At 70.4% G+C, this 57,671-nt stretch carries 45 protein-coding genes and 1 tRNA gene (2 of these 46 cut by a window edge); 15 read left to right on the top strand and 31 right to left on the bottom strand.

What is annotated here, in order from left to right:
• Nucleotides 1-427 carry the 3' portion of a carbohydrate ABC transporter permease gene (locus PV396_RS30335; protein ID WP_319210101.1) on the top strand. The gene continues 419 nt to the left of window position 1, outside the view, so the window shows 427 of its 846 coding nt (coding positions 420-846); its start codon lies beyond the left edge, outside the window; its stop codon occupies nt 425-427.
• A gap of 59 nt (nt 428-486) precedes the next feature.
• Here the strand turns inward: PV396_RS30335 and PV396_RS30330 are convergent, their stop codons facing one another.
• Both PV396_RS30330 and PV396_RS30325 read right to left on the bottom strand, forming a co-directional pair.
• A complete protein-coding gene (locus tag PV396_RS30330; RefSeq protein WP_319210099.1) occupies nt 487-3,126 on the bottom strand; it encodes a SpoIIE family protein phosphatase in 2,640 nt (879 codons plus the stop codon).
• A 199-nt stretch (nt 3,127-3,325) separates the two neighbouring features.
• Nucleotides 3,326-4,255, bottom strand: a complete 930-nt coding sequence (locus PV396_RS30325) for an ROK family protein (protein ID WP_319210097.1) — start codon at nt 4,253-4,255, stop codon at nt 3,326-3,328.
• 213 nt (nt 4,256-4,468) lie between these two features.
• On the opposite strand from PV396_RS30325, the gene PV396_RS30320 reads away from it, so the two are divergent.
• Nucleotides 4,469-6,526 carry a SpoIIE family protein phosphatase gene (locus PV396_RS30320; protein ID WP_319210095.1) on the top strand — a complete coding sequence of 686 codons (2,058 nt, stop codon included), beginning with the start codon at nt 4,469-4,471 and terminating at the stop codon, nt 6,524-6,526.
• A 1,425-nt stretch (nt 6,527-7,951) separates the two neighbouring features.
• Here the strand turns inward: PV396_RS30320 and PV396_RS30315 are convergent.
• From PV396_RS30315 to bldG, 13 genes are all read right to left on the bottom strand, one after another.
• Entirely contained in the window at nt 7,952-8,506 is a 555-nt protein-coding gene (locus PV396_RS30315) for a polymorphic toxin-type HINT domain-containing protein (RefSeq protein ID WP_319210093.1), read from the bottom strand.
• Between the two features lie 88 nt (nt 8,507-8,594).
• Nucleotides 8,595-9,026 (bottom strand): hypothetical protein, encoded by a 432-nt coding sequence (locus PV396_RS30310; RefSeq protein WP_319210091.1) that lies wholly within the window; start codon nt 9,024-9,026, stop codon nt 8,595-8,597.
• Between the two features lie 1,471 nt (nt 9,027-10,497).
• Nucleotides 10,498-10,574: transfer RNA gene (locus PV396_RS30305), tRNA-Thr, on the bottom strand.
• 154 nt (nt 10,575-10,728) lie between these two features.
• Nucleotides 10,729-12,264, bottom strand: a complete 1,536-nt coding sequence (locus tag PV396_RS30300) for an alpha/beta hydrolase (protein ID WP_319210090.1) — start codon at nt 12,262-12,264, stop codon at nt 10,729-10,731.
• Nucleotides 12,265-12,415: 151 nt separating this feature from the next.
• Nucleotides 12,416-13,621, bottom strand: a complete 1,206-nt coding sequence (locus PV396_RS30295; protein WP_319210088.1) for a DNA polymerase III subunit delta' — start codon at nt 13,619-13,621, stop codon at nt 12,416-12,418.
• Between the two features lie 146 nt (nt 13,622-13,767).
• Complete coding sequence (tmk, locus tag PV396_RS30290; RefSeq protein WP_319210087.1) at nt 13,768-17,088, bottom strand: dTMP kinase; 3,321 nt, start codon at nt 17,086-17,088, stop codon at nt 13,768-13,770.
• 147 nt (nt 17,089-17,235) lie between these two features.
• The gene (gene topA, locus PV396_RS30285; protein ID WP_319210086.1) at nt 17,236-20,133 is read right to left on the bottom strand and encodes a type I DNA topoisomerase; all 2,898 of its coding nucleotides are present in this window, start codon (nt 20,131-20,133) and stop codon (nt 17,236-17,238) included.
• Nucleotides 20,134-20,399: 266 nt separating this feature from the next.
• On the bottom strand, nt 20,400-20,597 hold the full coding sequence (locus tag PV396_RS30280) for a hypothetical protein (RefSeq protein ID WP_319210085.1): 198 nt from the start codon (nt 20,595-20,597) through the stop codon (nt 20,400-20,402).
• Nucleotides 20,598-21,151: 554 nt separating this feature from the next.
• On the bottom strand, nt 21,152-22,738 hold the full coding sequence (locus tag PV396_RS30275) for a methyltransferase (protein WP_416071504.1): 1,587 nt from the start codon (nt 22,736-22,738) through the stop codon (nt 21,152-21,154).
• A 53-nt stretch (nt 22,739-22,791) separates the two neighbouring features.
• Nucleotides 22,792-23,388: a small secreted protein gene (locus PV396_RS30270; RefSeq protein ID WP_319210083.1), complete on the bottom strand. Its 597-nt coding sequence runs from the start codon at nt 23,386-23,388 to the stop codon at nt 22,792-22,794.
• Nucleotides 23,389-23,583: 195 nt separating this feature from the next.
• Nucleotides 23,584-25,989 (bottom strand): sodium-translocating pyrophosphatase, encoded by a 2,406-nt coding sequence (locus tag PV396_RS30265; RefSeq protein WP_319210081.1) that lies wholly within the window; start codon nt 25,987-25,989, stop codon nt 23,584-23,586.
• A gap of 307 nt (nt 25,990-26,296) precedes the next feature.
• Complete coding sequence (locus PV396_RS30260) at nt 26,297-26,725, bottom strand: ATP-binding protein (protein ID WP_319210079.1); 429 nt, start codon at nt 26,723-26,725, stop codon at nt 26,297-26,299.
• Between the two features lie 126 nt (nt 26,726-26,851).
• A complete protein-coding gene (bldG, locus tag PV396_RS30255) occupies nt 26,852-27,193 on the bottom strand; it encodes an anti-sigma factor antagonist BldG (protein ID WP_005475923.1) in 342 nt (113 codons plus the stop codon).
• An 80-nt stretch (nt 27,194-27,273) separates the two neighbouring features.
• Between bldG and PV396_RS30250 the strand changes: the two genes are divergently transcribed.
• The gene (locus PV396_RS30250) at nt 27,274-29,751 is read left to right on the top strand and encodes a DEAD/DEAH box helicase (RefSeq protein WP_319210077.1); all 2,478 of its coding nucleotides are present in this window, start codon (nt 27,274-27,276) and stop codon (nt 29,749-29,751) included.
• Nucleotides 29,752-29,764: 13 nt separating this feature from the next.
• Here PV396_RS30250 and PV396_RS30245 read toward each other — a convergent pair whose 3' ends face one another.
• The 7 genes from PV396_RS30245 to ssd all read right to left on the bottom strand — a co-directional run bounded on the left by PV396_RS30245 (nt 29,765) and on the right by ssd (nt 34,988).
• Nucleotides 29,765-30,226: an Rv3654c family TadE-like protein gene (locus tag PV396_RS30245; RefSeq protein ID WP_319210329.1), complete on the bottom strand. Its 462-nt coding sequence runs from the start codon at nt 30,224-30,226 to the stop codon at nt 29,765-29,767.
• 5 nt (nt 30,227-30,231) lie between these two features.
• Nucleotides 30,232-30,624: a TadE family type IV pilus minor pilin gene (locus PV396_RS30240; protein ID WP_319210075.1), complete on the bottom strand. Its 393-nt coding sequence runs from the start codon at nt 30,622-30,624 to the stop codon at nt 30,232-30,234.
• Nucleotides 30,611-30,829: a DUF4244 domain-containing protein gene (locus PV396_RS30235; RefSeq protein ID WP_319210073.1), complete on the bottom strand. Its 219-nt coding sequence runs from the start codon at nt 30,827-30,829 to the stop codon at nt 30,611-30,613. The genes PV396_RS30240 and PV396_RS30235 overlap by 14 nt, the downstream gene beginning before the upstream one ends.
• A 101-nt stretch (nt 30,830-30,930) precedes the next feature.
• Nucleotides 30,931-31,743 carry a type II secretion system F family protein gene (locus tag PV396_RS30230; protein ID WP_319210071.1) on the bottom strand — a complete coding sequence of 271 codons (813 nt, stop codon included), beginning with the start codon at nt 31,741-31,743 and terminating at the stop codon, nt 30,931-30,933.
• 70 nt (nt 31,744-31,813) lie between these two features.
• A complete protein-coding gene (locus PV396_RS30225) occupies nt 31,814-32,659 on the bottom strand; it encodes a type II secretion system F family protein (RefSeq protein ID WP_319210328.1) in 846 nt (281 codons plus the stop codon).
• Nucleotides 32,660-32,679: 20 nt separating this feature from the next.
• Nucleotides 32,680-33,885, bottom strand: a complete 1,206-nt coding sequence (locus PV396_RS30220) for a TadA family conjugal transfer-associated ATPase (RefSeq protein ID WP_319210070.1) — start codon at nt 33,883-33,885, stop codon at nt 32,680-32,682.
• A complete protein-coding gene (ssd, locus tag PV396_RS30215) occupies nt 33,882-34,988 on the bottom strand; it encodes a septum site-determining protein Ssd (protein ID WP_319210068.1) in 1,107 nt (368 codons plus the stop codon). Before ssd ends, PV396_RS30220 begins: the two co-directional genes overlap by 4 nt.
• A gap of 517 nt (nt 34,989-35,505) precedes the next feature.
• Between ssd and PV396_RS30210 the strand changes: the two genes are divergently transcribed.
• The gene (locus tag PV396_RS30210) at nt 35,506-36,339 is read left to right on the top strand and encodes an HAD-IB family hydrolase (protein WP_319210067.1); all 834 of its coding nucleotides are present in this window, start codon (nt 35,506-35,508) and stop codon (nt 36,337-36,339) included.
• A 377-nt stretch (nt 36,340-36,716) separates the two neighbouring features.
• Here PV396_RS30210 and PV396_RS30205 read toward each other — a convergent pair whose 3' ends face one another.
• On the bottom strand, nt 36,717-37,541 hold the full coding sequence (locus PV396_RS30205) for a Fic family protein (protein ID WP_319210065.1): 825 nt from the start codon (nt 37,539-37,541) through the stop codon (nt 36,717-36,719).
• A gap of 108 nt (nt 37,542-37,649) precedes the next feature.
• On the opposite strand from PV396_RS30205, the gene PV396_RS30200 reads away from it, so the two are divergent.
• Nucleotides 37,650-38,633, top strand: coding sequence for an ATP-binding protein (locus tag PV396_RS30200; protein ID WP_319210063.1), 984 nt, complete (start codon nt 37,650-37,652; stop codon nt 38,631-38,633).
• A gap of 118 nt (nt 38,634-38,751) precedes the next feature.
• Here the strand turns inward: PV396_RS30200 and PV396_RS30195 are convergent, their stop codons facing one another.
• Entirely contained in the window at nt 38,752-40,020 is a 1,269-nt protein-coding gene (locus PV396_RS30195; RefSeq protein WP_319210062.1) for a hypothetical protein, read from the bottom strand.
• Between the two features lie 306 nt (nt 40,021-40,326).
• On the opposite strand from PV396_RS30195, the gene PV396_RS30190 reads away from it, so the two are divergent.
• From PV396_RS30190 to PV396_RS30165, 6 genes are all read left to right on the top strand, one after another.
• Nucleotides 40,327-42,813, top strand: a complete 2,487-nt coding sequence (locus PV396_RS30190; RefSeq protein ID WP_319210061.1) for a bifunctional SulP family inorganic anion transporter/carbonic anhydrase — start codon at nt 40,327-40,329, stop codon at nt 42,811-42,813.
• A gap of 194 nt (nt 42,814-43,007) precedes the next feature.
• The gene (gene acs, locus PV396_RS30185) at nt 43,008-44,963 is read left to right on the top strand and encodes an acetate--CoA ligase (RefSeq protein ID WP_319210059.1); all 1,956 of its coding nucleotides are present in this window, start codon (nt 43,008-43,010) and stop codon (nt 44,961-44,963) included.
• A 167-nt stretch (nt 44,964-45,130) separates the two neighbouring features.
• Nucleotides 45,131-46,582 (top strand): Na+/H+ antiporter NhaA, encoded by a 1,452-nt coding sequence (nhaA, locus tag PV396_RS30180; protein WP_319210057.1) that lies wholly within the window; start codon nt 45,131-45,133, stop codon nt 46,580-46,582.
• 65 nt (nt 46,583-46,647) lie between these two features.
• Nucleotides 46,648-47,124: a phage holin family protein gene (locus PV396_RS30175; protein ID WP_319210055.1), complete on the top strand. Its 477-nt coding sequence runs from the start codon at nt 46,648-46,650 to the stop codon at nt 47,122-47,124.
• Complete coding sequence (locus PV396_RS30170) at nt 47,121-48,101, top strand: alpha/beta hydrolase (RefSeq protein ID WP_319210054.1); 981 nt, start codon at nt 47,121-47,123, stop codon at nt 48,099-48,101. The genes PV396_RS30175 and PV396_RS30170 overlap by 4 nt, the downstream gene beginning before the upstream one ends.
• A 128-nt stretch (nt 48,102-48,229) precedes the next feature.
• A complete protein-coding gene (locus tag PV396_RS30165) occupies nt 48,230-48,409 on the top strand; it encodes a hypothetical protein (RefSeq protein ID WP_319210052.1) in 180 nt (59 codons plus the stop codon).
• A 39-nt stretch (nt 48,410-48,448) separates the two neighbouring features.
• Here PV396_RS30165 and PV396_RS30160 read toward each other — a convergent pair whose 3' ends face one another.
• The 3 genes from PV396_RS30160 to nth form a co-directional block, all read right to left on the bottom strand.
• Nucleotides 48,449-49,648 carry a MarP family serine protease gene (locus tag PV396_RS30160; protein ID WP_319210050.1) on the bottom strand — a complete coding sequence of 400 codons (1,200 nt, stop codon included), beginning with the start codon at nt 49,646-49,648 and terminating at the stop codon, nt 48,449-48,451.
• A gap of 13 nt (nt 49,649-49,661) precedes the next feature.
• Nucleotides 49,662-50,384: a CoA pyrophosphatase gene (locus PV396_RS30155; protein ID WP_319210048.1), complete on the bottom strand. Its 723-nt coding sequence runs from the start codon at nt 50,382-50,384 to the stop codon at nt 49,662-49,664.
• Between the two features lie 88 nt (nt 50,385-50,472).
• A complete protein-coding gene (nth, locus tag PV396_RS30150; protein ID WP_319210046.1) occupies nt 50,473-51,582 on the bottom strand; it encodes an endonuclease III in 1,110 nt (369 codons plus the stop codon).
• 332 nt (nt 51,583-51,914) lie between these two features.
• On the opposite strand from nth, the gene PV396_RS30145 reads away from it, so the two are divergent.
• From PV396_RS30145 to PV396_RS30135, 3 genes are all read left to right on the top strand, one after another.
• Nucleotides 51,915-52,589, top strand: coding sequence for a Crp/Fnr family transcriptional regulator (locus PV396_RS30145; RefSeq protein WP_006382668.1), 675 nt, complete (start codon nt 51,915-51,917; stop codon nt 52,587-52,589).
• Between the two features lie 108 nt (nt 52,590-52,697).
• Nucleotides 52,698-53,777, top strand: a complete 1,080-nt coding sequence (locus tag PV396_RS30140) for a PQQ-binding-like beta-propeller repeat protein (RefSeq protein WP_319210044.1) — start codon at nt 52,698-52,700, stop codon at nt 53,775-53,777.
• A gap of 20 nt (nt 53,778-53,797) precedes the next feature.
• Complete coding sequence (locus PV396_RS30135; protein WP_319210043.1) at nt 53,798-54,631, top strand: nucleotidyltransferase domain-containing protein; 834 nt, start codon at nt 53,798-53,800, stop codon at nt 54,629-54,631.
• A 39-nt stretch (nt 54,632-54,670) separates the two neighbouring features.
• Here PV396_RS30135 and PV396_RS30130 read toward each other — a convergent pair whose 3' ends face one another.
• The 4 genes from PV396_RS30130 to PV396_RS30115 all read right to left on the bottom strand — a co-directional run bounded on the left by PV396_RS30130 (nt 54,671) and on the right by PV396_RS30115 (nt 57,201).
• Complete coding sequence (locus tag PV396_RS30130) at nt 54,671-55,501, bottom strand: MBL fold metallo-hydrolase (RefSeq protein ID WP_319210041.1); 831 nt, start codon at nt 55,499-55,501, stop codon at nt 54,671-54,673.
• Complete coding sequence (locus tag PV396_RS30125) at nt 55,498-56,373, bottom strand: NUDIX hydrolase (RefSeq protein ID WP_319210039.1); 876 nt, start codon at nt 56,371-56,373, stop codon at nt 55,498-55,500. The genes PV396_RS30130 and PV396_RS30125 overlap by 4 nt, the downstream gene beginning before the upstream one ends.
• Nucleotides 56,374-56,578: 205 nt before the next feature.
• Nucleotides 56,579-57,046, bottom strand: coding sequence for a RidA family protein (locus PV396_RS30120; protein ID WP_319210037.1), 468 nt, complete (start codon nt 57,044-57,046; stop codon nt 56,579-56,581).
• Nucleotides 57,043-57,201: a DUF4177 domain-containing protein gene (locus tag PV396_RS30115; protein WP_003967454.1), complete on the bottom strand. Its 159-nt coding sequence runs from the start codon at nt 57,199-57,201 to the stop codon at nt 57,043-57,045. Before PV396_RS30115 ends, PV396_RS30120 begins: the two co-directional genes overlap by 4 nt.
• A gap of 95 nt (nt 57,202-57,296) precedes the next feature.
• Between PV396_RS30115 and PV396_RS30110 the strand changes: the two genes are divergently transcribed.
• Nucleotides 57,297-57,671, top strand: the 5' end (the start) of a protein-coding gene (locus tag PV396_RS30110; RefSeq protein WP_319210036.1) for an ArsA-related P-loop ATPase. 603 nt of this gene lie beyond the right edge of the window; 375 of the gene's 978 nt are visible here — the first part of the coding sequence; the start codon lies at nt 57,297-57,299; its stop codon lies off the right edge, out of view.

Below are 57,671 nucleotides of genomic sequence, written 5' to 3'. Positions count from 1 at the left end.
CGGCGAGCGGAACACTCTGCACATCCTTGCCATGCCGTTCATCGCCAACGCCTTCTCGATCTACCAGTTCCGCACGTTCTTCAGCGGGATCCCGCGCAGCATCGAGGAAGCGGCCCGGATCGACGGCGCGGGACCGTGGCGCACCCTCTTCTCGATCGTCATCCCCATGTCCAGGCCCGTCTTCGCCTCCGTCGCGATCCTCACCTTCCTGATCCAGTGGGGTTCCTTCCTCTGGCCGGTGCTCATGATCTCCGACCCTTCCCTCCGGCCGCTGCCGCTGGAGATGAGTGTCTTCCAGAGCCAGGAGCCACCGGACTGGGGCCGGATCCTGGCCTTCGGAGTCCTGCTCGTCGCCCCGGTGCTGATGATGTTCGCGGTCTTCCAGCGCTGGTTCGTGCAGGGCGTGGCGAGTTCCGTCATCCGATAGTGAGCAGGCCCCCCGGGGTGGGCCGACCGGGGGCGCCGCCTGTCACACCCAGCAGGCGATCAGGTCTCGGAGAGGGACTGCTCGGCCCAGATGATCTTGCCGGTCGGTGTCTGGCGGGTCCCCCAGCGATCGGTGAGCTGGGCGACGAGCAGCAGTCCGCGGCCTCCCTCGTCGAAGATTCGGGCCCGCCGCGGGTGCGGTGCGGCGCTGCTGCCGTCGGCTACTTCGCAGATCAGTGACCGGTCCAGGATCAGCCGTAGCCGGATGGGGGCCCCGCCGTGCCGGATGGCATTGGTCACCAGCTCGCTGACGACCAGTTCCGTGACGAACGTGAGGTCCTCCAGTCCCCAGCCGGCCAGCTGGTCGGACGCCCGCTTGCGGGCGTCGGCGACGATGGAGGGGTCCTGGTCCAGCTCCCAGGTGGCGACCCGGTCGTCGCCGAAAGAGTGCGTACGTGCGATGAGCAGGGCGACGTCGTCGGTGGGAACGGCGGGGAGCAGTCGTTCGAGAACCGTGTCGCAGGCACTTTCCAACGGCCGCGCGTGGTAACCGGACAGGACACGGCACAGCTCGTCGAGGTTGCCGGCCTGGGCGTCGATCAGCCCGTCGGTGTAGAAGGCGAGCAGGCTGCCTTCGGGCACTTCCAGCTCGGTGGCCTCGAAGGGCAGGCCACCGATACCGAGCGTGGGGCCTGCCGGAAAGTCCAGCAGATCGACGGTGCCGTCGCTCCGGACGAGCGCGGGCACCGGGCCGCCGGCGCGGGCCACGGTGCAATGGCGGGAGATCGGGTCATACACCGCGTACAGGCAAGTGGCGGCCATTTCGCCCACGGCTTCCGGGATGTCGGCGATCTTGGCGATCTCGTGAGCGGCCCCCTGGTAAGGGGCTGCTCGCTCGTCGAGGCCCCTCATCTCGTTACGGTCGGCCCCCTCGTCGGGGCCCCGCACTTCGAGGCCGGCCCGCTCTTCACCGCCGGCCGCCTGGACGGGGGTGGCAGTCTCCGCGCGGTCATAGCCCTTTGTGCTGATGCCCTCGGCGGCCAGGCGGATGACCAGGTCGTCCAGCTGGGTGAGGAGCTCATCGGGGGCCTGATCGACATCGGCGAGGGTCCGCACCGCGATACGCAGCCGTCCCATGGCCGCCGACGCGTGGATACCGTGGCCGACGACATCGCCGACCACCAGGGCAACCCGGGCGCCGGACAGCGGAATCACGTCGAACCAGTCGCCGCCCATGCCGGCCTGGGAGCTGCCGGGAAGGTAGCGGGTGGCGACCTCCACCGCCTCCAGCTGCGGCAGCTGCCTCGGAAGGAGGCTGCGCTGCAGTGTGAGGACGGTGGCGCGCTCGCGGGTGTAGCGGCGGGCGTTGTCGACGCAGACAGCTGCCCTGGCCACCATTTCACCGGCCAGTACCAGGTCGTCCGACGTGAAGGGCTCGGGGCGCCGACGCACGAAGACCGCTACGCCGAGAGTGGTGCCGCGGGCACGCACCGGTATCGCCATCACCGCACGGACGCCGTAGTCGCGTACCCGGGCTGCCCTGACTGGGTGCCCCCCGACCCACCGGTCGAAGTCGTCGTCACCTCGCGCGCTCAGGACGGATCGGCCCGAGACCAGGCAGCGGGCGGGCGGCGAGTAGCCCGGGTAGGTGTCCACCGCTCCCAGCGCGACCACGGCCTCGGGCGCGCCCGCGGTCGTGGACCGGTGCGCGACACGGCGCAGAGCGACGGTCCCCTCGACCGGGCCAGGGAGCGGCTCGCCGCCGCGCAACACGGAATCGAGGAGATCGACGCTGACGAAGTCGGCGACCCGGGGAACAGCCACATCGGCCAGTTCGTCCGCCGTACGCGTCACGTCCAGTGTGGTACCGATTCGGGCGCTCGCCTCGTTGAGCACGGCCAGCCGCTGCCGCGCCACGAACTGCTCGGTGATGTCGCATCCCGCCGTGAACACTCCGTGCACCGTGCCGGTCCGATCCGTCACGGGCGACATGGTGACGGCCCACCAGGTCGGTTCCCGGGAATCGGACGTCGGAGCGGAGACCTCGTAACGGATCCCCTGGCCCGTCCGGGCCACTCCACGCATCACCTCGGTCACATGTTCGGAGAAGGCAGTGGCGGATGGGACGCCCTGCGCCCGGGCCTCCCCGTACAGGTTCTCGACGACCTGCCCAATTACCCCGTCGTCCTCCGCAAGGCCGAGCAGGCTGCGTGTCGCGGCGTTCATCCGCAGGATCCGCCCGTCGACGTCGTAGATCGCCAAGGTGAGCGGGGACAGCGCAAAGGCCCACTCCACCAGGCGCGGATCGCCGTATGCGCTCAGCTGGGGGTCGTCGTACGCGCCCTCCGCCTGCGGCGAGGGGGAGTGGACCAGGAACCACTGGGGCTGCCCGTCGGCGTCCAGCGCCGACCATGCCCGCAGGTCCGCTTCCAGACGGCGACCGTTCTGGTGCCGCAGCACCACCGTGCCCCTCCAGCTCCGGGAAACGGCCGCCTGCCGCAGGGCAGCCACCGGCGGGTCCCCAGCCAGCAGACGGGCCGCCGGGCGGCCGATCACGTCGGAGGGCGCGTAACCGAGCAACTGCCGGGCTCCGGGGCTCCACGCCGTGAGGAGGCCGTTCGCATCGACGGCGCACACGGCGTCCGTCATGTCGACGAGAGCCTCGCCCCCGCCCCGGGGAGCGTCATAGCTCGGATGCATGGTCACTCACCTCGCCGCCGGGTGTGTACGACGGTGTTCCGCACGCGGAACCGATCGTCTCGCGCACCGCCCTATCCAGCCTAGGTCGCCGGAAGGAAGCACGACGGGTATGGGTACGCCGGTCATATCGCCGCGCTTCCCGGCGGGCGGCGGACGATGCCGCGGTCCAGGACTCACCTTTCGCTCTCCTTCCCCTGGGCTACCTCCTCTTCCCCTGGGCCGCCTCCTCGACTGCGGAGGGCGGGACGGCGACGGTCAGAGCGGCGCCGAGCGCCGGCGCCCAGACGCCGAGCGATGCGGGCAGGAGGTCCGGCTCGAAGGTGCAGCTCGGACGTTCGGCGAGCTTGGCCCTGATCGCGTCCACCATCCAGGGCAGCGTGGCGGACGCGATGTCGCCGCCCAGCACCGCCGCCTGGGTGGGAAAGGCAGCGGCCAGGCTGTTCAGAACGATGCCCACAGCACGCCCGCTTTCGGCTAGCACTTCCACAGCAGTCCGGTCGCCGTCCTCGGCGGCCTCGATCACCGCGGCCACCCCGGACGGACTCCAGCTGGAGCGAGCCCGGAACCTGCGGACGATGGCCTGGCCGCTGGCAAAGGTCTCCAGGCATCCCCGGCCGCCGCAGCCCGGACAGTGTGCACCGTCGGGCTCCACGGTGATGTGGCCGAACTCGCCGAGGCGGTCGTCCGCGCTCGCCAGGATCCGCCCCTGGAACGCGTAAGCACCGCCAACGCCGCCCCTGTGCTGCAGGATGAAAAGTACGTTCTCCAAACCCTTCGCCGCGCCCAGCAGGAGCTCGCCGTGCCCGAACGCGCGCGCATCGTTGAGAATCTCCGTCGGGCATCCGACCCGGTACGCCAGCTCGTCCCGCAGCGGGTATCCGGCCCATGGGCCGACAAGGTTCATACTGCCCGCTCCGACGAGCCCGCTCTCCCGGTTCAGATCCCCTGGAACCGCCACCCCGAGCCGGTCCGCACGGTGTTCCCGGGTCGTCCGAGCCACGGCGTCGATGGCGTGCAGCAGCCCTGCCCGAGGAGTCCCGACGCTGCCCTTCGCTTCGACCGAGTCCCCCACGATCAGCGTCCACCTCAACTCGTCGACACCCATCTCGACGCCGAGCCAGCGCTTCACGACGGGCTCCCCTCTTTGCCCACCGGCGCCTTACCGTCTGCGGACCGGCCGCCGACGGTAAGGCTGTGGCGAGCCCCGAATCTTTTTATCATTACCCGCAATATGGGTCGATAATCAGACATGCGCCCGGAAATCCGGGGACGGAGGTGACGAGTGACCTTCCCACCACATGCCTCCGGCGTACCGGAGGGCGACCCGGGCCACTCTCGCGGCGTGCCGGAACCCACGGCCTTCGCGCCGAACACCGTGGTCGTCGTACTGGACGCCACCGGCCGCATCAGACTGTGGAGCCAGTCAGCCCAGGCCATGCTGGGCTGGACGGGGAAACGTGTCCTGGGCCGTCGCTTCGACCACCTCATGGACCCCAAGAACCTTCACCCGGAAGCACGCTCCGACATCCTCACAACGCTGCTGAGCTCCGAGTGCTGGAGCGGCCTCCTGCCCCTGCGGCACCGGGACGGCCGGCCCATCCGGGTCCATGTGCGCTCGTCCCGCCTCCTCGATGGAGACGGCAGAGCGTTCGTCCACGCGTCACTCGCCGAGACGAGTCGGCCGGGCCTGGAGGCGGCCGACTCGGCCGCGCTGGAGTCGTTCCTCGAATCATCCCCTCTGGGCGTCGCGATCTTCGACAACGACCTGAGGTGCATCAGGGCCAACCAGGCCCTGGCCCGGCTCGACCGGCGTCCACTTGTGGACCACCTGGGCCACAGCGTGGACGAGGTGATCGGCGAGCCTGTCGGCCGCCTCTTCCTCGAACTGCAACGGCAGGTGCTCAGAACCGGCCGCTCCATGATCGACGCGACCTTGCCAGGACCGGGCGTGGAAGGATTCTGCTCCGTATCCTGCAGTCGTCTGGAGGATACGGACCACAGAGTGATCGGCGTCGCCTGCACCATCACGGACATAACGGAACGTCACCGGACTGACAGCGAGAACGAAATCGTCCGGCAGCGTCTCTCGCTGCTCAACGATGTCGGATCACGCGTCGCCGACCTGCTCGACATCCCCAGGATCGCCGAGCGACTGGCCGGCACATTGGCCCCCGGGTTCAGCGACTACGCGGGGGTCGTCCTGCTCGAATCAGTGGTCACCGACGGTGAACTTCCCCGGCATGCGCCCACCCACCGCACCCCCCTCATCCAGCTGGGCGTCGCCTGGACACAGCACAATCCCACGGTCGATCGCATGCTGCGGGTCGGCCAGTCCGTCAACGTCTCGGAGAACTCGGCCGCCGACGAGGCGCTGAGCAGCGGCCTCCCACAACTCCTCGACTCCCCCGAGCGGTTGCGGTCCGCCACCTATCCGGGTGACCCCAAGATCCGGGCCGCGCTGGAGTTGGGCGTCCACTCGATGATGATGCTGCCGCTGCGCGCGGGAGGCATAGTGCTCGGCCTGCTGGTGGTGCAACGGGCGAACGACAGCCCCCCGTTCGACCACGCCGACCTGGGCTTCGCCATGAAACTCGCCGACCGCGCCAGCACATCGCTGGACAACGCCCGCCTCTACACACGCGAGCGCGCGGGCGCGCTCATGTTGCAGCGCGCACTCATGCCACAGCACATCCCCGAACCACCCGGAGTACACATCGCCTTCCGGTACGTCCCCGGCAGCACCGGCAACGAGGCCGGTGGCGACTGGTTCGACGTCACACAGCTCGCCGGAGGCCGGGTGGCTCTGGTCATCGGTGACGTCACCGGCCACGGTCTGCGCGCTGCTGCCACGATGGGCCTGCTGCGTACCGCCGTACGCACCCTCTCCGCACTCGATCTCCCACCCGCCCAGCTGCTGCAGCACATCGACGACATCGCCACCGACCTGACCCATGACCCGGATGAGGCACTCATGGCGACGTGCGTCTACGCCGTGTACGACCCCTCGCTGAGGCGCTGCGTCATCGCTAGAGCCGGACATGTACCGCCGGTGATGATCCAGCCGGAACCCACTGCTGAGGGCAGCCGCAGCGTCCGGTTGCTGGACATGCCGTCCGGGGCCCCGCTCGGCGTCGGCGGTGTGAAGTTCGAGGAAGTACAGTTCGACGTGCTCGACGGCTCGGTGCTCGCTCTCTACACCGACGGCCTCATCGAAGCCCGCGGCCAGGACATCAGCGACGGGCTCAAGCGCCTCTGCTCACAACTGGCCCAACCTCACGCCTCTCTGGAGGCGGCTTGCGACAGCGTCCTTGGCATCCTCGAACCGGGCGCCGAACAGGACGACGTGGCCCTGCTCCTGGCCCAGCTTGTCGGGCTTCCGGAAAACCCGAGATCTCCCTGAACGCCGCTGGCGCCGACCCTCCCACGGACGGGGGTTCCCGTCCGGGCGCGACGCCGCGGCGGGATCCTCACCAGTGACATCGCCCCTCGGCAGCCGGGATGGTCCCCAGACTGTCGGAACAGCACAAGCCTGCGCCGCCGACCACCCTTTCCCAAACCCTCGCTTCCCCCAGGGCCGCGAGGCGATCCTGACGAGCCGTCACGCACGCTTGTCCACCGGCTGTCCACCGGAGCCCCTGCAAGCGAGTCCGATCCAACGACTCGGTTCACCAAACTCGCAGGTCACATCCCTGGAATCCCTCACGCACGGTTCCAAGGTCATAAAAACAGAAAAACCCCAGGTCAGAGGCCCGACCTGGGGTTCACCATGGAGCCGCCTTCGGGATTCGAACCCGAGACCTACGCATTACGAGACCGTGAGCATTCGTGCTGCGTGATGCCCGGTCGTGCCGCCTAGTGACGTTTTGCCTGATCAGAGCATGTGCGGCTGGTTGGTCTGTGCTACCTCGTGTTACGTGGCCCAAAGGCGTCCGGCCACCGGCTGGCCACCGGAAAGGGCACTCGGGTGGCAAAGAGCCGGGGCGCCGGGGTTGTCATCTTCTCCCAGACGGTGAGAATCATGCGGGCCATCGTCTGCCAGGCGAAGCCTGCATCGTCCGCGGCGTGGTCACGACGCTCCTTCAGCACTGCGAACTCCGCGTCCGACGGACGTGGGCCCGAGGAGTCGCATTTCTGGAGGAGGCCGAGGCGCGGGCGGGGTAGCGCCCCGACACCGTGCAGTGGCGGGGCGCTACTCGTTCAGGCTGGCTCGCCGTCCGCCTACGCCTGCGGGCGACTACTCCAGATGACGCTGCGGTCTTCGCTGTCGAAGTCGGATCCGACGGGGTCTTCTCCGCCGCGCGTAGCAGTAACGCTTCGACACAGCACGAATCCGGATCCGCTTTTGGACCGGAGGACGACAGGCAGATGCAGCTTTCTGCCGGACGGACCGATTCCAGAGAAACCGAGAATCTCTTCGGCTTCGGACTTGCTTGCGGAGCACAACTCAATGGACTTGTACTGCTGGACCAACTGCATGGCACTCACACCTTCGAAAAGGAGGTCCAGGCAAGCAGCGTTTTCCGTGCTGTCGGGAACTGCCCGAAGGAGCAACTGCGAGTGTCCGATCCCATAACGCCAGACTCTGAAGGTCCGATCGGATGTGAACATGACGGCGGAACTTGCGCGATCATTTGAAGGGGTTGTCATCTACCCGACCTCCCTTGTACCAGGTGATTCTTTCCCACGCCTGTGGAGACTGGCTGATTTTGTAGAGCTCCCAGTTCGTCAGGCCTTCGAATCCGGACGGATCGACCGTCTTCCCCGCACGGGCCGCGGCGAGGGGGTCAGTGATTCCGTCCAGGTTGAACGAGATCTTCGTCGTGGATCATGAAGAGAGATACGCTTCGAACTTCTTGTACCACGGGCCACTCCCAGGCCAATCGTGGTATGTCAAAGCATCGCGTTCCATGGCGAACTCTTCGAGGGCCATTATGTCTTCATCCACCGTCTGCAGGCCGAGCGCGATGCGTTCGCACACCGATGCCGAGTTGTGGACGAGGACCGACGTACTACCCGCCAGGACGTAGTAGGTGTGGAGGTTGTCGACGGTGAGGTTGTAGGCCGAGTGGAGCCGGTGGTAAGGGTGGACACTGGCCACGGTGACGGTCCGGCCGTCGTTGGTGCGCAGGGTCTGGCCGGGCTTGAGGTCGCCGGCGTCGATCCAGCGATGCGCGCTGGGCGACCAAAAGGGATGGTGCTGGGTGGCGGTGATCCGTGCGTTGCCGGCGCCGATCGTGATGTCGGCGAAGTCGGTGTCGTCCGGCGTGTAGATGGTGTCGGTGACGGTGTGGCCTTCTGTGCGGCCGCTTTCGGGATCGGTGGCAAGGACCGCGTCGCCGACCCTGACATCCTGGATCCGCTTGGTCGTTCCGTCTGCCATCAGCACTGGTGTGGTGCCGGGGAAGCTGTTGCGCTCGCACGACTTGCCAAGGATTCTGCCGATCTTGGCTGCGATGCCGGCGAGGGCCTCATTGGACAGCCCGTCGAGGGCGCGTAGTGCCTTCCAGGCGTCCGCGGGTCTTCAGATCCTCGACCGCGATACGGAACTCAGGCGTGTCGGGGGCCGGCGCCGTCCTGGGGAAACCACCTGAGGACAGGAAGATGCGGGCGTCGTCCGCGAACACCCGGGGAACGAACAGCGTGTTGGGTTCTATCTTGCCGGAGTTCTTCTTCCACAGCGCCCACGCCTGTTGTTCCTCCGGAAGGCCCCCGGAGGTGTACAGCTGGTCGCCGATCGTCAGCGCGGCATTCTTCGTGTCGTCGTCTGCGGTGGGTGAGGGCTCGTAGAACGGCGAGAAGAGGTCGATCGCTTTGCCCCACGACTGGTAGATCCACGGGAGCAGCCCGATCCGGTCGTAGATCTCGGTCGCCCCCTGCGGCGCACCAGGGTAGCTACGCAAGCCCGTGACGGTGGTGGTGAACGCATGCCCCTGGTCCAGGACCTTGGCCTGCCACTGGGCGCTGTTGTCCTCGTCGCGGAGAAAGCCGTGTGCAGGGGGTCCTTGGTGTCATAGAGGTCCCGGTTGAGCTTTAGATGCAGCTGATCCGGCGGCAGCCCGATGGCGCCCTGTGCCAGGGCGAACAGGTTGGGGCCGCCCTTGCGCAGGGCGTCGACGCCCACACACTGATCCCCGCGCAGCTGTTCCGCGGCCTTGGCGTCGAACCCGTCGTAGGAGTCGACGGCCGGGCTGGTATGGAGATCCTGGCCGATGGCCGAAGCAGGCTGCACCGCCACGGTGGCGAGAAGAGCCAGGGAGGCGAGCGGGACGACCGGAGTCGCCAAACTGGCCAGCCATCTCGGGCGTCTGCCGTGCTTCCGTACAGGTCTGCGTAACACGCGTATCCCTCTCTTTTAGGGGGCGACTGCTGCAGGCGCACTCCTGGGAGGGACGCGTCAGACCCGCACATGGGGGCATCACGCAGTGTTGGGCGCTCCCCCCGCGGACACGCCGGACACTCCTGGACAAGCGGACTGGTCAGGTCCCTCCAGGAGCGGACGCCAAAATAGGCATGCCAGCGCTTCCCACGACAAGGCTTTATGCACAGGGTAGTTACGTTCGGTAATCATCCGATCATGGAGGGAATTAGGGTGGACCCTGTGTGCAGCTTGTGAGAGGTGCCTTGCCAGCCTCTTACGAGGCGCACCCTTGCACACGCTCCGCAACAGTGAGGCCAACATCACAGTCGAAGTGAAGTCTCTTCGAAGACCTCATCGGACCGACGACTGGTCGGTGGCCCCGCACCTTCCCCTCCTACAACCCGGCGATTTCATAGCGTGTGCGTGTTCAAGAGCCCGATCGACTACAAGAACGGATACTGTCCCGGCCTCACCATGGGAGTGGCTGCGCACGAAGGACTCCACAGTTCGAGGAGATTGACAGGGTGAGGTTCCCCCGCAGCGCGAGAGCTGCTGATCATGATCGCGGTTGTGGTGACCCTCCGTGGCTCCGGCACTGAAAGTGATCCAGAACCACGGTTAAAGCACGGCGACACCTCCGATAGCTACTGGACGGTCATGTCCCCCGCGACCCGGCCCCATCAGGCCCCAGGGGAGACCACAGACTGATCGTGGGATTTGTACGGATGGCACAACCATGTGGTGCATGCACGCCTGCGACTGCAAGGCGGGCTGGGGATCCATCTGCACCGTCGCTGCACGCTTGGCCACCAATTGGCCACCGCGTCGCGCGAGCGGACGGGCCGAAAAGAACAAAAGGCCAGTTCACGGCCGTTCAAATCGAACCAATCACGGGCCGCCAACCTCAGACCTACGCATTGCGATGCGTAGACCACACGTACCCGATTAGCCCGGATTCCAAGGTCAACCGAAACAAGAAACCCCAGGTCAGAGGCCCGACCTGGGGTTCACCATGGAGCCGCCTTCGGGATTCGAACCCGAGACCTACGCATTACGAGTGCGTTGCTCTGGCCATCTGAGCTAAGGCGGCGCGCCGTCCGCACTATGGTGCGATCAGCAACGTCGGTAAGTCTACACAGTTTCCGAGGGTGCTCCGAACACCCCCCGGAGGGCTCCAGACGGCCCACCCCGAGGCCCCCTCAGCCGCCTCCCTGCCGGTGCCCGGCCACGCATGAACACGCCCCCTACGCGCACCGTTTCCCCTCCACCGGAGGCACCCCCCGCAACAGATACGCGTTGATCGCATCGTCGATGCACCCGCTGCCCCGCCCGTACGCGGTGTGGCCGTCGCCCTCGTAGGTCAGGAGGCGGGCCGAGGAAAGCTGGTCGGAGAGGGAACGGGCCCAGCGGTACGGGGTCGCCGGGTCGCGGGTCGTGCCGACGACCACGATCGGGGAGGCGCCTTTCGCCTCGATACGGTGAGGCTCGCCCGTCGGCCGGACCGGCCAGTACGCGCAGCTCAGGGAGGACCAGGCCATGACCTCGCCGAAGACGGGGGACGCCTTCTCGAAGGACGGCAGCGCCTCGCGCACCTGCTCGGGGGTGGTGTACGCCGCCGGGAGGTCGAGGCAGTTCACGGCCGCGTTGGCGAACATCAGGTTCGAGTAGCGGCCGTCGGCGTCCCGCTCGTAGTAGCTGTCGGCGAGGAGCAGCAGGCCCGCGCCGTCCTTGTCCCGCATCGCGGAGGCCAGCGACTCGCGCAGTTGCGGCCACGTGCTCTCGTCGTACATCGCGGCGATCACGCCGGTCGTGGCGAGGGCCTCGCCCAGTTTGCGGCCGTCCGCGTCGCCGGTCGGGATCGGCGAGGTGTCGAGGTGGCGGAAGAACGCCTTCAGGTTGGTGCCGACCGCACTCTCCCGCGTACCCAGCGGGCAGTCCGGCTGCCGTACGCAGTCCTTCGCGAAGGCCTCGAACGCCGTCTCGAAGCCCGCCGTCTGGTCGAGGCTCAACCGGCTCGCGGACAGGGAGGGGTCCATCGCACCGTCCAGGACCAGCCGGCCCACGCGGTCCGGGAAGAGACCCGCGTACGTCGCGCCAAGGAACGTTCCGTACGACGCCCCGACGTACGTCAGTCGCCGGTCGCCCAGCGCCGCCCGCAGGATGTCCATGTCGCGGGCCGCCTCCACCGTGGACACGTGCCGCAGCAGCTTGGGCGAGTTGCTGCCGCAGCCCTCGGCGAACTTCTTGTACTCGCCCACCAGTTCGTCCGTCTCTCGGGCGTTGTCGGGGGTCGTGTCCGTCTGTGTGTACGCGTCCATCCCGCGGCCGTTCAGGCACTCGATCGGCTCGCTGTGTGCCACCCCGCGCGGGTCGACCGCGACCATGTCGTAGCGCGCGCGGACCTTGGCCGGGTAGCCGATGCCCGCGTACGCCTGCACGTACCCGACCGCCGAACCGCCCGGTCCTCCCGGGTTGACCAGGAGCGAGCCGAGCGCCCTGCCCCCACCGGTGGCCTTCTTGCGGGAGACGGCGAGGCTGACGTCACCCTTGGAGGGGGCCGCGTAGTCGAGGGGTGCCTTCATCGTGGCGCACTGGAAACCGGCGACACCGCACGACCGCCAGCTCAGCTTCTGCGCGTAGTACGGCGCGAGTCCGGCCGCCCCGGTGTCCGCCGACGAACCCGCTGCGCTTGTCGAACTCCCTGTGGAACAGGCGGAGACGAGCAGCAAGGCGACCGCGAGCAGTGTCCAGGTCTGACGGGGAATGCGCCTCATGTGCATTCACCGAGCGTAACCCTGGGAAGCCGCACGGATACCCTCCGTCCACGATATGACTCATACGAGTTACCAGTCCCCAGCCCGCAGCCGCAGCCGCTGCCCGCAGCCCCCAGGCCCGAGCCCTCAACCCCCAGCCCCGAGCCGGCGGTCTGCGTCAGCCCGCTCTCAGCGCCAGCGTCATCGCCTCCACCGCCAGCAGGGGCGCCACATTGCGGTCGAGCGCATCGCGGCACGCGGCGATCGCGTCGATGCGGCGGAGCGTGGACTCCGGTGAGCCGGCGCGGGCCAGGCGCTCGAGGGTGTCCTCGGCCTCCGTGTTGGCGATCGCCAGGCGGGAACCCAGCTGAAGGGCGAGAACGTCACGGTAGAAGCCAGTGAGGTCGATCAGGGCCAGGTCGAGGGTGTCGCGCTGCGTACGCGTTCTCCGGCGCTTCTGACGGTCCTCCAGCTCCTTCATCACGCCAGCCGTGCCGCGCGGCATCCGGCCACCCTGGGCCGCTCCGAGCGCAGCCTTCAGCTCGTCCGTCTCCTTGACGTCGACCTCCTCGGCGAGCTGCTTGGCGTCCTCCGCCGCCGAGTCGATCAGCTCCTGGGCCGCCTTCAGACAGCCGCCGACGTCCTGGACGCGGAGCGGCAGTCTGAGTACGGCCGCCCGCCGCTCCCGGGCACGCGCGTCCGTGGCCAGCCGACGGGCGCGGCCGATGTGGCCCTGGGTCGCCCGGGCCGCGGTGTGCGCGACGTCCGGCTCGATACCGTCCCGGCGGATGAGGATGTCGGCCACCGCCTCCACCGGCGGGGTGCGCAGGGTGAGGAGACGGCAGCGGGAGCGGATCGTGGGCAGCACGTCCTCGATGGACGGGGCACACAGCATCCACACCGTGCGCGGCGCGGGCTCCTCGACGGCCTTGAGCAGCACGTTGCCGGCGCCCTCCGTCAGCCGGTCCGCGTCCTCGAGGACGATGACCTGCCAGCGTCCGACGGCGGGTGACAGCTGGGCCCGCCGGACCAGTGAGCGGGTCTCCTTGACGCCGATGGAGAGCAGGTCCGTACGGACGATCTCCACGTCCGCGTGTGTGCCCACCAGGCTCGTGTGGCAGCCGTCGCAGAACCCACAGCCGGGGATTCCGCCGAGAGCACGGTCGGGGCTCACGCACTGGAGCGCGGCGGCGAAGGCGCGGGCCGCCGTTGACCGGCCGGAGCCGGGCGGGCCGGTGAAGAGCCAGGCGTGTGTCATCTTCGACGCGTCGGGCAGGGGCTCGTCCGCTGCGACGGCGGTGACCAGGGCATCGGCGTCCCGCGCGGCGGCCTCCAGCTGCGCGCTCACCTTCTCCTGGCCCACCAGGTCGTCCCACACCGGCATGGGAGCACCACCCTTCCGTCACGCCATCGCGCGACACCGTCCCAGCACGCCGTTTCGTCACGGCTTGCCGCACGGAGCCCATTGTGCGGGCCCCCACTGACAACGAGCCCCACAGGCAATGAGCCCACAGGCAATGAGCCCCGCTCTCAGCGGCGACGCCCGCCCCGCCCGCGCCCCTCGTCCCGGTCGTCGTCCGCGTGCGGCCCGAGCAGCTCGTCGGCCAGCGTCGGCAGGTCGTCCAGCGGAGTCTCCTCCGCCCAGTCGGAGCGCGGGCGCCGGCGCGGGGTGCCGTCGGCGTCGAGCTGGGGCAGCTCTCGCGTACGGTCCTCGCCGGTCCCGGACGGATCGTCAGCCCGTTCGTCCCGGAAGAACCCCGGCGGCACGCGATCCGCCGACGCGCGGTCCTGCCGACCCGCCCTGTCCCCCCGTACGGGTGGCAGCACAGCGGTCTCGTCCGCCGCACCCGGCACCACGGGCGGCAGCACAGCCGTCTCGTCGGCGGCACCCGGCGGCACGGCGGGCAGCACAGCGGTCTCGTCCGCCGCACCCGACACGACGGGCGGCAGCACAGCAGTATCGTCCGCCGCACCCGGAGGAGCCGTCGGCACCGGCGGAAGCACAGCCGTCTCATCGGCCGCCCCCGGAGGCACCGGCGGTTTCTGCAGCCTGGTCGTCACCTCCGCGTCGGATCCACCGGACCGACCGCCACCCGCCACCGCACCGGAACCGGCGGCCCCAGCCGCACGCGTGCCCGTGCCCGCACCGGAGTCACTACCCGAAGCCGCGCCCTCCGCAGCAGCCGCAGTAGCGGCAGTAGCCGCAGCAGCCTCCGCCGCTGCCGCCGAGGCCTTCGCGGCGGCCGCAGCCGCCGCCTCCGCGACCCGGCGCCGCTCGGCCTCCGCCCGGACCAGTGCCTCCTCGGCCTTGCGCTGCTTCTCCAGGCGGCGTTCCTCCGCCTCCGCGTGGAGGCGCGCCTCCTCCTCGGCCTGCTTGCGCCGTCGTTCCTCCTCGGCCTTGCGGCGGGCCTCGGCCTCGGCGCGGGCCTTCTCCTCGGCGAGCAGGCGTGCCCGCTCCTCCTCGGCACGCCGACGCGCGTCCTCGGCCCGCTGCCGGGCCTCCTCCGCCTGGCGTTCGGCCTCGCGGCGCTGCGCCTCCTCCAGCTCGCGGCGCTTGCGCTCCTCCTCCTCGGCGCGCAGCCGGGCCAGCGTCTCCTGGCGCTCGCGCTCGATCCGCTCCTCCTCGGCCTTGCGCGCGGCCTCTTCCTCGGCCTTGCGCCTGGCCTCCTCCTCAGCCGCCTTGCGGGCCTCCTCCTGGGCCTTCACCTCGGCCTCGGACAGGGGCAGCATCAGGTCGAGCCGGTGGCGGACGACCGCCGTGACGGCCTCGGGCTCCTGGGCCGCGTCCACGACCAGGTAACGGCCCGGGTCGGAGGCGGCCAGGGTCAGGAAACCGGACCGCACGCGCTCGTGGAACTCGGCCGGCTCCGACTCCAGCCGGTCCGGCGCCTCGGTGAACCGCTCGCGGGCGGCCTCCGGAGAGACGTCGAGCAGGACGGTCAGATGCGGGACAAGGCCGTCGGTCGCCCAGCGCGAGATACGGGCGATCTCCGTCGGGGAGAGGTCCCGGCCCGCGCCCTGATAAGCCACCGACGAGTCGATGTACCGGTCGGAGACGACGACCGCGCCCCGCTCCAGGGCTGGCCGTACGACCGTGTCGACGTGCTCCGCGCGGTCCGCCGCGTACAGCAGCGCCTCCGCGCGGTGCGAGAGTCCGGCGCTCGAGACGTCCAGCAGGATCGAGCGCAGCCGCTTGCCGACCGGGGTCGCCCCCGGCTCGCGTGTGACCACGACCTCGTGGCCCTTGGCCCTGATCCACTCGGCCAGGGCCTCCGCCTGGGTGGACTTGCCGGCGCCGTCGCCGCCCTCCAGGGCGATGAAGAAACCGGTCGCGGCGGGTGCCTGCGCGGGGTCGTCGCCGCCGCGCACCGCGTCCCGCAGGTCGTGCCGCAGCGGTACGCCGGACCGGTCGTCGGCCTTGGCGAGGACCAGCGCGGCCACCGGCAGCAGCAGCGCGCCCACCAGCATCAGCGTGAACGCCGCGCCGCCGTGCGCGAACACGAACTTGCCGTTCTCCAGGCTGCGCGGCCCGATGAGGCCCGCCACCAGGGGCGCGATCAGCACGGCCAGCGCCACGGACACCCGTACGACCGCGTGCAGGTGTTCGGTCAGCCGGGCCCGCCGCTGGTCCTCGGTCTCCTGGTCGAGCAGCGTGTGCGCGGTGTTGGCGGCGACGCCCGCGCCGATGCCCGCGAGGGCGAAGACCAGCAGCACCGTCGTCACGTCCGGGACCAGCCCGGCGGCGAGCAGTGCGATGCCGGTGAAGGCGACGGCCAGCGCGAGCAGTCGGCGCCGCGACAGCGGCACCAGCACCTTCGGTGCCGTACGGATGCCGACGACCGTGCCGCCGGTCAGGGCGAGGAACAGCAGGGCGAACAGCACCGGGCCGCCGCCGAGATCCTGGGCGTGCCGTACGGCCACGGAGCAGGCCGCCGCGACCGCGCCGGAGATAGCCGCGCAGACCAGCACGAGCAGCGGGATCGCGCCCGTGCGGCCCTTGTCGGTGGCCGTGCCGTACTTGGGGCGGCGCAGGCCTTCGAGCGGTGACCGCGCGCGGGGGGTGCGTGCGTCGGGCAGTTCCAGGGCGGTGAGCACGGAGAGCGAGGCGGCGAAGAGTCCGGCCGCGACGTACGACCCGAAGGCCGCCTGGTGCCGGGCGAACCAGTCGATCCCGGTGCCCAGCAGGTTGTTGACCAGGCTGGCGACGAGGAGCGCGGCGCCGGCGAGCGGCAGCGCGACGAAGGTCGTACGCAGGGACAGGCGCCGCAGGGCGTCCATGTGGTCCGGCAGCGGGCGGACCGTCGCCCCCTCCGGGGGAGGCGTGGGCAGCAGCGCGGGCGCCGCACTCTCCCGGCACACCGTCCAGAAACGCTCGGCGACGCCCGCCACGAAGGCGGTGACCAGGAGGATGGCGAGGGCGTTGTCCGGCGTCCAGTCGATCCACAGGGGCGCGATGATCATGAGTACGGCGCGCAGTCCGTCGGCGCCGACCATGGTCCAGCGGCGGTCGAGCGGGCCCTCCTGCGCGGTGAGCGACGTGAGCGGACCGAGCAGTACGGCGCCGAAGAGCAGCGTGGCCAGCACGCGCGCCCCGAACACGGCGGTCACGGCGAGCGCCGCGCCCCGGTAGCCGCCGCCGAACGAGCCCTCGGCGATGGCCGCCTGAAGGACCAGCACCACCACGACCAGCAGCGCGAGCGCGTCACCGACACCGCCCACCAACTGCGCGCTCCACAGCCTCTTCAGCTGGGGCTGGCGCAGCAGGGCACGGACGGCGCGTTCGCGGGAGTCCGCGACCAAGGCGTCGTCGGGGGCCTGGTGGGTGGCCGTTGGCAGCTCGGCTGGCGTCATGCTTTCAGCCTATCGGCAGCCACCGACAGCCCGAAGTGGCCGTCCGGACGTGAGACCGCCCCGACACCTGATGGGTGCGGGGCGGCCGTTTCGCGAAGCTCACGCGAAGGCGAAGTGAAGATCACTTGCCCCCACGCACTTGCCGGCTCAGTCCTCGGCCGTGGCCCTCGCGGCGGTCGCCTTCTTGGCCGGAGCCTTCTTCGCGGCCGTCTTCTTGGCCGTGGTCGTCTTCGCGGCTGTCGTCTTGGCTGCCGTCGTCTTCTTGGCAGCGGCGGTCTTCGTCGTGGCGGCCTTCTTGGCGGGGGCCTTCTTCGCCGGCGCCTTCTTCGCGGTCTTCTTGGCCGGCGCCTTGGCGCGCTTCTCGGCGAGCAGCTCGTAGCCGCGCTCCGGGGTGATCTCCTCGACGCTGTCGCCGGAGCGCAGGGTCGCGTTGCTCTCGCCGTCGGTGACGTACGGCCCGAAGCGGCCGTCCTTGACGACCACCGGCTTTCCGCTGACCGGGTCGGTGCCCAGCTCCTTCAGCGGCGGCTTGGCGGCGGCCCGGCCGCGCTGCTTGGGCTGGGAGTAGATCTCCAGCGCCTCTTCGAGGGTGATCGTGAAGAGTTGGTCCTCGGTCTGCAGGGACCGCGAGTCCGTGCCCTTCTTCAGATACGGGCCGTAGCGCCCGTTCTGCGCGGTGATCTCCACGCCCTCCGCGTCCTTGCCGACGACCCTGGGCAGGGACATCAGCTGGAGCGCGTCCGCCAGGGTCACCGTGTCCAGGGACATCGACTTGAACAGGGAGGCCGTACGCGGCTTGACGGCGTTCTTGCCGGTCTTCGGGGTGCCCTCGGGGAGCACCTCGGTGACGTACGGGCCGTAGCGGCCGTCCCTGGCGATGATCTGATGGCCGGACTCGGGGTCGGCACCCAGCTCGAAGTCGCCGCTCGGCTTGGCGAGCAGTTCCTCTGCCAGCTCGACGGACAGCTCGTCGGGAGCGAGGTCCTCCTGCACGTCCGCGCGCTGGTGGTTCTCGGAGTCCTTCTCGCCGCGCTCGATGTACGGGCCGTAGCGCCCCACGCGCAGCACGATGCCGTTGCCCACCGGGAACGACGACACCTCGCGCGCGTCGATCGCGCCCAGGTCGGTCACCAGTTCCTTGAGACCGCCGAGGTGGTCCCCGTCCCCGTTGCCCGCGTCGGCCGCGCCGCCGATGGCGGGAGCGCCGCCCTCGCCCTCGCCGAAGTAGAAGCGCTTCAGCCACGGCACGGACTGGGCCTCGCCGCGGGCGATGCGGTCGAGGTCGTCCTCCATGCGGGCGGTGAAGTCGTAGTCGACGAGCCGCCCGAAGTGCTTCTCCAGGAGGTTGACGACGGCGAAGGACAGGAAGGACGGCACGAGGGCCGTGCCCTTCTTGAAGACATAGCCGCGGTCGAGAATGGTCCCGATGATCGACGCGTACGTCGACGGGCGGCCGATCTCGCGCTCCTCGAGCTCCTTGACCAGAGACGCCTCGGTGTAGCGGGCCGGGGGCTTGGTGGCGTGCCCGTCGACCGTGATCTCCTCGGCGGACAGGGCGTCGCCCTCGTTCACCTGGGGCAGGCGCTTCTCGCGGTCGTCCAGCTCGGCGTTCGGGTCGTCAGCGCCCTCGACGTACGCCTTCAGGAAGCCGTGGAAGGTGATCGTCTTGCCGGAGGCGCTGAACTCGGCGTCCCGGCCGTCGGCGGACGCGCCCGCGATCTTCACGGTGACCGAGTTGCCGACCGCGTCCTTCATCTGGGAGGCCACCGTGCGCTTCCAGATCAGCTCGTAGAGCCTGAACTGGTCGCCGGTCAGGCCCGTCTCCGCCGGGGTGCGGAAACGATCACCCGACGGGCGGATCGCCTCGTGCGCCTCCTGCGCGTTCTTGACCTTCCCGGCGTACGTGCGCGGGGACGAGGGCAGGTAGTCGGCGCCGTACAGCTGGGTGACCTGGGCACGGGCGGCGGTGATCGCCGTGTCCGACAGGGTCGTGGAGTCCGTACGCATATAGGTGATGAAGCCGTTCTCGTACAGCTTCTGCGCCACCTGCATGGTCGCCTTCGCGCCGAAGCCGAGCTTGCGGCTGGCCTCCTGCTGGAGCGTCGTCGTACGGAACGGGGCGTACGGCGAGCGGCGGTACGGCTTCGACTCGACCGAGCGGACGGCGAAGCGGGTGTCCGCCAGGGCGGCGGCCAGGGCGCGGGCGTTCGCCTCGTCCAGGTGGAGGGTGTTCGCGCTCTTCAGTTGTCCCAGGGAGTCGAAGTCACGGCCCTGCGCGACTCGCCTGCCGTCGACGGCCGTGAGACGGGCGACCAGCGACGACGGGTCCGACGGGTCACCCGCGCGGCCGGATGGGGGTCCCCCCGCTCGAGCGAAGCCGAGAGTGGGGGAGAAGGTTCCCGTCAGGTCCCAGTACTCAGCAGAACGGAAAGCGATGCGCTCGCGTTCCCGCTCGACCACAAGTCGGGTCGCGACCGACTGGACACGGCCGGCCGACAGGCGCGGCATGACCTTCTTCCACAGGACCGGCGAGACCTCGTAGCCGTAGAGGCGGTCGAGGATGCGGCGGGTCTCCTGGGCGTCGACCAGCTTCTGGTTCAGCTCGCGCGGGTTGGCGACGGCGGCCTGGATCGCGGCCTTGGTGATCTCGTGGAAGACCATCCGCTTGACCGGGACCTTGGGCTTCAGGACCTCCTGCAGGTGCCACGCGATGGCCTCGCCCTCGCGGTCCTCATCGGTGGCGAGGAAGAGTTCGTCGGAGTCCTTCAGCAGGTCCTTGAGCTTCTTGACCTGGGCTTTCTTGTCCGCGTTGACCACATAGATCGGCTGGAAGTCGTGTTCGACGTCCACCCCGAGGCGGCGCACCTCGCCGGTGTACTGCTCGGGGACCTCGGCGGCGCCGTTGGGGAGGTCGCGGATGTGCCCGACGCTCGCCTCGACGACGTATCCGGGGCCGAGATAGCCCTTGATCGTCTTCGCCTTGGCAGGCGACTCGACGATGACGAGTCGGCGGCCGCCCTGTGCGGTCTCGCTGGTCGGGGACAACTTCGCTCTTCTCTCCGGTCGACACTCGGGGTCTCCCCCGGCCTTGCTCCCGGGGTCGGGTCATGCTGACGCTGCGGAGTGTGACGGTACATCCCGCCCCCGTGTCAAACGGGAAAAGCCCGCAACGGCCACTCGAACGGTAACCCGACTACCGCCATTCCTGCCGCCCGGAGTAGCGACCTGCCTCTCCGGACCCGATCGGAGGGTGAGCTACCGGTTACCGGCGCGGCCCGCCGTGCGCGCCGTTCATCTGTCTCTCGCGCACCTCACACGCGGGTGAGACACCATCCGCCGACCCCGAGGGCGAGCAGCGCGGCGACACTCGCGAGGACCGCCGATGCGACGGGGTTCACACCGTGGGCGACGGGCTCCCGGTGCCGGACCCGGGTCACGGTCCACGCCAGCAGCCCACTTCCGAACAGGGCGAACACCACTCCCGCGAAGATCGCCGGTCCGCTCTCCATGCCCCCGCACGCCCTTTCGTCCCGCCCGGGACTCCCCGGACCCGGGAGGCTCCCACGCCCGGGAAGCGTCCACACGAACCCGAGGTGAACGGCGGGCGGACGGCGTCCACGGCGCCCCTCGATCACCCGCAGGGCAGCCCCGGAGGACGCGCGCGAAGGGGCCGGCCGACCACGGTCCGTCGCGGACGACTCCCACTGATCTCACAAACTGCGGCGCGCACCCCGCCCCGAACCGGCCGCCGCAACTCGGCGTGAATATGCCGCCCGAACCTCGCCACCCCCACACTCGGTACGCCGGAACAGACGCCGCGAGCGGCCGACCCGCACCGCCGCGCGACCCGCACGCTTCCCGACGCCTCGCGCGCCGCCCGCACGCCTCCCACTGCCGTACGGCGGCGGGGTACGCGACCTGCCGTACCAGCACCGGCCGCGGAGTCCCCTGCCGCAGTGGTCGTCCCGGCGTAGAGAACAGCCGCAAGGAGGCCGAACCGGCAGTACAGCGCCTCACGGCACCGCGACGGCACCGCGCCCCGACTCCGTGCCCCGGGGCGCGCTCACGCTTCCGACGGCTCCAGGAACCCCTGCTCCACCAGCAACCGGATCTGCGCGGGCGTCCGGTCCCGCAGCGACACCGGGTCCTCGCCGACCAGTTGTGCGATGGCGTCCAGAATCCGCCCCGCGCTCAGCGTGCCGTCGCACACGCCTGCGAAGCCCGCGCCGACCGTGTCCACCTTGGTGGCCCGGCGCATCCCGCGGTGCTGGCGCAGCACCACGTGCTCCGGGTCCTCGGCGCCGGGCAGCCCGACCTGCTCCTGCACGACCTCGTCCGCCAGTCTGAAGTGCCCGGCGAGCAGGGCGGCGTCGTCATGCGTGCGCAGGTAGTCCAGGCGTTCGAAGTGTGCCCGGATGGTGTCCCCGAGCGGCTGTTCGACGGGATGCTGCCATTCCTCCACGGTGATCGACGGTTCGGCCGCCCCGGTCCTGCGCAGGGTGATCCAGCCGAACCCGACGGACTTCACCTTGCGCGCCTCGAACTCGTCCAGCCACGCGTCGTAGCGCGCCCGGTACTCCGCCGGGTCCGAGCGGTGGTCACCGGCGTCGCGCAGCCACAGTTCGGCGTACTGCGTGACGTCCTGCACCTCGCGCTGCACGATCCAGGCATCGCACCCGCGCGGCACCCACGACCTCAGTCTGTCCTGCCAGTCCTCCCCCTCCACGTGCTGCCAGTTGGCGAGGAACTGTGCGAACCCGCCCTCGCGCAGCCGCTCCCCCGCCTCCTGAACGAGCGTGCGGCACAGATCGTCCCCGCCCATCCCGCCGTCCCGGTACGTGAGGCGCGCACCCGGCGAGATCACGAACGGCGGGTTGGAGACGATCAGGTCGTACGTCTCGTCCGCCCGGACCGGCTCGAACAGGGAACCCTCGCGCAGGTCGGCCGCGGGGACGCCGGACAGGGCGAGTGTCAGCGCGGCGATGTGCAGGGCGCGGGGGTTGAGGTCGGTCGCCGTCACGCGCGTGGCGTGCTGGGCGGCGTGCAGCGCCTGGATCCCGGAGCCGGTGCCGAGGTCGAGCGCGGAGGCGACCGGCGTACGGACGGTGATGCCGGCGAGGGTCGTGGAGGCACCGCCCACCCCGAGGACGACGCCCTCGTCGTGGCTGCCGATGCCACCGGCCCCGCCGACGGCGCACCCGAGGTCGGACACGATGAACCAGTCCTCGCCGTCAGGACCGCCGTAGGGCCGTACGTCGACGGTGGCGGACATCTCGCCCCCGTCCCCGGACACCAGCCAGCCGCTCGCCACGCAGTCGTCGACGGGCAGGACGCCCGCCACGCGCGCGTGGGGCACGGGCTGCTGCAGGAGGAACAGTCGTACGAGCAGTTCGAGCGGTGTGTCGCCACGGGTCGCCCGGAGCGCGGGCACGGTCTCGCTGCGCGCCAGCGCGGCGTACGCGGGCGCGCCGAGCAGGTCGAGCAGCCCGTCGGCGGTGAAGTCGGCGGCCAGAAGGGCGTCCCGGAGGCGCGCGGCGACGTCGGGGCGGTCGGCGGAGGGCAGGGTGTGCTGGCTGGCGTTACTCACGCCCCCATTGTGTCCGCCCCGCCGCTTCGCCGCGCCCGCCTGTGGACAGACGGGCGCGGACATCCCGTAGGCCTGTGGAAAACCTTCGTCGAGGCGGCGGGGTGTCCGGCCGGAGGTCAGCTGGCCGTCGAGGAGGCCGAGGGGGAGGCGGGTGTCGACTTGCAGCTCTCCTGCTTGGCCATCGCCTTGCCGACGTCTCCCTCCTCAAGGGCCTTCAGGGCGTCGTTGCCGCTCTGGCTGAGCTTGTCCAGCTGGGTGGCGACGCCCTTGAGGCCGTCGGCGAACTTCGCCTGGTTCTTGGTGTCGAGGCCGTCCACCTGGTTCTTCAGGCTGGCGTAGGAGGCCGCGATGTCGTTGAGTTCCTTGACGGCGTTGGTCTTCTTCGTCTCGCCGTCGTCGACGTTCGGCGCGCCTGCGGTGTTCACGGCCGCGCCGATCGCCTTGTAGGCGTCGGCCATGTCCTGGAAGGCCTGCGCGTCGGTCTTCTGGACGTCCGCCGGGGTGCTGTTGTCGGAGGTCTCCTTCTGGATCGCGGCGTTGGCGGCCTCGATCTTCTTCGCCTGCGGTTTCACCGCGTCGCACACCTGCTTGGCCCAGGCATCCAGCTTCTCGTTGCCGTCGTCGCCGCTGCATCCCGACAGCGCCAGTACCAGTACCGCACCGCCGGACAGTGCGACCGCGAGCTTCTTGTTCACCGGATTGGTCCCTTCCATGGCTCTCGGCCCCGGAACATACACGCCAACTGGGCGACACCGACGTGACGGGTATCCGGTTCATATGCTAATGCGGCCATTTGCACCAAGAGAGACAAGGCTCACGAAAATGGTGGGCGACTCACGGCGAGCGGGCGGACGACGCGTCACAACGCGCCGCCCGCCCGCTCATTGGCCGGTTCGCTCCGGTCCCGGCTAAGAAACCACCGCGGGATCAGCCGACTTGGCCACCCGTTCCGCCTCCTCCGTGTCGTCGCCCCCGGCGACTCCGCGCCGTTTGGACACGTACACCGCGCCCACGATCACCGCGATCGCCAGGACGGCGATGACGATGCGCAGGCCGAGGTTCTTGTCGTCGCCGTAGCTGAACTTGACGATCGCGGGCGCGATGAGCAGCGCGACCAGGTTCATCACCTTCAGCAGCGGGTTGATGGCCGGACCCGCCGTGTCCTTGAACGGGTCGCCCACGGTGTCGCCGATGACGGTCGCCTCGTGGGCCTCGCTGCCCTTGCCTCCGTGATGGCCGTCCTCCACCAGTTTCTTCGCGTTGTCCCACGCTCCACCGGAGTTGGCGAGGAACACCGCCATCAGCGTGCCGGCCCCGATCGCGCCCGCGAGGAACGCGCCGAGCGCGCCGACACCGAGCGTGAACCCGATGGCGATCGGCGCCAGGACGGCCAGCAGCCCGGGCGTGGCGAGTTCCCGGAGCGCGTCCTTGGTACAGATGTCGACGACGCGCCCGTATTCCGGTTTCTCGGTGTAGTTCATGATCCCGGGATGATCGCGGAACTGCCGCCGCACCTCGTAGACGACCGAACCCGCCGACCGCGAAACGGCGTTGATCGCCAGCCCGGAGAACAGGAAGACGACCGCCGCGCCGGCGATCAGACCGACCAGGTTGTTGGGCTGCGAAATGTCCATCACGAGGTTCATCGGCCCGCCCTCGCCGACCTTCTCGCCCACGTCGCGTGCGGCGGTCGTGATCGCGTCGCGGTACGACCCGAAGAGCGCCGAGGCGGCCAGGACTGCGGTGGCGATGGCGATGCCCTTGGTGATGGCCTTGGTGGTGTTGCCGACGGCGTCCAGGTCGGTGAGGACCTGCGCGCCCGCGCCCTCGACGTCGCCCGACATCTCGGCGATGCCCTGCGCGTTGTCGGAGACCGGCCCGAAGGTGTCCATCGCGACGATCACCCCGACCGTGGTGAGCAGGCCGGTGCCGGCCAGTGCCACCGCGAACAGCGCCAGCATGATGGACGTACCGCCGAGGAGGAACGCCCCGTACACGCCGAGGCCGATCAACAGGGCGGTGTAGACGGCCGATTCGAGCCCGATGGAGATACCGGCGAGCACGACGGTGGCCGCGCCGGTCAGTGAGCTCTTGCCGATGTCCCGTACGGGCCGGCGGGTGGTCTCGGTGAAGTAGCCGGTCAGTTGCTGGATCAGGGCCGCCAGGACGATGCCGATGGCCACGGCGAGGAGCGCGAGGATCCGCGGATCGCCGCCCTTGGCCGCGATCGCCGCGTCGGTGACCCCGTCCAGATCGGCGTAGGACGACGGCAGGTAGACGAAGACGGCGATCGCGACGAGGACGAGCGAGATCACCGCGGAGATGAAGAAGCCGCGGTTGATCGCGCTCATGCCGCTTCGGTCGGAACGCTTCGGCGCCACCGCGAAGATGCCGATCATCGCCGTGAGTACGCCGATCGCGGGCACCAGGAGCGGGAAGGCGAGTCCGGCGTCGCCGAAGGCGGCCTTGCCGAGGATCAGCGCCGCGACCAGCGTCACGGCGTACGACTCGAACAGGTCGGCCGCCATGCCCGCGCAGTCGCCCACGTTGTCGCCCACGTTGTCGGCGATGGTCGCGGCGTTGCGCGGATCGTCCTCCGGGATGCCCTGTTCGACCTTGCCGACCAGGTCGGCGCCGACGTCCGCGGCCTTGGTGAAGATGCCGCCGCCGACGCGCATGAACATGGCGATGAGGGCGGCGCCGAGGCCGAAGCCCTCGAGCACCTTCGGCGCGTCGGCCGCGTACACCAGGACCACGCAGGACGCGCCCAGCAGGCCGAGGCCCACCGTGAACATGCCGACGACGCCGCCCGTACGGAAAGCGATCTTCATCGCCTTGTGCGAGACGTCGGTGAGATCCTTTTCCGGCTCGCCTTCCGCCGGTGTCGCTTCCCGCGCCGCAGCAGCGACGCGCACATTGCTGCGCACGGCGAGCCACATGCCGATATAACCGGTGGCCGCCGAGAACGCCGCGCCGATCAAGAAGAACAGCGAGCGTCCGGCGCGCTGATTCCAGTCGTCCGCGGGCAGCAGCATGAGCAGGAAGAAAACGATCACGGCGAATACGCCGAGCGTGCGCAACTGCCGTGCCAGATAGGCGTTCGCGCCTTCCTGGATGGCCTTCGCGATCTCCTTCATGCTGTCGGTGCCCTCGCCTGCCGCGAGCACCTGGCGCACCAGCACCCCGGCGACCACGAGTGCCGCCAGGGCGACGACGCCGATGACCATCACGATCAGTCGGTTGTCGTCGGTCAGTACCGCGGCTGCGAAGGTTGTGGGTTGGTCGAACCGATGAGGGGTAGAAAGCCCCGCCATTCGTCCTCCTTGACGCTTGGGCTGAGCTCAAGATGTGGACGGGATTGTAGGTACCGCAAGCTGATCAAAACAGTACGCGGAAACGGAATAGATCGCCCCTCGCTATTCGGCAAATGATCGAAAGAAGATCGACGGGTGATCCATTGACCCATATGGCGTAATGGCGCAGACGCATTCGCGCTTGATCAAATTATCGGGCGCTCGATCGTGAATACCTTCACTAATTCCGGAGGCCGCCGATAAAAACGACAAGGGCCCTGCTCAGCAGGGCCCTTGAGGTGGTACGGGGGTGGTGTCGAGGAGCAGCTCAGGGGAGGAGCGTGGCCGGCGGCACGGTTGGCCAGCTCATGCGGATCGATCCGCCGTTCTCCCCAGCGGTGACCTCGACGTCGTCGACGAGGCCGCTGATGACCGCGAGGCCCATCTCGTCCTCCTCGGCATCCACGTCCACATCGCCGTCACCCGGAGCGTCGCCGGGAACAGAGCGGGGCGCCTCGTCGCCGACCTCGATGGAGAACAGCTTCTCCTCCTCGGTCAGCGTCACCCACACGGGCTCCGAGATTCCACCGCTCTGGTGCAGTCCGACGGCACGGGAGCAGGCCTCGCCGACGGCGAGTCGCACCTCGTCGAGTACGGCCTCGTCCACTCCGGCCCTGCGCGCCACCGCTGCCGCCACCAGACGGGCGGTCCTGACGTGCTCGGGCAGCGCGCTGAAGCGGAGTTCAACGGTGGCCATGCATCCCCCTCGGAATACGGGCGTGCGGTCAGGGGGCCGGGTCGCCGAGACCCGGGCCCCCCGCGTTAACTTCTTCCGTCACGAACGCGCATACGGGTGACCGCACACGCGTCCGACAAACGGCCGTCAGTCGGTGGCCGCCACCGCTTCGTCGACCGAGGTGTGGATCGGGAACACCTTGGTGAGACCGGTGATGCGGAAGATCTTCAGAATGCGCTCCTGGTTGCAGACCAGGCGCAGCGAGCCCTCATGGGCACGCACACGCTTCAGGCCGCCGACCAGCACGCCGAGCCCGGTGGAGTCGAGGAAGTCGACACCCTCCATGTCGACGACGAGGTGGAAACTCCCGTCGTTGACCAGCTCGACCAGCTGCTCACGCAGCTTGGGCGCGGTATAAACGTCGATTTCTCCACCGACCTCGACGACCGTACGATCGCCGACGGTACGGGTCGACAGGGACAGGTCCACGGATCCTCCAGCACCTTGCTATCGAGCGGTCATCCCAAGGGACACCTCGGCAGAGTCCCCAGGACGGTTCGCCAGCCGCGATGGCATTCAATCACTTACCGCAGGGCGTGCACGACGCCTTGGGCCCATTGTCCGTCACGCCAGTGACACACTCGATGCCGATGGCCAAGAATCACCGATCCGAACGACCCTCGGCTTTCGCCGCCGGGCGACCCGATCCGGGCACGATCCTGGACCGGCTCGCCTCGGGGCCGAGCCGGGCTTCGCGCATCACTCATACGGAGCACTTGCCCCCACGTGCGGGCCGCCATGCAGTCTGGCCCGACCGGATTCGCCCGGAGGTCATCGCGGCGGTCCAGGCCTGCGGGGTCGACCACCCCTGGGCCCACCAGGCACTGGCCGCCGAGCACGCTCTGGACGGCGACAACGTGATCGTCGCCACAGGCACCGCCTCGGGCAAGTCGCTCGCGTACCTCGTGCCGGTCCTCTCCCGCCTTCTGGACGGCTCCGAGGCACCCAACGGCCGTGGAGCGACCGCCCTCTACCTCGCCCCGACCAAGGCCCTCGCCGCAGACCAGCGACGAGCCGTGAAGGAACTTTCACAACCTTTGGGAAACGCGGTACGCCCAGCCGTGTACGACGGCGACACGCCCGTCGAGGAACGCGAGTGGGTCCGCCAGTACGCCAACTACGTCCTCACCAACCCCGACATGCTGCACCGGGGGATACTCCCGTCCCACCCCCGCTGGTCCTCCTTCCTGAAGTCGCTGAAGTTCGTCGTCATCGACGAATGCCACACCTACCGCGGCGTCTTCGGCTCCCACGTCGCCCAGGTCCTGCGCCGGCTGCGCCGCCTGTGCGCCCGCTACGGCGCCTCCCCCGTCTTCCTGCTCGCCTCCGCCACGGCCGCCGAGCCGTCCGTCGCTGCGGGCCGTCTGACGGGCCTCCCGGTGGTCGAGGTCGCCGACGACGCCTCACCACGCGGTGAACTGGTGTTCGCCCTCTGGGAGCCCCCGCTCACCGACCTGCACGGCGAGAAGGGCGCGCCCGTCCGCCGTACGGCCACCGCGGAGACCGCCGACCTGTTGACCGACCTCACCGTCCAGGGCGTGCGCTCGGTGGCCTTCGTACGCTCCCGGCGCGGCGCCGAGCTGATCTCGGTGATCGCCCAGGAACGACTGTCCGAGGTCGACCGCTCTCTGGCCCGACGTGTGGCCGCCTATCGCGGCGGCTACCTCCCCGAGGAACGCAGAGCCCTCGAACAGGCCCTGCACTCCGGCGACCTCCTCGGCCTCGCCGCCACCACCGCCCTCGAACTCGGCATCGACGTCTCCGGGTTGGACGCCGTCGTCATCGCCGGCTACCCGGGCACCCGCGCCTCCCTCTGGCAGCAGGCGGGCCGCGCCGGACGGGCCGGACAGGGCGCGCTGGCGATCCTCGTCGCCCGCGACGACCCGCTGGACACGTTCCTCGTCCACCACCCGGAGGCCCTGTTCGACCAGCCGGTCGAGTCGACGGTCCTCGACCCGGACAACCCGTACGTGCTCGCCCCCCACTTGTGCGCCGCGGCGGCCGAATCCCCCCTGGTCGAGGATGATTTGGCGCTCTTCGGCCCCGAGACCGCCGCTCTGCTCCCGCAGTTGGAGGCCGCGAAGCTGCTCCGCCGCCGGACCACGGCCTGGCACTGGACCCGCCGTGAACGGGCCGCCGACCTGGCCGACATCCGGGGCGGGGGCGGCAATCCCGTCCAGATCGTCGAGGAGGGCACCGGACGGCTGCTCGGCACGGTCGACGCGGGCGCCTCGCACACTGCCGTGCACGAGGGCGCGGTCCACCTCCACCAGGGCCGCACGTATCTCGTCCGCTCCCTCGACCTGGCCGACTCGGTCGCCCTGGTCGAGGAGGCGAACCCGCCGTATTCGACGGTCGCCCGCGACACCACGTCCATCGCCGTCCTGGAGACCGACGTCGAGATCCCATGGGGCGACGGCCGCCTCTGCTACGGCTCCGTCGAGGTCACCAACCAGGTCGTCTCCTTCCTGCGCCGTCGCGTCATCACCGGTGAAGTCCTGGGCGAGACAAAGCTCGATCTCCCTCCTCGTACGCTGCGTACCCGTGCCGTGTGGTGGACGGTCACCGAGGACCAGCTCGACGCCGCCCGCATCAACCCGGAGATCCTCGGCGGCGCCCTGCACGCCGCCGAGCACGCGTCGATCGGCATGCTGCCCCTCTTCGCGACCTGCGACCGCTGGGACATCGGCGGTGTCTCCGTCCCGCTCCATCCGGACACCCTCCTTCCCACGGTCTTCGTGTACGACGGTCACCCGGGTGGCGCGGGCTTCGCCGAGCGCGCCTTCCACACGGCCCGCTCCTGGCTGACGGCCACCCGCCAGGCCATCGCCTCCTGCGAGTGCGACGCCGGCTGCCCGTCCTGCATCCAGTCCCCCAAGTGCGGCAACGGCAACGATCCGCTGCACAAGCGGGGGGCGGTGCGGTTGTTGACGGTTCTCCTGCAGGGGGCGCCCGAGGAGAAGGAGGCTCCGGACGGCCTGGGTTGAGGCCGAGGCTGCCTTACGGGGGCGGCCCAGCCGGCTTCGAAGGCTCAAGGGGTCCGAGGGGCCCAGGAGTTCCTGGCAGGCCTGGTACGCCCGGTGGGCCTGGCGGGCCCGCCCTCGATCTGACCTCCGCCGCGAACAGACCCCGTCCCGCCGACACCGTCAGGTCCGACACCTCACCCACCAGTGCGCACCGAGCGAGCCGGGTGCCCTGGGCCGCAGCAACCCGGTCCGCCCGTGCGCAGGCCGCCCCGGCGCCCTCCGTCCAGTGGTCCGCCGCCGCGAGCGCCGCCAGATCCGCACCGGCGGCTGCCCGGTGCCGGGCCACAGCGGCCTGCCCCATGGCCAGCACCACCCCGAACACCACACACAGGACGGCGATGGCCCCCACACTCCAGACGGTCGCCGAGCCACGGTCGGAGCGGACAGGGCGAGAGGAGGCAACTCTGGCGAGAGCGGCGAGCCACCCCCTTCCCAGGCGTTTCACGTCCCCACCCCCACCGTCTCCTCCGCCAACGCCACCGCTTCGTGGGTCACATCGACGCTCAGGCCACCGAGCCCCGGCGGCTGCGCCACCACCGCCACACGCACGAGATCGCCCTCTCTGGTGACGGTGACCTCCGCCCCACGCGGGGCCGCTTCACGGGCCACCTCGGCGACCGCGTCGGGCGGGTCCTGCCGGGCTGCGGCCCGGGCACCGGCCCGGGCCGCGTCCACACACTGGATCTGAGCCGCGGCGACGAGCAGCGCCCAGACCAGCGTCATCGAGAACAGCACCAGGGCGGGCAGCACCACCGCGGCCTCGGCGGTCACGAACCCCCGGTCCCGAAACCGCCCCACATCCCGCTCCGGGCCCCGGCGTTCACATTTTGGCATCGAGGGCCTTCTTCACGATGGCCTGCAGTTCCGAACCGACCTGCCCGCTCGTCACCACCTTGTAGAGCACCGCGGCGAAGGCCACCGCAGCGATGATCCCGACGGCGTATTCCGAGGTCACCATTCCGGCATCCCGCCGCGCCACCAGCGCCACCCGCGTCCTGCGCACCAGGGCACACATTCGTTCCCGCACCACTGCGAACATCTCAACTCCCGTTGTTTCTCGTTCTCTTGCTGACTGACTACTGACAACCCGCTCTATGACCCGTTGTTGATGACCCGCTCCCGACTCGGGCACCGCTGACGTCATCCACCACCCCCGCCCAGCAACCCGTCCGCCAGCCCGATCACCACGGGCAGTACGCCGATCGCGATGAACGCGGGCAGGAAGCACAGCCCCACCGGCGCGGTGACCATGACGGCCGCCCGACGAGCGCGCTCCGTCGCGGTGCGGCCCCAGTCGGCGCGGGTGTCGGCTGCGATGCGGGCGACCGGTCCGGCCGTCGGTACGCCCGACTCATCGGCCCGCTCCAGCAGGCTCGCCAGGGGGCCGGCGCCCGGTATCGACGCCAACCTCCGCCAGGCTTCGGCCGGTTCACCGCCGAGCCGTACCTCCGCCGCGCCCCGCGCCAGCCGCTCCCCGACCGGCCCCACCAGCGCCTCGCCCACCGCCTGAGCCGCGATCACCGGCCCGGCACCGGCCGCGATGCACGCGGCCAGCAGGTCGGCGGCGAGCGGGAGTTGCCGTGCCGCCTCGGCCGCGTCGACGTCCTCCGCCGCCGGACCACCGGCCATCCGCCGCAGTCGCCACCGCCACAGTCCGAACCCGGCGACCGTCCCCACCACGACTCCGGCCACACCGCCGACCAGCACCCACCCCGCGCTCACCGCGCCCAACACGGGCAGCCACCGCCGTCCGACCTCCCGCGCCCCGAACCACCGTCCCCCCGCGGCGCGTCCCCGCTCCAACCCCAGTTCCGACTCGAGCTCGAGCAGCCGGGCCAGCCTCCGGCGCACCCTGCATTCACGCCGTACCGCCTCGATCCACCGCACCAGCCACCCCAGGGCCAGCAGGACGCCCAGGACTGCCCCCAGCCTGTGGAAAACCTCCGCGCTCACGGCGACTCCCTTCTCCGGCCACGCCCGACAGCCGTACGGACCCGGCCCTCTTCACTCACTCCGCCGGCCCTCACGCCGCTTCCGCTCCCCGCACGATCCGCAGCGCCCACCACAGCCCCACGCCCTCCAGCACCCCACCGACCAGCAGGCAGCCCAATCCGGCGCCGGTGTGGAGCAGGACCTGCAAGGGGTCGGCACCCAGAGCCGTGCCCAAGGCCAGGCCCAGCACCGGCAGGCCGGCGAGCATCACCGCCGTCGACCGGGCGCCCGCCAACTGGGCGCGCAGATCGGCGCGTTGGTCACGGTCGGCGCGCAGGGCCCCTTCGAGGCGGTCCAGCCCGGCCGCCAGGCCCGCGCCCTGGTCGACAGCCACCCGCCAGCACGCCGCGAGGCCCAACAGCCCCTCCGCGCCCGGTTGTCGGGCCGCCCCGGCGAGCGCCCCGGGTACGTCGCCGCCGAACCGCGCGGCCGCCAGCACCGACGCCTGTGCCTCCCCGAGGCCGCCGGAGTCGCGTGCCGCCCGCAGCAGCGCCTCCCCCGGCTGCCGTCCGGCGCGCACTTCACCGGCGAGCGCCGCGCACAGCGCGATCACCTCGTCACCCCGCCGCTCCCGCGCGTGCCGCACCTCACCGGCCCGCCGCACCCTGCGCAGCAACGGCACCCCGGCCGCGCCCACCACCGCCGGTACGACGGAGGCACCCAGCAGCGCCACCACCAGTCCGACGGCCACCGACCACCACTCGGCCCGCAACCTCCGCCGCAGGCGCCGCAGTTCACCGGCGGCCCGTGCCCACAGTGGAGGCCCGGCCCCCACAGCCCCGCCCCCGGCGAGCAGCAACTCCGCCCGCCGCGCCCCCGGATACCGCCCGCCCAGCAGCCAGCAGACCGCCCCCGCGAACACCACGGCCACACCCATCGCCAGCTCTCCCGTCCCTGTCACGCCTGTCCACTCCCCTGGCCCTTGTCGCCGCCGGCCCGGAGCAGCCCTCGCAGCCGCTCCCACCCCCGCTCGTACGCGAAGGCCTCCTCGCCCCACCGCAGCGCCGGAACCGTCACCACCAGCCCCGACGGATCCCGCTCCAGCACATGCACCTCGGCGATCCGGCGCCGCCCGGCCCGGTCACGGACGAGATGCAGGACCACTGACAACGCGGCCGCCAACTGGCTGTGCAGCGCGGTCCGGTCGAGCCCCGCGGCCGTACCCAGCGCCTCGAGCCGCGCCGGTACGTCCGCCGCCGCGTTCGCGTGGACCGTGCCGCAGCCGCTGTGCCCCGTGTTCAGCGCCGCCAGCAGGTGCACGACCTCGGCGCCTCGGACCTCCCCGACGGCCAGCCGGTCGGGCCGCATCCGCAGCGCCTGCCGCACCAGGTCCTCGAGGGTGACCAGGCCGGCGCCCTCCTGGTTGGCGGGTCTGGTCTCCAGCCGTACGACGTGCGGATGGTCGGGCCGCAGCTCCGCCGAGTCCTCGGCCAGCACGATCCGCTCACCCGGGCCGACCAGGCCGAGCAGCGCGCTCAGAAGGGTGGTCTTGCCGCACCCCGTACCCCCGCTGACCAGGAAGGACAGCCGGGCGTCGAGCAACGCCCGCAGGACTCTGTCGCCGCCCGGTGGTACCGTCCCCGCGGCCATCAGCTCCTCGAGGGTGAACGCGCGCGGCCGTACCACCCGCAGTGACAGGCAGGTGCAGCCCACGGCCACCGGAGGCAGTACCGCGTGCAGCCGGGTCCCGTCGGGCAGCCGGGCGTCGACCCAGGGCCGGGCGTCGTCCAGCCGCCGTCCGGCCACCGCGGCCAGACGCTGCGCGAGCCGTCGTACGGCGCCCGCGTCCGGGAAGGAGACGGCCGTCAGTTCCAGTCCGCCGCCCCGGTCGACCCACACCCGGTCCGGGGCAGCCACCAGCACGTCGGTCACCGACGGGTCGGCGAGCAGCGGCTCCAGCGGGCCTGTGCCGACAAGTTCGGACCTCAGCCGCTCAGCGGCGCCCAGTACTTCGGCGTCTCCCAGCACCCGCCCCTGCTCCCGCAGAGCCTGCGCCACGCGCGCGGGTGTCGCCTCGGCCCCGCTCTCGGCCAGCCACTGGCGGACGCCGTCCAGCAGTCCGGCGGACGCTGTCGGTCCCTCGTCCCAGCGCACGCCGTTCATACGCCACCTGCCTCGGCCAGCGCCCGCTCCCAGAACACCGTGCAGAACCGGGCCAGCGGGCCGCGCGCGGCCGCTCCCGGCGGTGCCTTGCCCTCGTGCGGGCGTGCCAGGGCCGATTCGACGGGTACCTCGCCCGCCAGGGGCAGGTTGAGCAGCCGGGCCACCTCGTGGTCGTCCAGCCCCGGTGTGTACGGCCCCCGTACCGCCACGCGCAGGTCGCGCAGGACCATGCCGACGGCGGACGCCACCCGGCCTGCCGCGGCGACGGCGCGCAGTTCGCCGGGGACGACCAGGATCCCCACGTCCAGTTGGGCGAGGACCTCCGCGACACCGTCGTCGATGCGGCGCGGGAGATCGACGACGACCGCGCCCCCGCGCCGTCTGGCCGCGGCGAGCACCGCCCGGACTGCTTGGGGCGGGACGGCCACGCAGTCGCCGCGGTCCCAGCTCAGCACCCTCAGGGAGTGCAGTTTCGGCAGCGACTCCTCCAGGGCGCCGCCGCCGACCCGGCCGCGCGAGGCGGCGAAGGCCGGCCAGCGCAGTCCGTCGGCCGTCTCGCCGCCGAGGAGCACGTCGAGCCCTCCGCCCAGCGGATCCGCGTCCACCAGGAGGGTGCGCAGGCCCTCGCGGGCGGAGGTGACGGCGAGCGCGCAGGCCAGCGTGGACGCCCCGGCCCCGCCCCGGCCCCCGATGACGCCGACGGTGAGCGCGGGCCTGCCCACGCCCTCGGCGACGTCGGCGATCCGGTCGACGAGCCACTGCTCGCCGTCGGGCAGCATCAGGACGTGATCGGCGCCGATCTCGACGGCCCGCCGCCAGACCCCTGAGTCGTCCTGGTCCCGCCCTACGAGCACCACTCCCCGTCGCCGCGCAGCCCCACGCACCCGCCGTACGGCGTCGTCGCCGACCAGGACGAGTGGGGCGGCCTCCCAGCCGCCGCCTTGCTCGGGCACCCCGTGGTGCACTTCGGGAGTGGCACCGGCCGCCGCGCACAGGCGCAGCAGGTCGTCGAGCAGGTCGGCGTCCTCGGTGACGATCAGCGGTCCGCTCTGCCGTCCCTCGGCCGCGGGCTGTTCGTTGTCGTGTGTGATGGCTCCCGCCATGTTTTCCGTCCCCCTTCGCATTTTGACGGCCGACGGAATCCGGCCAAACGCGCCCGACAATCGGTTCCGGCCACGAACTCGCCGCGAGGCGGGCCGCGTTGGAATCACGGTGCAACGAACCCGGAAATCGTGTGGATCTTGGTCGATATCTGTGGACAACTCGGTGGTTGTGAATATCGCCGTCACCCGAACAGGTGAGTACCGTTCGACTTTCCACAGAGCATCGCTTCAGCTACGCGCGGTGACAGATCATGGGCATGCAAAAAAGGCGGCCGGAGCCGCCTCGTCCGGCCACACGGCCGCTGAAACTGAGAGTGCGAAGGGGAAGAGACCCACCCGGACATGCGACGACCCCCGCCGGGGGGGAGAGCGGGGGTCGTCCCCACGGTTCGACTCGGGGGGGGAGGAGCCGGACCGGGTTAGCACGGTCGCGAACGATCCGTGACTTCCATGGTGTACCCGAGAGCCCTCTCAGGCAAACCCACGCGCCCCAGCTTACGCCGAATGGCGGGCGCATATGCTCTGCCTCGTGGAAAACCACTCCTTGCCCCGCACAGCCGCCTTCTTTGACCTGGACAAGACGGTCATTGCGAAGTCGAGCACGCTCACGTTCAGCAAGTCGTTCTACCAAGGCGGTCTGATCAACCGCCGGGCCGTCTTGCGTACCGCATACGCCCAGTTCGTCTTCCTGGCGGGCGGTGCTGATCATGACCAGATGGAGCGCATGCGCGAGTATCTGTCCGCGCTCTGCCGCGGCTGGAACGTCCAGCAGGTCAAGGAGATCGTCGCCGAGACCCTGCACGACCTGATCGACCCGATCATCTACGACGAGGCGGCCTCCCTCATCGAGGAGCACCACACCGCCGGCCGTGATGTGGTGATCGTGTCCACGTCGGGCGCGGAGGTCGTCGAGCCGATCGGCGACCTCCTCGGCGCGGACCGAGTCGTGGCCACGCGCATGGTCGTCGGCGACGACGGCTGCTTCACGGGCGAGGTGGAGTACTACGCGTACGGACCGACGAAGGCCGAGGCGATCAAGGGGCTGGCCGAGTCCGAGGGATACGACCTCGCGCGCTGCTACGCCTACAGCGACAGCGTCACCGACGTCCCCATGCTGGCCTCCGTCGGCCATCCGCACGCCGTGAACCCGGACCGCGCACTGCGCCGGGAAGCGGTCGCCCGCGGGTGGCCGATCCTCGACTTCCACCGCCCGGTCCGGCTGAAGCAGCGCCTGCCCGCCCTCTCCGTACCGCCGCGTCCGGCTCTGGTAGCCGCCGCCGCGATAGGCGCGGCAGCCGCCACGGCGGGTCTCGTCTGGTACGCGAGCAGGCGTCGCCCCTCGGTCGCGTGATCTCCGCGCCCGTTTACCGTCCTTTTGATCATAAAAGTAAAGAAGTACAGCCAGGCCTTCCGCTTACTCCGGTCCTGGAGTAGAAAGGACTTAACGGCCCGCGAGACCAAGGACATCCGAAAGGATCACCTTATAACGCATTTGGCCCACGGACCGCGCATGAACACCGGGCACCCACGCGACGTCGACCCGTCGATTACGGGCCAGCCGCACCAGGCCACGGGCAGAGTTCCCGACCTGATGGGCAAAAATCCGAGGACGCTTGGTAACCGGGTGAACATGCTGGCGGCGGTACGAATCCTCGTACCGCCGCAACCCGTTGAAGGCCCTCCGTGGAGGGCCTTTTCGCTTCCCTCGCTTCTCTTGTGCCGCTATTCCTAAGCCGCTCCGCGCTGCAGCGCCTCGCACACGGCCACCGATTCACGCGCGCCCAGTTCGACCGCCCGGCCGCAGTGGGCGATCCAGGCCGCCATGCCCTCCGGGGTACCGGAGACATAGCCGTCGAGCGCCGACAGATAGGCCGCGCGGCCCGGTTCGGCGTGGCCGACCTCGGCCGGACAGACGGACTTCGGGTCGAGCCCGCTGCCGACCAGGACGATCCGCTCGGCCGCGCGCGCGACGAGGCCGTTGTGGGAACCGAACGGGCGCAGCGCCAGGAGTTCGCCGTGCACGACGGCGGCCGTGACCAGGGCAGGAGCCGAACCGCCCGCGATGATCAGCTCCGCGAGCCCCTCCAGCCGTCCGGACACCTCGGCCGCGCTCGGCAGCGGCAGTTCGATCGTCGGCTCGTCGACCGGCTCGCCGTCCTGGCGCGGGCGCCCCACCTCCTCGCCCGTCCCCGCGGCGGCGACCAGATGGAGCCGAGCCAGCACGCGCAGCGGCGACTGGCGCCAGATGGAGAGGAGTTGGCCCGCCTCCGCGGTCAGCCGGAGTGACGCGCCGATGACGCGGGCCTCGTCGTCCCCACTGAAGTCGGTACGCCGGCGCACCTCTTCCAGAGCCCAGTCCGCCCCGGAGAGGGCCGCGGAGCCGCGCGCACCGCGCAGAGCCGCCTCACCGGTGATCTCGTTGCTGCGTCGCCGCATGATGCGATGCCCGTAAACCCGGTCCACGGCCTTGCGCACGGACTCCACGGAGTCGGCCACCCCGGGCAGTGCTCCCAGGGCCGCGAGCGGGTCGGCGGTCGCGCCTGTCGTACTCATGAGTACGACCCTACGCACTCCGGGGCACATGCCCCCCACCCACGAAGGAGTGGACTTCCTCACGCCCCCTGGACACGTTCGGCGTTCGCTCCACTACCGTTAGTGAACATGAAAATTGCTTTCGTCGGGAAGGGCGGCAGCGGCAAGACCACGCTGTCCTCGCTGTTCGTCCGCCACCTCACAGCCTCCGGGGCGCCGGTCCTCGCCATCGACGCCGACATCAACCAGCACCTGGGCGCCGCGCTCGGCCTCCACGACTCCGAAGCCGCCGCGATGCCCGCGATGGGCGAGCGGATGGATCTGATCAAGGAGTACCTGCGCGGCTCGAACCCGCGCATCGCCTGCGCCGACGCGATGATCAAGACGACCCCGCCCGGCGGGGGCTCGCGTCTGCTGCGGATCCAGGAGACCAATCCGGTGTACGACGCCTGCGCGCGGCCGGTGGAACTCGACGGGGGCGCCGTCCGTTTGATGGTCACCGGCCCGTTCACCGAGGCCGATCTCGGAGTGGCCTGCTACCACTCCAAGACGGGCGCGGTGGAGCTGTGCCTGAACCATCTCGTCGACGGCCCGGGTGAGTACGTCGTCGTCGACATGACCGCGGGCTCGGACTCCTTCGCGTCCGGCCTGTTCACCCGCTTCGACATCACGTTCCTCGTCGCCGAACCGACCCGGAAGGGAGTCTCCGTCTATCGCCAGTACAAGGAGTACGCCCAGGACTTCGGGGTCGCCCTGAAGGTCGTCGGCAACAAGGTGCAGAGCCAGGACGACGTCGACTTCCTCCGCGCCGAAGTAGGCGACGACCTCCTGGAGACGGTCGGCCACTCGGACTGGGTGCGCGCCATGGAGAAGGGTCGGCTCACTCGGTTCGAACACCTGGAGGACACCAACCACCGCTCCCTGCAGAGGTTGCGGACGGCCGTCGACGCCACGTACGAGCTGCGCGACTGGGAGCGCTACACCCACCAGATGGTCCACTTCCACCTGAAAAACGCCCACTCCTGGGCCAACGCCCGCACCGGAGTCGACCTGGCGGCCCAGATCGACCCCGACTACGTCCTGACCGAACAGATGACGGCAACAGCCGTCTGACGGCGACCACATTTGTCGGGGCGCAAAGCGCCCCCGACAGGGCGCGGGGAACCGCGCGCCCAGTCCCCACCACGCCGCGCCCAACGAACGACCCCGCCACCCCACACCCCCGACGGACCTACCGCGCAGCGCCTGGCACCCCCTTCGGCGCCGGCCCCGCCTGACCCGCCAAAAACGTCGCCCACCCGCCCTTCGGCGCCTCACCAACCCCCAGCGTGCGCAACTTCGCCAGGGTCTGCGGGTCCTGCGCGTCCAGCCAGTCGGCGAGCTGCCGGAAGGAAACACAGCGCACGTCGGGCTTCGTGCAGACCCGCTCGACGACCTCCTCGACGGCACGCATGTAGACGCCGCCGTTCCAGGACTCGAAGTGGTTGCCGATGAGCAGTGGGGCCCGGTTGCCCTCATGGGCGCGCTCGAAGCCCTTGAGGAGGCCGTCGCGGTACTGGTCGCCCCAGAACTCGTGCCGGCCCTTGTCGCCCGCGCGTGCCCCAGACTGGTTCATGTAGAAGTTGTAGTCCATGGTCAGCGTCTCGAAGCGGTGGCCGGGCATCGGGACGAGCTGCATGGACAGGTCCCACAGGCCCCGCTTCTTCGCTGGCCACAGCTGGTTGTTCACTCCGCTCGTGTCGTAGCGGAAGCCCAGTTCGCGGGCCGCGTTCATGAAGTTCTTCTGTCCTTCCAGGCACGGTGTACGGGCCCCGACGAGCTCCTTCTCGTAGTCGAAGGGCAGCGGGGACGCCTTCTTCATGCCCGTGGTGGTCTTCCAGGACTTCACGAAACGTTTCGCCTGGGCGATCTCGTTCTTCCAGTCCTCCACCGACCACTCCCCGACTCCGCCCCCTCGGCCGCAGAAGTGGCCGTTGAAGTGGGTGCCGATCTCGCTGCCCTCGAGCCAGGCGAGCCGCAGCTGCTTCACGGTGTCGGCGATGCCCTGCTCGTCGTTGAAGCCGATGTCGGAGCGGCCCGGCGAGTGCTGGGGCGGCCGGTAGAGGTCGCGCTTGTTCTCCGGGAGCAGGTACACACCGCTCAGGAAGTACGTCATCGTCGCCTTGTTGGCCTTGGCCACCTTACGGAAGCGGGAGAACAGCCGCTGGCTGTCCTCGCCGGCCCCGTCCCAGGAGAAGACGACGAACTGCGGCGGCTTCTGGCCGGGCTTCAGGCGCTCGGGCCTGGGCTGGTAGGGCTGGGCTCCGGTGTACGCGGTGGAGCCGTCGCCGATCAGCCGGACCGCGCTCCTGGGTGCCGGAGCCGGGGCCGCCTTCTTCGCACCGCCCGCACCTTCCTTCGCACCGGAGGAGCCGGTGGCTCCCGCTCCGCAGCCGGCGAGTGACGCGGCGCAGGCCGCGACGGCCACGACGCCCGCGGCGATCCTCTTGGTGACGGCCATGTCCGCCCACCTCTTCCTTCGTTCGGGCCGGCACTTTCGGGCGCGGCGCCGTCAAGATCGCACGGGACCGAGAAGGAATTAGTGCGACAAGCCGATCAAAAGTCCACTTCACTCATTGAAGTGATTCGTTACCCCATTTGCACCGAAAATACATACACGTCCTTTACCGTGCATTACGATTCGTTTACCGAGCGTTGAAGTATCCCGCCACTTGCACGCCGTGACCCACGGCCGCGACCCGCCCCCCGCCCATCGACGGGGGACCACCTGTTCCGCGACCGCGCTGCCCCGGAGGAGACGGGAAACATGTCTGCCTGCGTCCCCACTCGCGCCCCCGACCCGACTCGGACGAAGCGCATGCACCAGCCACCCAGCCCCCCATCACCCCCGACCCCACCCCGCCGCTTCCGCGTCGAGGGCGCCGATCTGTCGGCCTCGATCGCGGTCTTCCTGATCGCCCTTCCGCTTTCCCTGGGCATCGCCCTCGCCACGGGCGCCCCGCTCCAGGCCGGCCTGGTCGCAGCGGCCGTCGGCGGACTCGTCGCCGGCCGGCTCGGCGGCTCCCCGCTCCAGGTCAGCGGCCCCGCCGCCGGTCTCACCGTCGTCACCGCCGACCTCATCCAGCGGTACGGATGGCGTACGACCTGTGCCATCACCGTCCTCGCCGGGCTCGCCCAGCTCGGCCTCGGCTGCCTGCGCGTGGCCCGTACGGCGCTCGCCGTCAGCCCCGCCGTGGTCCACGGCATGCTCGCCGGGATCGGCGTGACCATCGCCGTCGCCCAGCTGCACATCGTCCTCGGGGGTACGCCGGAGAGCTCGGTCCTCGACAATCTCCGCGCGCTGCCCGCCCAGTTGGCCGGGCTGCACCCCGCCGCCGTGGTGATGAGCCTGTTGACCCTGACCCTGCTGATGGCCTGGCCGAGGCTTCCCGGCCGGGCGGGGCAGGTGCTACGCAAGGTGCCGGCCGCGCTCGTGGCCGTCAGCGGCGCTACTCTCACCGCCTCGCTCGCCGGGCTGGTCCTCCCCAAGGTCGACCTGCCGTCCTGGCGCAGTCATGCGCTGGCCGGGCTGCCCGAAGGACCCGCACTCGGCGTCGTCGCCGCCGTGCTCACCACCACCCTGGTGTGCAGCGTGCAGTCGCTGCTCGGCGCGGTGGCCGTGGACAAGCTGGCGGCCTCCCGGCCCGAGCTGCTGGCCGGACGTGCCGACGGCGGCCGGGCGGCGAGCCGCGTCGGCCGCTCCGACCTGGACCGCGAACTCCTCGGCCAGGGCGCCGCCAACGTCGTGTCCGGCGTGCTCGGCGGGCTGCCGGTGGCGGGCGTGGCGGTAAGAAGTTCGGCGAATGTGCAAGCCGGTGCCGTGAGCCGGAACTCCACGATGCTGCACGGCGTTTTCGTAGTAGTCGCCGCGCTGCTGATGGTTCCGATCCTGGAGCTGATCCCGCTCGCCTCACTCGCCGCCCTGGTGATGGCCGTCGGTATCCAGATGGTGTCCCTGCACCACATTCGCACGGTTACCCGCCACCGCGAGGTCCTGGTCTACGCGGTGACGACCCTGGGCGTCGTCCTGCTCGGCGTCCTCGAAGGGGTGTTGCTGGGCGTCGCGGTCGCCGTCACCGTCGCCCTGAACCGCCTCGCCCGTACCCGGATCACCCATGAGGAAAGGCACGACGAGACAGGAGGAGTCCATTACGTACACGTACGAGGGCAGTTGACGTTCCTCGCGGTGCCCCGGCTCAGCCGGACCCTGCACCTCGTGCCCCAAGGGGCGAGCGTCGTCGTGGAGTTGGACGGCTCGTTCATGGACCACGCGGCGTACGAGTCACTGCAGCACTGGCAGAGCACGCACATCGCGCAGGGCGGCACCGTGGAGGTGACCGGCCGCGCGGGAACCCGCATCGCCGAGCCGGCCAACGCCTCCGACTGCCGCTGTCGGCCCTGGACGCCCTGGCGCAACCATCAGTGCGAGGTCCCGGAGTCCGGGCAGCAGCGGGGGGAGACGTCGAACGGGTCGGGCGGGGCGGGCGGTGCCGTCGGCTCAGCCGGTTCACCGGGTTCGTCCGTTTCGGTCGGCTCGTCGAGCTCGGTCGAATCGGGGTCGTCGTCGGGTGCCGTCGAGCCGAGTGGGCATCAACTGGCGCGCGGGATCAGCGCGTTCCAGCGGAACACCGCGCCGCTGGTGCGCGGTGAGCTGGCCAGGCTGGCGCGCGAGGGGCAGCAGCCCTCACAGCTGTTCCTGACGTGTGCCGACTCGCGCCTCGTCACGTCGATGATCACGTCCAGTGGTCCCGGCGATCTGTTCGTCGTGCGGAACGTCGGCAACCTGGTGCCGAGGCCCGGCGAGGAGAGCGGGGACGACTCGGTGGCGGCCGCGATCGAGTACGCGGTGGACGTACTGAAGGTGCGTTCCATCACCGTGTGCGGGCACTCCGGGTGCGGGGCCATGCAGGCGCTGCTGAGCATGGAGCCCGACGGGGCACCGACGCCGCTCAGGCGGTGGCTGCGGCACGGGCTGCCGAGTCTGGCGCGGATGGCCGCGACGGACCGGCCCTGGACGCGGCTCGCCGGGCGGGCGCCCGCCGACACGGCCGAGCAGCTCTGCCTGACCAATGTGGTCCAGCAGCTGGAGCATCTCCGGGCGCACGAGTCGGTGGCCCGGGCGTTGCGGGAGGGCGTGCTCGAGCTGCACGGGATGTACTTCCATGTGGGTGAGGCACAGGCGTATCTGCTCACCGGTGTGGTGGACGGCGACGAGGTGTTCGATCATGTGCGGGCGGCGGGACTGCCCGCCTGACGGAGAGGGGTGAACCGGGCGGCCATGGCGTACGTGACCTTGGTTGTCACCCTCGCCAAGAGGCGCGCCGACGACAGCGACCCCAGAAGGGTTAAAGGTCTAGACCTATTTTTCGTCGGCCCTTGTCAGCGGGCCCCCCGGTCTGATGAGCTGTCGCCCGGGACACAACGGACACCCTGGGAAAGGGAGATGTCGTGAGCAACGAAAGCCTGGCCAACCTGCTCAAGGAAGAGCGCAGGTTCGCGCCACCCGCCGAGCTGGCCGCGAACGCCAACGTCACGGCGGAGGCGTACGAACAGGCCAAGGCTGACCGGCTCGGCTTCTGGGCCGCGCAGGCCCGCCGGCTGACCTGGGCCACCGAGCCGACCGAGACACTGGACTGGTCCAACCCGCCGTTCGCCAAGTGGTTCAAGGACGGCACCCTCAACGTCGCGTACAACTGCGTCGACCGGCATGTCGAGGCCGGGAACGGCGACCGGGTCGCCATCCACTTCGAGGGGGAGCCCGGCGACAGCCGCGCGATCACCTACGCCGAGCTCAAGGACGAGGTCTCCAAGGCCGCCAACGCCCTGCTGGAGCTGGGAGTCCAGAAGGGCGACCGGGTCGCCGTCTACATGCCGATGATCCCGGAGACGGCGATCGCGATGCTCGCCTGCGCGAGGATCGGCGCCGCGCACTCCGTCGTCTTCGGCGGGTTCTCCGCGGACGCGCTCGCGACCCGCATCCAGGACGCCGACGCCAAGATCGTCATCACCACGGACGGCGGGTACCGGCGCGGCAAGCCGTCCGCGCTGAAGCCCGCCGTCGACGCCGCCGTCGAGCGCGTCGACAACGTCGAACACGTGCTCGTCGTCCGCCGTACAGGGCAGGACGTCGACTGGCACGAGGGCCGGGACGTGTGGTGGCACGAGGCCGTCGAGCGGCAGAGCGCCGAGCACACGCCCGAGGCGTTCGAGGCGGAGCAGCCGCTGTTCATCCTCTACACCTCCGGTACGACGGGTAAGCCCAAGGGGATCCTGCACACCTCCGGCGGCTACCTCACCCAGGCCGCCTACACCCACCACGCCGTCTTCGACCTCAAGCCGGAGACCGACGTCTACTGGTGCACCGCCGACGTCGGCTGGGTCACCGGGCACTCGTACATCGTGTACGGACCGCTGGCCAACGGCGCGACCCAGGTCATGTACGAGGGGACGCCGGACACCCCGCACCAGGGCCGCTTCTGGGAGATCATCCAGAAGTACGGCGTGACCATCCTCTACACGGCGCCCACCGCCATCCGTACGTTCATGAAGTGGGGCGACGACATCCCCGCCAAGTTCGACCTCTCCTCCCTCCGGGTGCTGGGGTCCGTGGGCGAGCCGATCAACCCCGAGGCGTGGATCTGGTACCGCAAGCACATCGGCGCCGATGTGACGCCCATCGTCGACACCTGGTGGCAGACCGAGACCGGCGCCATGATGATCTCCCCGCTGCCCGGCGTGACGGAGACCAAGCCGGGATCCGCGCAGCGGGCGCTGCCCGGGATCTCCGCCACCGTCGTCGACGACGAGGCGCGCGAGGTGCCCGACGGAGGCGGCGGCTACCTGGTGCTGACCGAACCGTGGCCGTCCATGCTGCGCACCATCTGGGGCGACGACCAGCGCTTCCTCGACACCTACTGGTCCCGGTTCGAGGGCAAGTACTTCGCCGGTGACGGCGCGAAGAAGGACGACGACGGCGACATCTGGCTGCTCGGCCGGGTGGACGACGTCATGCTCGTCTCCGGGCACAACATCTCGACGACGGAGGTCGAGTCGGCGCTGGTGTCCCACCCCTCGGTCGCCGAGGCCGCCGTCGTGGGTGCCGCCGACGAGACCACCGGACAGGCCATCGTCGCCTTCGTCATCCTGCGCGGCACAGCCTCCGAGACCGAGGGTCTCGTCGCCGAACTGCGCAACCACGTCGGCGACACCCTCGGCCCGATCGCCAAGCCCAAGCGCATCCTGCCGGTCGCGGAGCTCCCCAAGACCCGCTCCGGGAAGATCATGCGCCGGCTGCTGCGTGACGTCGCCGAGAACAGGGAGCTGGGTGACGTCACCACGCTGACCGACTCCACCGTCATGGACCTCATCCAGACAAAGCTGCCCGCGGCGGGCAGCGAGGACTAGAGAGCGGGCTGAAAGAGGGGCTTCCTCCGGACGGCGCTTCCCGCGCACCTTAGGTAGGCTAAAGACCGCGTCAACAACGCGACAAGATCCGCGAGGATCGCCAAAGGTGCGCCGGGAAGTCTGGTCGGCATGTGTTCCGTGCTGCCCACCGACCGGAGGATCCCCCCGTGGCCACCCCCCGTAACGCCAGCCGCAAGCTCCTCGGACGGCTCTCCCTGCCCGAGCGGACGTTCGTCGCGGACGCGCTGCGGACCGAGACCGTCGGCGGGGTACTGCTGCTCGTCGCCGCCGTAGCCGCGCTGATCTGGGCGAACACACCGGCCAAGGACACCTACGAGGCCGTCCTCGGCTTCCATGCCGGGCCCGCGGCCCTCGGACTCGACCTCTCCCTCCAGCACTGGGCCGCCGACGGACTGCTCGCCGTCTTCTTCTTCGTCGCCGGCATCGAACTCAAGCGCGAACTCGTCGCCGGGGATCTGCGCGACCCGAGGGCCGCCGCGCTGCCCGTCGTCGCCGCCCTGTGCGGAATGGCCGTACCGGCGCTCGTCTACACCCTCACCAATGTCACCGGCGGCGGTTCGCTCGCCGGTTGGGCCGTGCCCACGGCCACCGACATCGCCTTCGCGCTCGCCGTGCTCGCCGTCATCGGGACGTCCCTGCCGAACGCCCTGCGCGCGTTCCTGCTCACACTCGCCGTCGTCGACGACCTCTTCGCCATCCTGATCATCGCCGTCTTCTTCACCTCCGACCTGAACTTCGCCGCGCTCGGCGGCGCGCTCGTCGGCCTCGCCGTCTTCTGGCTGCTGCTGCGCAAGGGCGTACGCGGGTGGTACGTGTACATCCCGCTCGCGCTCGTCATCTGGGGGCTGATGTACAACAGCGGCATCCACGCCACCATCGCCGGTGTCTCGATGGGCCTGATGCTGCGGTGCACGACCCGGACCGAGGACGGGGAGGAGTGCTCGCCCGGTGAGCGCGTCGGACATCTGGTGCGCCCCCTGTCGGCCGGGTTCGCGGTGCCGCTGTTCGCCCTGTTCAGCGCGGGTGTCTCGGTGTCCGGCGGGGTGCTGGGGAACGTGTTCACGCGGCCGGAGACCCTCGGTGTCGTGCTCGGGCTGGTCGTCGGGAAGACGCTCGGGATCTTCGGCGGGACCTGGCTGACGGCCCGTTTCACCCGGGCCTCGCTCAGCGACGACCTGGCCTGGGCCGACGTGTTCGCCGTCGCCTCGCTCGCCGGAATCGGGTTCACGGTCTCCCTGCTGATCGGTGAACTCGCGTTCGACGGCGACCCGGCGCTCACCGACGAGGTCAAGGCAGCCGTCCTGTCCGGCTCGCTCATCGCCGCGCTCGCCGCGACCGTACTGCTGAAGATCCGAAACGCCCGGTACCGCCGACTGTGGGAGGCGGAGGAGCGCGACGAGGACCTCGACGGCATCCCCGACATCTACGAGGAGCACGATCCGGCGTACCACCTGCGCATGGCCGACATCTACGAGGGGAAGGCGGCAGAACACCGGCGCATCGCACGGCTCAAGGCCGCCGAACTGGAGGCCGCCGAGCGGGACCGGCTTGCCGAAGTGGCGGGCGGGGCGGGCGACGTGGGTGACGGTCCGGCATGATCTGACACGTAGATGTCGGACAGGCAGTCAGACAGCAAGACGACAAAGACAACAGGGAGACCTCGATGAGCGCACCCGACGGCAGCCCGGTCGGCGCCGAACGCAGCATCGGCCAGTTGTTCGCCTCGGCGACGACCGAGATGTCCGCGCTGGTGCACGACGAGATCGCACTGGCGAAAGCGCAGCTCAAGCAGGATGTGAAGCGCGGCGCGACAAGCGGCGGCGCGTTCACGGTGGCCGGTGCCGTACTGCTGTTCTCCCTTCCGATGCTCAACTTCGCACTGGCGTACGCCATTCGGACGTGGAGCGACTGGAACCTCGCGGTCTGCTTCCTGCTGTCGTTCGCCGCGAACGTCCTCCTCGCCGTGCTCCTGGTGCTGATCGGCGTGGTGTTCGCGAAGAAGGCCAAGAAGAGCAAGGGCCCGCAGAAGGTCGCCGCGTCCGTGAAGGAAACGGCGGGCGTCCTCCAGAAGGCCAAGCCACACCCCCGGCCCGCCCCGGTGAGTGACGGGGTCGAGGTTGTGGCACGCTCGTCCTCATGACGGACCCCGCCACACCCCCGGCGCAACCCGCCCCGGCCCAACCCACCCCGACACAGCCCGCCTCGGTCGTACGGCTCGACCTCCCCGGCGGACGCGAGGTGATCCACCGGGATGTCGCCGCGAACGGCGCCCGGTTCCACATCGCCGAGCTGGGCGACGGGCCGCTGGTCATGCTGGTGCACGGCTTCCCGCAGTTCTGGTGGACATGGCGGCACCAGCTGGCCGCCCTCGCCGACGCCGGTTTCCGGGCCGTCGCCCTGGACCTGCGGGGCGTGGGCGGCAGCGACCGTACGCCCCGGGGTTACGACCCGGCGAACCTCGCCCTCGACATCACGGGCGTCGTACGGTCCCTCGGTGAGCCCGACGCCGCGCTGGTCGGCCACGACCTGGGCGGATACCTGGCGTGGACGGCGGCCGTGATGCGCCCCAAGCTGGTCCGGCGGCTCGTGGTGTCCTCGATGCCGCACCCCCGGCGCTGGCGCTCGGCGATGCTCTCCGACGTCAGGCAGACGGCCGCCGGTTCGTACATCTGGGGGTTCCAGCGGCCCTGGCTGCCCGAGCGGCAGCTCGTCGCGGACGACGGCGCGCTCGTCGGGCGGCTGATCCGGGACTGGTCAGGGCCGCGGCTGCCCGACGACGAGGCGGTGGACACGTACCGCGCGGCCATGTGCATCCCGTCCACCGCGCACTGTGCGATCGAGCCGTACCGCTGGATGGTGCGCTCCATGGCACGGCCGGACGGCATCCAGTTCAACCGGCGCATGAAGCGGCCGGTGCGGGTGCCGACGCTGCATCTGCACGGCTCACTCGATCCGGTGCTGCGTACGCGCAGCGCGGCCGGCTCCGGGGAGTACGTCGAAGCGCCGTACCGCTGGCGTCTGTTCGACGGGTTGGGGCACTTCCCGCACGAGGAGGATCCGGTCGCGTTCTCGACGGAACTCGTCAACTGGCTGAAGGATCCCGAGCCGGACCGGTGAGCACGCCGGTACGCCCGGTATCCGAGAATTGAACACCTGTCCTACGGTCGGCCAATTGCCCGGCGCATAGGCCAATTAGGGGCCCATGGGGCGGTTATCGACCTTGGGGCAGGGGCAGACGTCGAGGTATGGGCTGGACGCACGACTACAGTGACGTAGCACGCAATCGCCGCTCGGACCATGGTCTGAGCGCCCACCAAGGAGGGTCCCCGCACATCGCGGGAACGGATCTGAGGGTGGGAATCCCGCGCATTCTGCGCCGCCGTGCCCGCTGGGTCTCGGTGCGCCTGCGCCACCCGCGCCCCTGAGCACCGCGCCGAACCCGGACCCGTACCGCCGGTCCGGGCTCAGAGCGCGCAGCTGTCGCTGTCCACCTGCTGGCCGGCGAGGCGCCCCTGGTCGATGTCCTCCTGGATCTCGTCCGCCGTGAGCGCGTAGCCGGTCTCCGGGTCGTCGAGGGACTTCGCGAAGACCACGCCGTACACCTTGCCGTCGGGCGTGAGCAGCGGGCCGCCGGAGTTGCCCTGGCGGACGGTCGCGAACAGGGAGTAGACATCGCGGCGCACCGTGCCGCGGTGGTAGATGTCCGGGCCGTTGGCCGTGATGCGACCACGCACGCGCGCGGGACGGACGTCGTACGACCCGTTCTCCGGGAACCCGGCGACGATCGCGCTGCTGCCGCTGCTCGCGTCGTCGGTCGTGAACCGCAGCACGGGCGCGCGCAGATCCGGTACGTCGAGTACGGCGATGTCGCGCTTCCAGTCGTAGAGGACGACCGTCGCGTCGTACTTCCTGCCCTCGCCGCCTATCTGGACGGTGGGTTCGTCGACGCCGCCGACCACGTGCGCGTTGGTCATCACGCGGCGCTCGCCGAAGACGAAGCCGGTGCCCTCCAGGACCTTGCCGCAGCTCTGGGCGGTGCCCATGACCTTGACGATGGAACGCTGGGCGTTGACGGCGACAGCGCTGTTGGCGAGCGCCGGGTCGGGCGGGTCGACGTCCTTGATGGGCTCGTCGGAGAACGGGCTGAAGACCTGCGGGAAGCCGTTCTGCGCGAGGACCGAGGTGAAGTCCTTGAACCAGGTGTCCGCGTCGGAGGGCAGCACCTCCTGCACCCCCGCCAGCACCTTGGAGCCGCGGACCTCCTTGCCCACCGTGGGCATCGTGGTCTGCGCGAGGGCGGCCCCGATCAGCCAGGCGACGAGGAGCATCGCGACGACATTGACGAGGGCCCCGCCGGTCGCGTCGATGGCGCGCGCGGGTGACCAGGTGATGAATCTGCGCAGCTTGTTGCCGAGATGGGTGGTCAGGGCCTGGCCGACGGACGCGCAGACGATCACGATGACCACCGCGGCGACGGCGGCGGTCGTGTTCACCTCCGCCGCGTCGGTCACGCCGTCCCAGACGACAGGCAGCAGATAGACCGCGACGAGACCGCCCCCGAGGAAGCCGATCACCGACAGGATGCCGACGACGAAGCCCTGGCGGTACCCCACGATCGCGAACCACACGGCGGCGACCAGCAACAAGATGTCCAGCACGTTCACATGGGCCACCCTGTCACGCGTGCCAGTCCAGCGGGACCTGCTTGTTTCTGTCCCAGGGGCGCTCCCAGCCCGAGTAGTGCAGCAGACGGTCGATGACTCCGGCCGTGAAGCCCCACACAAGGGCCGATTCGACCAGAAATGCCGGACCTTTGTGGCCACTTGGGTGCAGGGCGGTCACCCGGTTGGCCGGGTCCGTGAGATCCGCCACGGGAACCGTGAAGACCCGCGCCGTCTCGTTCGGATCGACGACCCCGACCGGCGACGGCTCACGCCACCAGCCCAGCACGGGCGTCACGACGAAGCCGCTCACCGGGATGTAGAGCTTGGGCAGTACGCCGAAGAGCTGGACGCCGGCCGGATCGAGCCCGGTCTCCTCCTCGGCCTCGCGCAGGGCGGCCCGCAACGGACCGTCGCCCTGCGGGTCCCCGTCCTCGGGGTCGAGGGCGCCGCCGGGGAAGGACGGCTGACCGGCGTGGGAGCGCAGCGAGCTGGCCCGCTCCATGAGCAGCAGCTCGGGCCCGCCGACGCCGTCAGGGGTGTCGCTCTTGCCCTCACCCTCCCCGAAGAGGATCAGTACGGCGGACTGCCGGCCGCCGCCGTCCTCGGGCGGCAGGAAGCGGCTCAACTGGAGCGGCTCGACCGTCTCGACGGCGTGCACCACCGGATCGAGCCAGCCGGGCAGGCCGTCCCTGCTGAGCGTCACCTCGCCGCCCTGTGTGTTGCTCGCGCGCGTCACCGCCACCCCCGTTCTGCTGCTTCCAACGCCTGCGGCCACCCCGTTGGTTCCGGTTCCGTACCCGATGACGCCGTACGACCGCCGGGCCTCATCCGGCCCCCAGCGGGGGCGCCGGGATGCCGCCCGCGTCGAGGTAGGCCTGCGGCGGGTTCAGCCGCTGGCCGGGGAAGCCGCCCTTCTCATACTTCAGGAGCTTCCGCGCCTTGTCCGGGTCCGTCTCGCCCTCCCCGTACGCCGGGCAGAGCGGGGCGAGCGGGCAGGCGCCGCAGGCGGGCTTGCGGGCGTGGCAGATACGGCGGCCGTGGAAGATCACATGGTGCGACAGCATCGTCCAGTCGCTCTTGGGGAAGAGCGCGCCGACTGCGGCCTCGATCTTGTCCGGGTCCGTCTCCGCCGTCCACTGCCAGCGGCGCACAAGCCGCTGGAAGTGCGTGTCCACGGTGATGCCGGGGCGCCCGAAGGCGTTGCCGAGCACGACGAAGGCGGTCTTGCGGCCCACGCCGGGGAGTTTGACGAGGTCTTCGAGGCGCCCGGGCACCTCGCCGCCGAACTGCTCCGAGAGCGCCTTGGACAGCCCTATGACGGACCTGGTCTTGGCCCGGAAGAAGCCGGTCGGGCGCAGGATCTCCTCGACCTCCTCGGGGTTGGCGGCGGCCAGGTCCTCGGGGGTGGGGTACTTGGCGAAGAGGGCGGGGGTCGTCTGGTTGACGCGCAGATCGGTGGTCTGGGCGGACAGGACCGTGGCGACGAGCAGTTGGAAGGGGTTCGCGAAGTCCAGCTCGGGGTGGGCGTACGGGTAGACCTCGGCGAGCTCCCGGTCGATCCGCCGGGCCCGCCGCACGAGCGCGGTACGCGACTCGTTGCGGGGCGGCTTCGCGACGGCGGTCTTGGAAACGGCAGTCCTGGATGCGGTTGCCGGCTTCGCGGGGGCGGCCTTCTTCGCCGCAGCCGTCTTCTTGGCCCCAACCGCCTTCGTGACCGCAGCCGTCTTCTTGACCGCAGCCGCCTTCTTCGCCGTCTCGGTGGCAGCCCTTTTGGCCGGAGGTGTCCCCTTCGCCGTAGGAGCCTTCCCGACCGGCCCGCCGGACAACGCGGACCCCTCTCCCGGAGCGCCCTCCGGGGCGCCCCCGGACGCTCCTCTTCCGGCCGTCCCAGCCACCTCCGTCGCCCCGGTCACCTGCTTGGCGGCTTTCTTCACCGACATCACCTCTGCCGCTTTCTCCGCATTCCGGCCCCCGCCCGTGCCCTGTTCGCCCACAGCGGAATCACCCCCTGCGGCCACCCACCCAGCCCCCTTGGCCTGTGCTCTCACCGGCGATTTGGACACCCGGCCAGCCTAGAGCCCGGCACTGACATCCGCCCCGGACCCTGAAGATCGGCGCCCAATTGGCCCCCTGCCACACTGATCGGGACACCCGTACGGCATCCTTGTGACAGATCACACTGTTTGGACCGCCCGGCAAGATGGGGAACACGGTCCCCGTCGACCGGGGAGCAAGATCCCCTGAGCAGGTGACAAGGAGAGAACTCGTGGACGACGTTCTGCGGCGCGCCCCGCTCTTCGCGGCGCTCGATGACGAGCAGGCCGCGGAGCTCCGCGCCTCCATGAGTGAGGTGACCCTCGCGCGCGGTGACGCCCTGTTCCACGAGGGCGACCCGGGTGACCGGCTCTACGTGGTCACCGAGGGCAAGGTCAAGCTCCACCGCACGTCACCGGACGGGCGCGAGAACATGCTGGCCGTCCTCGGCCCCGGCGAGCTGATCGGCGAGCTGTCGCTGTTCGACCCGGGCCCGCGCACGGCCACGGCCACCGCGCTGACCGAGGTCAAGCTGCTCGGCCTCGGCCACGGCGACCTCCAGCCCTGGCTGAACGCCCGCCCCGAGGTGGCCGCCGCGCTCCTGCGCGCCGTCGCCCGGCGCCTGCGCAAGACCAACGACCAGATGTCCGACCTGGTCTTCTCCGATGTGCCGGGCCGTGTCGCGCGCGCCCTGCTCGACCTCTCGCGCCGCTTCGGCGTGCAGTCGGAGGAGGGCATCCACGTCGTGCACGATCTGACGCAGGAGGAGCTGGCGCAGCTCGTCGGCGCCTCCCGCGAGACGGTCAACAAGGCGCTCGCCGACTTCGCCGGCCGCGGCTGGCTGCGCCTGGAGGCGCGGGCCGTGATCCTGCTGGACGTGGAGCGCCTCGCGAAGCGTTCGCGTTAGCCGGGAGCCGTCCGTACGCGTACGAGGGGCCCTGCCGCATGGCGGGGCCCCTCTCGCGTTCGACGAGAACGACGAGAACGTGTGGAACGGAATCAAGGGGTGGGTGGGATGCACCAGGACCGAGCGCCCGAGTCCGTCTGGGCGGCGCCGGAGCCCCCGAAGCGCCGGTTGCGCCTGTTCCGCCGGGACCCGGAGGCGCCGACGCTGTGGCAGTCCGAGTTCGAACAGCAGGACCAGGGCGAGCCGCTCGGCCTGTGGGCGACGGACGAGGCGGTGGCCCTGGTCCGCTTCGACCGCGTGACCGCGTACGCACCGGCGACCGGTGAGCCCCGCTGGACCTGGCAGCCGCCGGGCCGGGACGTGATCGTCCGGGTCGCCGAGGACACCCGGGACGGCCTGGGCGTCGTCCTGCACCACGACGACGGCCAGCACGGCGCCACGCACGTCCGCCTCACCGCCCTCGACCTCGGCTCCGGAGCCGTCGCCTGGTCGCGCGAGCAGCCGAAGGACCGGCTGGGATACATCGGCGCCGACCACGCGCGCGAGGTGGCGATCGGCGGCGGCCGAATAGCGACCGTCACCGGCGGCAAGGCGGACGCGCCGCCGGTCGTCCGATGTCTCGACGCGCGTACCGGCGCCCAGCAGTGGGAGCGACCGCTCCCGGACGACTGGGGCGACTCGTTCTCCGTCCTGGCGGCCGAGCCGCCCGTCCTGTCCGTCCGTAACAGCGGCAGGCGCTCCCGCCCCCGGCTGTACGTGGTGCGTGAGGACGGCGAGTGGTACGTCGAACTCCCGGACGGATACAAGGACTTCGGGCCCGCCGTCGCCGTCGTCGGTGACACGCTCGCCGTCGGGCTGGAACCGGAGGACCCCGCCGGAGACGACGAGAAGAGCGCCGACACGGTCCTGCGCGCGTACTCCGTCGCGACCGGCGAGCAGCTCTGGGAGTGGCGCACCGATCACGGCCGTACGCTCCATCCGCTGGCCCACCGCGGGTACTTCATGGTCGGCAACGGCTACGGCAGCCGGGCCACCGTCCTCGACCCCGCCGACGGCCGGACCGTCGCGGAACGCAGGCTGCCCGGCTTCAGCTACCGGGCCCGGTACGCCGCCTGGGACGACCGACTGGCCGTGGTGTGCCACGCGGTGAGCGAGACACGGCGCGTGCGGGTGTTCCGCTGGAAGTGACGTGATGTGACGTGACCGGAATGGCAGCGCGTCCGGGGCTGGACCAGCAGGGTTTCATCGTCCGCGAGGGCTCCCTCGCGCGCGTGCCGCCCGCCTTCCGGCCCGTCGTCGACGCGGCCCGTGGCCGGATCGTCGCCCTGTTCGGGGAGCGGCTGCACAGCGCGTACCTGTACGGGTCGGTTCCGCGCGGCACCGCGCGCGTGGGACGCAGCGACCTGGACCTCCTGCTCGCCCTGCGCGAGGAGCCCACGGAGGCGGACCGGGCGACTGCCGGTGCGCTGGACGCGGCGCTCGACAGGGAGTTCGAGCAGATCGACGGCTCCGGCACCCTGCTGGTCTCGCGGGCACAGGTGCTGAGCGACCTGGAGAGGCACGACCTGGGCTGGTTCCTGGCCTGTCTGTGCACGCCCCTCCTCGGTGCGGACCTCGCTGAGCACCTGCCCCGCTACCGCCCCGCCTCCATCCTCGCCCGCGAGACCAACGGCGACCTGGCCCTGTGCCTGCCCCGCTGGCGGCGCCTGATCGCCGAGGCGACCGCACCGGGGGCGCCTGCGGGGGCGGTACGCGTACGCGTGCGGGGCATTTCGCGCCACCTCGTACGCACCGGCTTCACGCTCGTCATGCCACGCTGGGACGGTTGGACCAGCGACCTGTACGAGATGGCCGAGGCGTTCGCCGCGTACTACCCGCGATGGGGTCCGCGCATGAGGGAGGCGGCGTCACTGGGCCACGAGCCGACGGACGATCCGGCCGTCCTGCGGTCGTTCCTGCGCTCGCACGTCGAGGAGCTGGGCTCGTGGCTGGCGGAGGAGTACGCGCGCGTGCACGGCGTCAAGACGCCCAGGCCCACCTGACCCCGACTGGATGAGACCGACCAGTAGATGAGACCGACTCTAGATGAGGCCGTGCTCGCGGAGGTACTCCAGCTGGGCGCGTACGGAGAGTTCGGCGGCGGGCCACAGGGAGCGGTCGACGTCCGCGTACACGTGGGCGACGACCTCCGCGGGGTCCGTGCGGCCGTTCTCGACCGCTGTCTCGACCTGGGCGAGCCGGTGGGCGCGGTGGGCCAGGTAGAACTCGACGGCACCCTGGGCGTCGTCCAGGACGGGCCCGTGGCCCGGCAGGACGATGTGCACGCCGTCGTCCACCGTCAGGGACCTCAGCCGCCTCAGGGAGTCCAGATAGTCCCCCAGGCGACCGTCTGGATGGGCCACCACGGTCGTTCCGCGCCCCAGGACGGTGTCACCCGTCAGGACGGCACGATCGGCCGGGAGATGGAAGCACAGCGAGTCCGCGGTGTGCCCCGGCGTCGGTACGACCCTCAGCTCCAGCCCGCCGACGGACACGACGTCCCCGCTCGCGAGGCCCTCGTCCCCCAGCCGCAGCGCCGGATCGAGCGCCCGCACGCGCGTGCCCGTCAGCTCCGCGAACCGTCCGGCGCCCTCCGCGTGGTCCGGATGACCGTGCGTGAGCAGCGTCAGCGCGATCCGTTTGCCGGCCTTGTGCGCGGTGTCGACGACGTTTCTGAGATGTGCGTCGTCCAGGGGCCCCGGGTCGACGACGACGGCCAGTTCGGAGTCGGGCTCCGAGACGATCCAGGTGTTCGTGCCGTCGAGAGTCATCGCGGAGGCGTTGGGCGCGAGGACATTGACCGCGCGCGGGGTGGCGGGGCCGGAAAGAACCCCGCCGCGCGGCTGGCCGGGAAGAGCGGCGGCTTCGGTCATGCGGGGGCACCCCCGATCCGGATGTGCTTGGTGAACTCGTCGTGCCCTGGCCAGGAGAGCACGATCTCGTCATCCTGCACACTGGCGGTGGCCAGGACGGGCGCCAGGTCGCGCTCCAGGGCCCCGGCGAGGGCCCCGGACACGCTGTCGTACGGTGCCAGCGCTCGCAGGGTCGCGATCGTGGGCGGCATCATCAGCAGCTCGCCCTTGTCGTACGAGGCCGCCGCGCGGGCCGGTTCGATCCACACCGTGCGGTCGGCCTCCGTGGAGGCGTTCCGGGTGCGCTGGCCCTGTGGGAGCGCGGCCACGAAGAACCAGGTGTCGTAGCGGCGCGCTTCGAACTCCGGGGTGATCCAGCGGGCCCACGCCCCGAGGAGGTCCGAGCGGAGCACCAGGCCCCGGCGGTCCAGGAACTCGGCGAAGGACAGTTCCCGGGCGACCAGGGCCGCGCGGTCCGCCTCCCAGTCGTCGCCCGTGGTGTCGCCGACCACGGAATCGGCGGTCGGGCCGGCAAGCAGGACGCCCGCCTCCTCGTACGTCTCCCGTACGGCGGCGCAGACGACCGCCTGCGCGGACGTCTCGTCGGTGTCCAGGCCGAGCCGGGTCGCCCACCACGCGCGCGTGGGGCCCGCCCAGCGGATCAGGTGGTCGTCGTCGCGCGGGTCGACTCCGCCGCCCGGATACGCGTACGCGCCCCCGGCGAAGGCCATGGAGGCGCGTCTGCGCAGCATGTGGACGACCGGGCCGGAGTCGGTGTCCTTGAGGAGCATGACGGTGGCCGCGCGTTTGGGGGTGACCGGGGTGAGGGTGCCTTCGGCGAGCCCGCGGATGAGGTCCGGCCACTCCGGTGGGTACCACTGCCCGTTTGCCATGGGCGGAGGTTATCCGGTGGTGAGTGCATGTTCGAGGGCGCGAGGGTTTTCGCCCCCGCCGCCCCTACCCGTCCCATCCCGTACCTGGGGGGCTGTGCCCCCAGACCCCCCTACGGCCCTGAACGGGCCTTGTCCTCAAACGCCGGACGGGCTGGAAAGCCGGCCGGCGCCTCAAAGGGCGTGCGGGCTGGGGGTGCCGACCGGGCTAGAGATTGGCCAGCTCGACCTGGATCTCGACCTCCACAGGTGCGTCCAGGGGCAGTACCGCCACTCCGACCGCGCTGCGGGCGTGGACGCCCTTGTCGCCCAGTACCTCGCCCAGGAGTTCGCTCGCGCCGTTGATCACCCCGGGCTGGCCCGTGAAGTCGGGGGCCGAGGCCACGAAGCCGACGACCTTCACGACCCTCGCGATCCGGTCCAGGTCACCGGCGACCGACTTGACCGCCGCGAGCGCGTTCAGCGCACACGTGCGTGCCAGTTCCTTGGCCTCCTCGGGGGTGACCTCCGCGCCCACCTTCCCGGTGACCGGGAGTTTCCCGTCCACCATGGGCAGCTGGCCCGAGGTGTACACGTACACCCCGGACCGCACGGCCGGCTGGTACGCGGCCAGCGGAGGCACCACCGCCGGGAGAGTCAGGCCCAGTTCGGCGAGGCGCGCCTCGACCGCGCTCACGCCTTCTCCCGCTTCAGGTACGCCACGAGCTGCTCGGGGTTGTTCGGCCCGGGCACGACCTGGACGAGCTCCCAGCCGTCCTCGCCCCAGGTGTCCAGGATCTGCTTCGTGGCGTGGACGAGCAGAGGCACAGTCGCGTATTCCCACTTGGTCATGGAGGCGACTTTATCCGCTGCCGCCGGGCACCCCGCGCCCACGTTGTCCACAGCCTCCGGCGTAGCTTCCGGCCGGACTGGTTAATCTCGAATACGTGAGCAGGTTCCAGGTCGTCAGCGGTAAGGGCGGGACCGGAAAGACCACGGTCGCCGCAGCGCTCGCGCTCGCCCTCGCAACCGAGGGGAAGCGCACGCTTCTCGTCGAGGTCGAGGGCAGGCAGGGCATCGCGCAGCTCTTCGAGACGGAAGTGCTGCCCTATGAGGAGCGGAAGATCGCCGTCGCTCCCGGGGGCGGGGAGGTGTTCGCCCTCGCCATCGACCCCGAGCAGGCTTTGCTGGACTACCTCCAGATGTTCTACAAACTCGGGAGCGCCGGCCGCGCCCTGAAGAAACTCGGCGCGATCGACTTCGCCACCACCGTCGCCCCCGGCATCAGAGACGTCCTGCTGACCGGAAAGGCGTGCGAGGCG

This window comes from Streptomyces sp. ME02-8801-2C (genome assembly GCF_033793965.1).
GTDB lineage: Bacteria > Actinomycetota > Actinomycetes > Streptomycetales > Streptomycetaceae > Streptomyces.
This window is presented reverse-complemented; position numbering and strand designations above follow the sequence as displayed.

Bases quoted from the DNA above. Each gene is read 5' to 3' on its own strand.
- PV396_RS30330 (WP_319210099.1), bottom strand. From the start codon at position 3,126: ATGCATCCGAGCTATGACGCTCCCCGGGGCGGGGGCGAGGCTCTCGTC.
- PV396_RS30315 (WP_319210093.1), bottom strand. From the start codon at position 8,506: ATGGCAGACGGAACGACCAAGCGGATCCAGGATGTCAGGGTCGGCGAC.
- PV396_RS30300 (WP_319210090.1), bottom strand. From the start codon at position 12,264: ATGCACATGAGGCGCATTCCCCGTCAGACCTGGACACTGCTCGCGGTC.
- PV396_RS30295 (WP_319210088.1), bottom strand. From the start codon at position 13,621: ATGCCGGTGTGGGACGACCTGGTGGGCCAGGAGAAGGTGAGCGCGCAG.
- tmk (WP_319210087.1), bottom strand. From the start codon at position 17,088: ATGACGCCAGCCGAGCTGCCAACGGCCACCCACCAGGCCCCCGACGAC.
- PV396_RS30280 (WP_319210085.1), bottom strand. From the start codon at position 20,597: ATGGAGAGCGGACCGGCGATCTTCGCGGGAGTGGTGTTCGCCCTGTTC.
- PV396_RS30275 (WP_416071504.1), bottom strand. From the start codon at position 22,738: ATGTCCGCGCCCGTCTGTCCACAGGCGGGCGCGGCGAAGCGGCGGGGC.
- PV396_RS30270 (WP_319210083.1), bottom strand. From the start codon at position 23,388: ATGGAAGGGACCAATCCGGTGAACAAGAAGCTCGCGGTCGCACTGTCC.
- PV396_RS30265 (WP_319210081.1), bottom strand. From the start codon at position 25,989: ATGGCGGGGCTTTCTACCCCTCATCGGTTCGACCAACCCACAACCTTC.
- PV396_RS30260 (WP_319210079.1), bottom strand. From the start codon at position 26,725: ATGGCCACCGTTGAACTCCGCTTCAGCGCGCTGCCCGAGCACGTCAGG.
- PV396_RS30250 (WP_319210077.1), top strand. From the start codon at position 27,274: ATGGCATTCAATCACTTACCGCAGGGCGTGCACGACGCCTTGGGCCCA.
- PV396_RS30240 (WP_319210075.1), bottom strand. From the start codon at position 30,624: ATGCCAAAATGTGAACGCCGGGGCCCGGAGCGGGATGTGGGGCGGTTT.
- PV396_RS30235 (WP_319210073.1), bottom strand. From the start codon at position 30,829: ATGTTCGCAGTGGTGCGGGAACGAATGTGTGCCCTGGTGCGCAGGACG.
- PV396_RS30225 (WP_319210328.1), bottom strand. From the start codon at position 32,659: ATGGGTGTGGCCGTGGTGTTCGCGGGGGCGGTCTGCTGGCTGCTGGGC.
- PV396_RS30220 (WP_319210070.1), bottom strand. From the start codon at position 33,885: ATGAACGGCGTGCGCTGGGACGAGGGACCGACAGCGTCCGCCGGACTG.
- ssd (WP_319210068.1), bottom strand. From the start codon at position 34,988: ATGGCGGGAGCCATCACACACGACAACGAACAGCCCGCGGCCGAGGGA.
- PV396_RS30210 (WP_319210067.1), top strand. From the start codon at position 35,506: ATGCTCTGCCTCGTGGAAAACCACTCCTTGCCCCGCACAGCCGCCTTC.
- PV396_RS30205 (WP_319210065.1), bottom strand. From the start codon at position 37,541: ATGAGTACGACAGGCGCGACCGCCGACCCGCTCGCGGCCCTGGGAGCA.
- PV396_RS30200 (WP_319210063.1), top strand. From the start codon at position 37,650: ATGAAAATTGCTTTCGTCGGGAAGGGCGGCAGCGGCAAGACCACGCTG.
- PV396_RS30195 (WP_319210062.1), bottom strand. From the start codon at position 40,020: ATGGCCGTCACCAAGAGGATCGCCGCGGGCGTCGTGGCCGTCGCGGCC.
- PV396_RS30190 (WP_319210061.1), top strand. From the start codon at position 40,327: ATGTCTGCCTGCGTCCCCACTCGCGCCCCCGACCCGACTCGGACGAAG.
- PV396_RS30175 (WP_319210055.1), top strand. From the start codon at position 46,648: ATGAGCGCACCCGACGGCAGCCCGGTCGGCGCCGAACGCAGCATCGGC.
- PV396_RS30170 (WP_319210054.1), top strand. From the start codon at position 47,121: ATGACGGACCCCGCCACACCCCCGGCGCAACCCGCCCCGGCCCAACCC.
- PV396_RS30165 (WP_319210052.1), top strand. From the start codon at position 48,230: ATGGGCTGGACGCACGACTACAGTGACGTAGCACGCAATCGCCGCTCG.
- PV396_RS30140 (WP_319210044.1), top strand. From the start codon at position 52,698: ATGCACCAGGACCGAGCGCCCGAGTCCGTCTGGGCGGCGCCGGAGCCC.
- PV396_RS30135 (WP_319210043.1), top strand. From the start codon at position 53,798: ATGGCAGCGCGTCCGGGGCTGGACCAGCAGGGTTTCATCGTCCGCGAG.
- PV396_RS30130 (WP_319210041.1), bottom strand. From the start codon at position 55,501: ATGACCGAAGCCGCCGCTCTTCCCGGCCAGCCGCGCGGCGGGGTTCTT.
- PV396_RS30125 (WP_319210039.1), bottom strand. From the start codon at position 56,373: ATGGCAAACGGGCAGTGGTACCCACCGGAGTGGCCGGACCTCATCCGC.
- PV396_RS30115 (WP_003967454.1), bottom strand. From the start codon at position 57,201: ATGACCAAGTGGGAATACGCGACTGTGCCTCTGCTCGTCCACGCCACG.